The 56,958-nt window shown below is 68.0% G+C and carries 44 protein-coding genes and 1 pseudogene (1 of these 45 only partly in view); 24 read left to right on the forward strand and 21 right to left on the reverse strand.

Going from position 1 to position 56,958, the window contains the following annotated elements:
- Positions 1 to 456: branched-chain amino acid ABC transporter permease (locus HNP55_RS22520; protein ID WP_184304437.1), on the forward strand; the 456-nt coding region annotated here is incomplete at its 5' end.
- Here HNP55_RS22520 and HNP55_RS22525 read toward each other — a convergent pair.
- Entirely contained in the window at positions 429 to 1,322 is an 894-nt protein-coding gene (locus HNP55_RS22525; RefSeq protein ID WP_184304579.1) for a LysR family transcriptional regulator, read from the reverse strand. The genes HNP55_RS22520 and HNP55_RS22525 overlap by 28 nt on opposite strands.
- A gap of 132 nt (positions 1,323 to 1,454) precedes the next feature.
- Here HNP55_RS22525 and HNP55_RS22530 point away from each other — a divergent pair, with 132 nt between their 5' ends.
- From HNP55_RS22530 to HNP55_RS22545, 4 genes are all read left to right on the forward strand, one after another.
- Positions 1,455 to 2,699 carry an ABC transporter substrate-binding protein gene (locus tag HNP55_RS22530; RefSeq protein WP_184304439.1) on the forward strand — a complete coding sequence of 415 codons (1,245 nt, stop codon included), beginning with the start codon at positions 1,455 to 1,457 and terminating at the stop codon, positions 2,697 to 2,699.
- 6 nt (positions 2,700 to 2,705) lie between these two features.
- Positions 2,706 to 4,205: a CoA-acylating methylmalonate-semialdehyde dehydrogenase gene (locus HNP55_RS22535; protein WP_184304441.1), complete on the forward strand. Its 1,500-nt coding sequence runs from the start codon at positions 2,706 to 2,708 to the stop codon at positions 4,203 to 4,205.
- Positions 4,206 to 4,368: 163 nt separating this feature from the next.
- Positions 4,369 to 5,253 (forward strand): 3-hydroxyisobutyrate dehydrogenase, encoded by an 885-nt coding sequence (gene mmsB, locus HNP55_RS22540; protein ID WP_184304443.1) that lies wholly within the window; start codon positions 4,369 to 4,371, stop codon positions 5,251 to 5,253.
- 121 nt (positions 5,254 to 5,374) lie between these two features.
- Positions 5,375 to 6,541, forward strand: coding sequence for a sensor domain-containing diguanylate cyclase (locus tag HNP55_RS22545; protein ID WP_184304445.1), 1,167 nt, complete (start codon positions 5,375 to 5,377; stop codon positions 6,539 to 6,541).
- A 7-nt stretch (positions 6,542 to 6,548) separates the two neighbouring features.
- On the opposite strand, the gene HNP55_RS22550 is transcribed toward HNP55_RS22545, so the two are convergent.
- Positions 6,549 to 7,505 carry a caspase domain-containing protein gene (locus tag HNP55_RS22550; RefSeq protein WP_184304447.1) on the reverse strand — a complete coding sequence of 319 codons (957 nt, stop codon included), beginning with the start codon at positions 7,503 to 7,505 and terminating at the stop codon, positions 6,549 to 6,551.
- Positions 7,502 to 10,456, reverse strand: a complete 2,955-nt coding sequence (locus HNP55_RS22555) for a CHAT domain-containing tetratricopeptide repeat protein (RefSeq protein WP_184304449.1) — start codon at positions 10,454 to 10,456, stop codon at positions 7,502 to 7,504. The genes HNP55_RS22550 and HNP55_RS22555 overlap by 4 nt, the downstream gene beginning before the upstream one ends.
- A gap of 127 nt (positions 10,457 to 10,583) precedes the next feature.
- Here HNP55_RS22555 and HNP55_RS22560 point away from each other — a divergent pair, with 127 nt between their 5' ends.
- From HNP55_RS22560 to ubiA, 4 genes are all read left to right on the forward strand, one after another.
- Entirely contained in the window at positions 10,584 to 11,231 is a 648-nt protein-coding gene (locus HNP55_RS22560) for an RNA polymerase sigma factor (RefSeq protein WP_184304451.1), read from the forward strand.
- Positions 11,228 to 11,884, forward strand: a complete 657-nt coding sequence (locus HNP55_RS22565) for a hypothetical protein (protein ID WP_184304453.1) — start codon at positions 11,228 to 11,230, stop codon at positions 11,882 to 11,884. The genes HNP55_RS22560 and HNP55_RS22565 overlap by 4 nt, the downstream gene beginning before the upstream one ends.
- Positions 11,885 to 11,975: 91 nt before the next feature.
- Entirely contained in the window at positions 11,976 to 13,703 is a 1,728-nt protein-coding gene (locus tag HNP55_RS22570) for a hypothetical protein (protein ID WP_184304455.1), read from the forward strand.
- 35 nt (positions 13,704 to 13,738) lie between these two features.
- Entirely contained in the window at positions 13,739 to 14,650 is a 912-nt protein-coding gene (ubiA, locus tag HNP55_RS22575) for a 4-hydroxybenzoate octaprenyltransferase (RefSeq protein WP_184304457.1), read from the forward strand.
- A gap of 54 nt (positions 14,651 to 14,704) precedes the next feature.
- On the opposite strand, the gene HNP55_RS22580 is transcribed toward ubiA, so the two are convergent.
- The 6 genes from HNP55_RS22580 to HNP55_RS22605 all read right to left on the reverse strand — a co-directional run bounded on the left by HNP55_RS22580 (position 14,705) and on the right by HNP55_RS22605 (position 20,616).
- Complete coding sequence (locus HNP55_RS22580; RefSeq protein ID WP_184304459.1) at positions 14,705 to 15,241, reverse strand: hypothetical protein; 537 nt, start codon at positions 15,239 to 15,241, stop codon at positions 14,705 to 14,707.
- Between the two features lie 37 nt (positions 15,242 to 15,278).
- Positions 15,279 to 15,857, reverse strand: coding sequence for a chorismate--pyruvate lyase family protein (locus HNP55_RS24910; protein ID WP_409993769.1), 579 nt, complete (start codon positions 15,855 to 15,857; stop codon positions 15,279 to 15,281).
- Between the two features lie 13 nt (positions 15,858 to 15,870).
- On the reverse strand, positions 15,871 to 16,686 hold the full coding sequence (gene proC / locus HNP55_RS22590) for a pyrroline-5-carboxylate reductase (protein ID WP_184304463.1): 816 nt from the start codon (positions 16,684 to 16,686) through the stop codon (positions 15,871 to 15,873).
- Positions 16,687 to 16,743: 57 nt separating this feature from the next.
- Positions 16,744 to 18,279, reverse strand: coding sequence for an alpha/beta hydrolase (locus HNP55_RS22595; RefSeq protein ID WP_184304465.1), 1,536 nt, complete (start codon positions 18,277 to 18,279; stop codon positions 16,744 to 16,746).
- A 73-nt stretch (positions 18,280 to 18,352) separates the two neighbouring features.
- Positions 18,353 to 18,928: a YSC84-related protein gene (locus tag HNP55_RS22600; protein ID WP_184304467.1), complete on the reverse strand. Its 576-nt coding sequence runs from the start codon at positions 18,926 to 18,928 to the stop codon at positions 18,353 to 18,355.
- Positions 18,929 to 19,146: 218 nt separating this feature from the next.
- A complete protein-coding gene (locus HNP55_RS22605) occupies positions 19,147 to 20,616 on the reverse strand; it encodes a PLP-dependent aminotransferase family protein (RefSeq protein ID WP_221439747.1) in 1,470 nt (489 codons plus the stop codon).
- A gap of 185 nt (positions 20,617 to 20,801) precedes the next feature.
- On the opposite strand from HNP55_RS22605, the gene HNP55_RS22610 reads away from it, so the two are divergent.
- Positions 20,802 to 21,149, forward strand: coding sequence for a hypothetical protein (locus tag HNP55_RS22610; protein ID WP_184304469.1), 348 nt, complete (start codon positions 20,802 to 20,804; stop codon positions 21,147 to 21,149).
- Positions 21,150 to 21,213: 64 nt separating this feature from the next.
- Here HNP55_RS22610 and HNP55_RS22615 read toward each other — a convergent pair whose 3' ends face one another.
- Positions 21,214 to 23,346, reverse strand: a complete 2,133-nt coding sequence (locus tag HNP55_RS22615) for a TonB-dependent receptor (protein ID WP_184304470.1) — start codon at positions 23,344 to 23,346, stop codon at positions 21,214 to 21,216.
- Between the two features lie 138 nt (positions 23,347 to 23,484).
- On the opposite strand from HNP55_RS22615, the gene HNP55_RS22620 reads away from it, so the two are divergent.
- From HNP55_RS22620 to HNP55_RS22630, 3 genes are all read left to right on the forward strand, one after another.
- Entirely contained in the window at positions 23,485 to 24,459 is a 975-nt protein-coding gene (locus HNP55_RS22620; RefSeq protein ID WP_184304472.1) for a helix-turn-helix transcriptional regulator, read from the forward strand.
- 95 nt (positions 24,460 to 24,554) lie between these two features.
- Positions 24,555 to 25,436, forward strand: a complete 882-nt coding sequence (locus tag HNP55_RS22625; RefSeq protein ID WP_184304474.1) for an ABC transporter ATP-binding protein — start codon at positions 24,555 to 24,557, stop codon at positions 25,434 to 25,436.
- Positions 25,433 to 28,804: an ABC transporter permease gene (locus tag HNP55_RS22630; RefSeq protein ID WP_184304476.1), complete on the forward strand. Its 3,372-nt coding sequence runs from the start codon at positions 25,433 to 25,435 to the stop codon at positions 28,802 to 28,804. Before HNP55_RS22625 ends, HNP55_RS22630 begins: the two co-directional genes overlap by 4 nt.
- Positions 28,805 to 28,863: 59 nt before the next feature.
- Here the strand turns inward: HNP55_RS22630 and HNP55_RS22635 are convergent, their stop codons facing one another.
- Entirely contained in the window at positions 28,864 to 29,388 is a 525-nt protein-coding gene (locus tag HNP55_RS22635) for a hypothetical protein (protein ID WP_184304478.1), read from the reverse strand.
- Between the two features lie 108 nt (positions 29,389 to 29,496).
- The gene (locus HNP55_RS22640) at positions 29,497 to 33,108 is read right to left on the reverse strand and encodes an L-glutamate gamma-semialdehyde dehydrogenase (protein WP_184304480.1); all 3,612 of its coding nucleotides are present in this window, start codon (positions 33,106 to 33,108) and stop codon (positions 29,497 to 29,499) included.
- Between the two features lie 158 nt (positions 33,109 to 33,266).
- Here HNP55_RS22640 and HNP55_RS22645 point away from each other — a divergent pair, with 158 nt between their 5' ends.
- A complete protein-coding gene (locus tag HNP55_RS22645) occupies positions 33,267 to 33,737 on the forward strand; it encodes an Lrp/AsnC ligand binding domain-containing protein (protein WP_184304482.1) in 471 nt (156 codons plus the stop codon).
- A gap of 527 nt (positions 33,738 to 34,264) precedes the next feature.
- On the opposite strand, the gene HNP55_RS22650 is transcribed toward HNP55_RS22645, so the two are convergent.
- From HNP55_RS22650 to HNP55_RS22660, 3 genes are all read right to left on the reverse strand, one after another.
- A complete protein-coding gene (locus tag HNP55_RS22650; protein ID WP_184304484.1) occupies positions 34,265 to 34,852 on the reverse strand; it encodes a hypothetical protein in 588 nt (195 codons plus the stop codon).
- 104 nt (positions 34,853 to 34,956) lie between these two features.
- Positions 34,957 to 36,096 (reverse strand): PIN domain-containing protein, encoded by a 1,140-nt coding sequence (locus HNP55_RS22655; protein ID WP_184304486.1) that lies wholly within the window; start codon positions 36,094 to 36,096, stop codon positions 34,957 to 34,959.
- 299 nt (positions 36,097 to 36,395) lie between these two features.
- Positions 36,396 to 37,220 carry a hypothetical protein gene (locus HNP55_RS22660; protein ID WP_184304489.1) on the reverse strand — a complete coding sequence of 275 codons (825 nt, stop codon included), beginning with the start codon at positions 37,218 to 37,220 and terminating at the stop codon, positions 36,396 to 36,398.
- Positions 37,221 to 37,329: 109 nt separating this feature from the next.
- On the opposite strand from HNP55_RS22660, the gene HNP55_RS22665 reads away from it, so the two are divergent.
- From HNP55_RS22665 to HNP55_RS22675, 3 genes are all read left to right on the forward strand, one after another.
- Positions 37,330 to 37,926 carry a hypothetical protein gene (locus HNP55_RS22665; RefSeq protein WP_184304491.1) on the forward strand — a complete coding sequence of 199 codons (597 nt, stop codon included), beginning with the start codon at positions 37,330 to 37,332 and terminating at the stop codon, positions 37,924 to 37,926.
- A 151-nt stretch (positions 37,927 to 38,077) separates the two neighbouring features.
- The gene (locus tag HNP55_RS22670) at positions 38,078 to 38,983 is read left to right on the forward strand and encodes an HNH endonuclease (protein ID WP_246448615.1); all 906 of its coding nucleotides are present in this window, start codon (positions 38,078 to 38,080) and stop codon (positions 38,981 to 38,983) included.
- A gap of 494 nt (positions 38,984 to 39,477) precedes the next feature.
- Positions 39,478 to 39,669 (forward strand): hypothetical protein, encoded by a 192-nt coding sequence (locus tag HNP55_RS22675; RefSeq protein WP_184304493.1) that lies wholly within the window; start codon positions 39,478 to 39,480, stop codon positions 39,667 to 39,669.
- Here HNP55_RS22675 and HNP55_RS22680 read toward each other — a convergent pair.
- Positions 39,609 to 40,316 (reverse strand): phosphatase PAP2 family protein, encoded by a 708-nt coding sequence (locus tag HNP55_RS22680; protein ID WP_184304495.1) that lies wholly within the window; start codon positions 40,314 to 40,316, stop codon positions 39,609 to 39,611. The genes HNP55_RS22675 and HNP55_RS22680 overlap by 61 nt on opposite strands.
- Positions 40,317 to 40,383: 67 nt before the next feature.
- Positions 40,384 to 41,268 carry a polyphosphate kinase 2 gene (gene ppk2, locus HNP55_RS22685; RefSeq protein ID WP_184304583.1) on the reverse strand — a complete coding sequence of 295 codons (885 nt, stop codon included), beginning with the start codon at positions 41,266 to 41,268 and terminating at the stop codon, positions 40,384 to 40,386.
- Between the two features lie 250 nt (positions 41,269 to 41,518).
- On the opposite strand from ppk2, the gene HNP55_RS22690 reads away from it, so the two are divergent.
- Entirely contained in the window at positions 41,519 to 43,396 is a 1,878-nt protein-coding gene (locus HNP55_RS22690) for a DUF885 domain-containing protein (protein WP_184304497.1), read from the forward strand.
- 30 nt (positions 43,397 to 43,426) lie between these two features.
- Here HNP55_RS22690 and HNP55_RS22695 read toward each other — a convergent pair whose 3' ends face one another.
- Positions 43,427 to 43,858 carry a BLUF domain-containing protein gene (locus HNP55_RS22695; RefSeq protein ID WP_184304499.1) on the reverse strand — a complete coding sequence of 144 codons (432 nt, stop codon included), beginning with the start codon at positions 43,856 to 43,858 and terminating at the stop codon, positions 43,427 to 43,429.
- 168 nt (positions 43,859 to 44,026) lie between these two features.
- Here HNP55_RS22695 and HNP55_RS22700 point away from each other — a divergent pair, with 168 nt between their 5' ends.
- Entirely contained in the window at positions 44,027 to 44,929 is a 903-nt protein-coding gene (locus HNP55_RS22700) for an HDOD domain-containing protein (RefSeq protein ID WP_184304500.1), read from the forward strand.
- On the opposite strand, the gene HNP55_RS22705 is transcribed toward HNP55_RS22700, so the two are convergent.
- Both HNP55_RS22705 and HNP55_RS22710 read right to left on the reverse strand, forming a co-directional pair.
- Entirely contained in the window at positions 44,915 to 47,308 is a 2,394-nt protein-coding gene (locus HNP55_RS22705; RefSeq protein ID WP_184304502.1) for a putative bifunctional diguanylate cyclase/phosphodiesterase, read from the reverse strand. The two genes, HNP55_RS22700 and HNP55_RS22705, sit on opposite strands and share 15 nt — an antisense overlap.
- A gap of 159 nt (positions 47,309 to 47,467) precedes the next feature.
- Entirely contained in the window at positions 47,468 to 49,549 is a 2,082-nt protein-coding gene (locus tag HNP55_RS22710; RefSeq protein WP_348648749.1) for an FAD-dependent oxidoreductase, read from the reverse strand.
- A 176-nt stretch (positions 49,550 to 49,725) separates the two neighbouring features.
- On the opposite strand from HNP55_RS22710, the gene HNP55_RS22715 reads away from it, so the two are divergent.
- Together HNP55_RS22715 and HNP55_RS22720 are read left to right on the forward strand one after the other, a co-directional pair.
- Positions 49,726 to 51,045, forward strand: coding sequence for a DUF4397 domain-containing protein (locus HNP55_RS22715; RefSeq protein WP_184304506.1), 1,320 nt, complete (start codon positions 49,726 to 49,728; stop codon positions 51,043 to 51,045).
- Positions 51,046 to 51,198: 153 nt separating this feature from the next.
- Positions 51,199 to 54,228 (forward strand): hybrid sensor histidine kinase/response regulator, encoded by a 3,030-nt coding sequence (locus HNP55_RS22720; RefSeq protein WP_184304508.1) that lies wholly within the window; start codon positions 51,199 to 51,201, stop codon positions 54,226 to 54,228.
- Here the strand turns inward: HNP55_RS22720 and HNP55_RS22725 are convergent.
- Entirely contained in the window at positions 54,223 to 54,870 is a 648-nt protein-coding gene (locus HNP55_RS22725) for a DNA alkylation repair protein (protein ID WP_184304510.1), read from the reverse strand. The two genes, HNP55_RS22720 and HNP55_RS22725, sit on opposite strands and share 6 nt — an antisense overlap.
- A gap of 1,255 nt (positions 54,871 to 56,125) precedes the next feature.
- Between HNP55_RS22725 and HNP55_RS24915 the strand changes: the two are divergent.
- The 3 genes and pseudogenes from HNP55_RS24915 to HNP55_RS22740 all read left to right on the forward strand — a co-directional run.
- A pseudogene (locus HNP55_RS24915) lies at positions 56,126 to 56,248 on the forward strand (FxDxF family PEP-CTERM protein); the annotation flags it as partial.
- Positions 56,249 to 56,430: 182 nt separating this feature from the next.
- Positions 56,431 to 56,760 (forward strand): antibiotic biosynthesis monooxygenase family protein, encoded by a 330-nt coding sequence (locus HNP55_RS22735; protein ID WP_184304514.1) that lies wholly within the window; start codon positions 56,431 to 56,433, stop codon positions 56,758 to 56,760.
- Between the two features lie 97 nt (positions 56,761 to 56,857).
- Positions 56,858 to 56,958 carry the beginning of a thioredoxin family protein gene (locus HNP55_RS22740; protein ID WP_184304516.1) on the forward strand. Its footprint extends 1,453 nt past the window's final position, so only the first 101 of its 1,554 coding nucleotides appear in the window; its start codon is at positions 56,858 to 56,860; its stop codon lies off the right edge, out of view.

Below are 56,958 nucleotides of genomic sequence, written 5' to 3' on the forward strand. Positions count from 1 at the left end.
GACGTGGACAAGTTCAAGCTCTTGGCCTTTGTGCTCTCGGCCGCGCTGGCTGGCCTGGCCGGTGCCACCAAGACCTTGGTGCTGGGCTTTGCCACGCTGACCGATGCCTTGTGGACCACCTCGGGCCTGGTCATCCTGATGACCCTGGTGGGCGGCATGGGCACCCTGGTCGGGCCCATGGTGGGCGCCCTCATCATCATCGCGCTGGAGAACAAGATCGGCGACCTGGGCAAGGCCCTGGCCGACGCCACGGGCGTGCAGTGGTTCAACGGCCTGGGCGAATCGGTCAGCCTGGTCACCGGGCTGATCTTCATCGTCTGCGTGCTGGCGTTTCGGCGCGGGGTGGTGGGGGAGGCGCTGGCCTTGTGGGAGAGGCGGGGGGGGTGGGCGTTAGGAAAGAGCGTCGGCTTACGCTGCGCTAAGCCGACCTACAAGCTCCCCATCAACAAGCCCTGACTCTCCCCCACCACCTCGCGCAAGAACTTCCACAAGGCGTTGACCCGCGCGATATCGCGCTGTTCCTTGGGCGCGTAGAGCCAGAAGCTGCGCAGGATGGAGGCCTGGCCCGCCAACACAGGCTGCAAGTCGGCGCAGCCGCTGGCCATGAAGCAGGGCAGCACGGCCAGGCCATGGCCGCGGCGGGCGGCGTGCAGCTGGGCCACGATGCTGGTGCTGCGCAAGGGCGTGGCCGCCGCGGGTGCCAGCTTGGCCAGATAGCGCAGCTCGGCGCTGAAGGCCAGTTCATCCACATAAGCAATCAGGCGGTGCTGCTGCAAGTCGGCCAGCTGCCGGATCGGCGCGTGCCGGGCCAGGTAGGCCGGGGTGGCGTAAAGGGCCAGGCGGTAGTCGGTCAGCTTGCAGGCCACATAAGCACCCTGGCGCGGGCGCTCGATGCTGATGGCCAGATCGGCCTCGCGCTTGGACAGGTTGACGAAGCGCGGCACGGCCAGCAGGTCCACGCTGATGGCCGGGTGGCGCTCGCAAAAATCGGCCAGCTGCGGGGCCAGGAAGTAACTGCCAAAACCCTCGGTGGCGCCGAGGCGCACATGGCCGTGCAAGGCATGGCTGTCGCCGCCGATATCGGCGTCTGCCAGCGCCAGCGTGTCCTCGATGCGCTGCACCGACTCCAGCAGGCGCTGGCCCATGGCGGTGAGCCGGTGGCCTTGCGGGCTGCGATCGAACAGCTGGGTGCCTATGTCCTGCTCCAACTGCTTGAGACGGCGGGTGATGGTGGATTGATCCAGGTCCAGCGTGACCGCCGCCTCCATGGCCGAGCCCTGGCGGGCCACGGCCAGAAAGACGCGCAGATTGTCCCAATTCATCTTCACAACCAGGCCCTCCGGGTTCTCCAGGATCTTGCAAAAACGCAAGCCTGTTGCGCATTTTCCTCGCTTCGCCTTGCATAGCCGCAGGCCTACATTCAGGCCGGCGCAAACAAGATCGGAGACAAGGACATGGCACCCAGGTATTTGAATTTGAAGGCGAGCGCCGCGGCCTGCGCGCTGGCCCTGCTCAGCCCCCTGCCGGCACTCGCCGCGCCCGGCCAGATTTCTGACGGCGTCGTCAAGATCGGCATCCTCACCGATATGTCGGGCGCCTACTCGGGCATGGGCGGGCCGGGCTCGGTGGTGGCGGCGCAGATGGCGGTGGACGACTGCCTGCGCGGGCCTTGCAAGGGCATGAAGATCGAACTGCTCTCGGCCGACCACCAGAACAAGCCCGACATCGCCTCCGGCAAGGCGCGCGAATGGCTGGACCGCGACAAGGTCGATGCCCTGGCCGACCTGACCAACTCGGCCGGCGCCCTGGCCGTCCAAAAGCTGATCAAGGAAAAAGGCGGCATCGCCCTCTACAGCGGCCCGGCCACCACCCGCCTGACCAATGAGGATTGCGCGGCCAACGGCTTCCACTGGATGTTCGACACCTATGCCATGGCCAATGGCGCGGCGGCCACGCTGACCAAGAACGGCATGAAGAACTGGTACTTCCTGACCGTGGACTATGCCTTCGGCCATTCGCTGGAGAAGGACACCGGCGAGATCGTGCGCGCCAACGGCGGCAAGGTGCTGGGCAGCGTCAGGCACCCGCTGGGCGCCAGCGATTTCTCCTCCTTTTTGCTGCAGGCGCAAAGCTCCAAGGCCCAGGTCATAGGCCTGGCCAATGGGGCGCAGGACACGGTCAATGCCATCAAGGCGGCACGCGAGTTCGGTGTGGGTGGCAAGGATCAGCAGATCGCCGCCCTGCTGGTCTTCCTGACCGATGTCCATGCCCTGGGCCTGGAGACGGCGCAGGGCCTGAGCTTCACCGATGGCTTCTACTGGGATATGGACGAGGCCACGCGCGGCTTTGCCGCCCGCTTCGCCAAGCTGCACAAGGGCGGCGCCAAGCCCACCATGGTGCAGGCGGGGGTCTACTCCAGCGTGCTGCATTACCTGAAGTCGGTGGCGGCCCTGGGCAGCGACGACTCGACCCTGGTGGCCAAGAAGATGCGCGAGCTGCCCATCGAGGACGCGGTGATGCGCAATGCCAGCATCCGGCCGGACGGCCGGGTCATCCACGATATGTATCTCTTCCAGGTCAAGAAGCCGGCCGAGTCCAAGGCGGCCTGGGACTATTACAAGCTGGTCAGCACCATCCCCGCCGCCAGCGCCTTCAAGCCGCTGGAGCAATCCAGCTGCGAACTGATCAGCAAGAAGTAAGACACCATGACTGAAATCACCCGCCTGAGCCATCTGATCGATGGCAAGCCCTATGCCTCCGCCAGCACGCAGTGGCGCGATGTGATCAACCCCGCCACGCAAGAAGTCCTGGCCCGCGTGCCCATGGCCACGGCGGCCGAGGTGGAGCTGGCCGTGGCCAGCGCCAAACAAGCCTTCAGCAGCTGGCGCAATAGCTCGCTGGGCAGCCGCATGCGCATCATGCTGAGGCTGCAGCAGCTGGTGCGCGAGCACACGCCGCAGCTGGCCGAGCTGATCACCCGCGAGCATGGCAAGACCCTGCCCGATGCCGAGGGCGAGGTGGCGCGCGGGCTGGAGGTGATCGAGCATGCCTGCGCCATCCCGACGCTGCAGCTGGGCGAGATCGCCGAGAACGCCGCCAGCGGCGTCGAGGTCTACAACCTGCTGCAGCCCCTGGGCGTGGGCGCCGGCATCACCGCCTTCAACTTCCCCGTCATGCTGCCCTGCTTCATGTTCCCGCTGGCCCTGGCCACCGGCAACTGTTTTGTGCTCAAGCCCTCGGAGCAAGACCCCAGCTCGACCCTGCTGCTGGCCGAGCTGGCCCAACAAGCCGGCCTGCCGCCGGGCGTGCTCAACATCATTCACGGTGGGCCCGAGGTGGCCGACGCGCTGTGCGACCACCCCGACATCAAGGCCCTGTCCTTCATCGGCTCCACCCAGGTCGGCACCCATATCTACCGCCGCGCCAGCGCGGCCGGCAAACGGGTGCAGGCCATGATGGGGGCCAAGAACCACTGCGTGGTCCTGCCCGACGCGAACAAGGAGCAGGCCATCAACCACCTGATCGGCTCGGCCTTCGGCGCGGCCGGCCAGCGCTGCATGGCCAACTCGGTCTTGCTGCTGGTGGGCGAGGCGCAGAGCTGGCTGCCCGAGATCGTCGCCAAGTCCAAGGCCATGAAGGTCGGCCCCGGCACGGACCGCCAGGTCGATGTCGGCCCCCTGGTCAACCCACGCGCCCTGGAGCGGGTGCGCCGCCTGATCGACAGCGGCGAGGCCCAGGGCGCCCGCCTGCTGCTGGACGGCCGCGACTGTGTCGTGCCCGGCTTTGAACGCGGCAATTTCATAGGCCCGACGATTTTTTCGGAAGTGAAGCCCGGCATGGCGGTGTATGACGAAGAGATCTTCGGCCCCGTGCTCTGCGTCATCGGCGTGGACAGCCTGGACGAGGCCATCGCCTTCATCAACGCCAACCCGAATGGCAACGGCACGTCCATCTTCACGGCCAGCGGCTGGGCGGCGCGCAAATACCAGAACGAGATCGATGTGGGCCAGGTCGGCATCAATGTGCCCATCCCGGTGCCGGTGGCCTATTTCAGCTTCACCGGCTCGCGCGCCTCCAAGCTCGGCGACCTGGGGCCTAACGGCAAGCAGGCCCTGAGCTTCTGGACCCAGAGCAAGACCGTCACCGCCCGCTGGTACGAGCCCGGCCAGGGCAGCAGCCGGGTCAACACCACCATCGCTTTGTGAGCATCCCAGGCCCCTGGCGGTGCCCGGCGTTCGTGGAAAAAAATGCAACCACAGAGTCACGGAGACACAGAGGTGAATCGGCTTTCTGGCTTGCATTTCTCAGTGCCTCTGTGCCTCTGTGGTTGCATTTCGGAAATTTGTTTCTGGTGAGAAGGAGCTACCCATGAACACCGCCTTCATCGGCCTGGGCCATATGGGCCTGCCCATGGCCTTGAATCTGCTCAAGGCCGGCCTGGCCCTGAGCTGCTACGACCTCGCCGAGGCCCCGCTGGCCCAGGCCCAGGCCGCCGGCGCGCGCCGCGCCGCCGGCATCGCCGATGCGGTGACCGGGGCCGATGTCGTCATCACCATGCTGCCGGCCTCGCGCCATGTGGAGGGTGCTTATCTGGAAGCCGACGGCGGCATCCTCGCCCATGCGAAAGCGGGGGCGCTTTTGATCGATTGCTCCACCATCGCCCCGGCCTCGGCCATCCGAGTCGCACAGGCTGCGGCCGAGCGCGGCCTGGCCATGATCGACGCCCCCGTCTCCGGCGGCACGGCCGGTGCCCAGGCCAGCAGCCTGACCTTTATGGTCGGCGGCGAGGCGGCGGCCTTGGAGCGCGCCCGCCCCTGGCTGGAAAAGATGGGCAGCAATATCTTCCACGCCGGCGCCAGCGGCTGCGGCCAGACGGCCAAGGTCTGCAACAATATGCTGTTAGGCATCCTGATGCTGGGCACCTCGGAGGCCTTGCGGCTGGGCATTGCCAACGGCATGGACCCGGCGGCGCTGTCGCAAATCATGAGCAAAAGCTCGGGCCGCAACTGGGCGCTGGAGCTCTACAACCCCTGCCCCGGCGTGATGCCCCAAGCGCCGGCCTCGCGCGGCTACCAGGGCGGCTTCGGCGTGGACCTGATGCTCAAGGACCTGGGCCTGGCCGTGGAGGCCGCGCACAGCCATGCCGCCGCCACACCGCTGGGCGAACTGGCCCGCCAGCAGTATCAGCGCCTCAGCGAGCAAGGCCATGGCGGGCTGGATTTCTCCTGCGCCTTCGCCTACCCGGAGCATTGAAAGTACAGCGGGGTGGCGGCGCCCCAACGCCCGCCCGTCCCCGGTGCAAAGCGGGCGCTGAGCGCGCAGCGTTCTGGGCTAAGCTGGCGGCACCACCAGCAGCCCATGAATGCCAATCCGCATGAATAGCGAACTTCTGGCCGCAGAAAACCAAGCCCTCAAACAGCAGTTGCAAAGCCTGTTGCACGAGGCCAGGCTCAACGAAGACAAGATGCAGCGCTTCGAGCGCCTGGAGCATCAGCTGATCGCCGCGCACTCCCTGCAGGGCCTGGTGAGCCTGCTGCTGAGGGCCTACAAGCAGGCCTTTGCCATCGACCATGTGGCCCTGCTCCTGCTCGACCCGGCCGGCGAGGTCGACCGCATGCTGCAGACCGAGACCGGCAGCCTGGACGCGCTGCCGGGCCTGCGCCTCTACCCGGCCCACAGCGGCGCCAGGCTGCTGGAGGCCGCCTACTGCGGCACGCGCAAACCGCGGCTGGGCGCTTTCGACGCCGGGCTGCATGCGCAGCTGTTCGCGCCGGCGGCCGCCCCAGACATTCGGTCCATGGCCTTGCTGCCCCTGGCCCGCCACGGCCAGCTGATCGGTGGCCTGCATTTCGGCAGCGTCGATGCGGCGCGTTATGAGGCCGGCGCGGGCACCCATCTGCTGGAGCGCCTGGCCAATATCGTGGCCGTCTGCCTGGAAAGCGCCTTCAACCAGGAACGCCTCAAGCGGCTCGGCCTGACCGACACCCTGACCGGCGTGCACAACCGCCGCTATTTCGAGCACCGCTGCCTGATCGAGATCGCCCAGGCGCGGCGCTACCGCCACCCCCTGGCCTGCTTATTCCTCGATGTGGACAAGTTCAAGAGCATCAACGACCGCTTCGGCCATGCCACCGGCGACGAGGTGCTGCGCGGCATCGGCCATCTGATCCAGGGCCAGCTGCGCGCCGGCGACACGATTGCCCGCTACGGCGGCGAGGAGTTCGTCGTGCTGCTGCCGCAGACCTCGGCCGAGTTCGCCCGCGAGATCGCCGAGCGCATACGCGCCAGCGTGGCCCAGCAGCGCTTCGTCGCCGCCGCGCCCCTGCCGGACGGCAGCGGCAGCGAGACCCCGGCCGCCGCCGCCACCCTGAGCGTCACCGCCTCCCTGGGCCTGGCCATGCTGCCGAGCGACACGGCCGGCATGGAAGCCTCGGCCGTGGCCGAACGCCTGGTGGCCGCGGCCGACCAGGCGCTCTACCAGGCCAAGGAGCTGGGCCGCAACCGGGTGGTCGCTGCCGACCGCCCCGCAAGCACCTCGTAAACGCGGCCTATCTTGCCGCGAGGCCAAAGCCAGGGCGGCTGCTCAAGGCCCCGACGAACTGGGGGTGGGGAAAGGGCCGCTCCCGGTAGCTCGCGCGTAAGGCCTCGGCCAGGTCCAGAAAGCTGCCCTGCCAGCCCCGCAAGGCCAGCGCCAGCCGGTAGGTGAAGAGGCCGTAGCGCTGCCTGGGCCCGCCGTCCGGGGCGGGCAGCAACTCCTCCAGCGCGCCCTCGTCCTCCTGGGCGGCGAAAAAGCCCACGAACTGCCCCTCCACACCGGCGGACGGGTGCCGCTCGGCCGGCGGCGGCCGCTGCAAGCCGCCGCGCTGCAGCCCCTCCTGCCAGCGGGCCAGCCACAGAGGCAGCGGGATCTGCAGTTCCAGCGGCGAGGCATAACGCCAGGTCTCGGCGTGGCCAGGCCGGCGCAGCAGATCCGCCGCATGGCAGGTGTCCAGCACCGCCCAGACATGGGCGCCGCGGCTGCGTATGCGCTGCAGGGCCTGGCCGATCTCGCGGTCCGGCAGGGCGCCTTGCACGGCCTGCTGCTCGGCGCTCCAGCGCCAGGTGTCGCGCGGCAGAAAGACCTCTTGCAGGCCGTCGGCCTCGCGCCGGCCGCCGCTCTTGCGCCAGGCCTGCTGCGGCTGCGGCACTTGCGCGCCATGGCCGGACAGATAGACCAGCACCCAGTCGCCCGCCCGCGCCTGGCCGGCCAGGCGGGCCAGGTTCTGGACGATGGCGGCCCGGGTCGGCGGCTCGCCCGAGGCCTCGGACAAGACCCGCACCTGGCCGGCCTCGAAGCCCAGTTCGGCCAGCGAGCGCGCCATCAGCGCCACATCATTGGCCGGGCCTTCCAGGCTTTTGCCCGGCAGATGGGGGTAGGCGCTGACCCCCACCAGCAAGGCATGGTTGGCCGCCAGGGCCGTGCCGGCCAGCAGGCTCAGGCCCACAGCGCCGCACCAGCGCCTCATGCCCCGTGCAGCACAAAAGCCGCCCAGACCCGCGGGTCGCGCAGCCTGGCCTGGCCGTGGCGCATGAACTCGCGCTTGCTCAGGGCCAGGGCCTGCGCCTGGCTCAGGCCCTGGCGCAGATGTTTGAAAAAGCGGGTGACGAAGAGGGCGGTCTCGCGGTCGGCCACCGGCCACAGCGTGGCCAGGGTATTGCCGTTGCCGGCCACGAAGAGGGCGTAAGACATGCCGACCAGGCCCTCGCCGTTGACGACCCGCCCGCGCGCCGTGTCGCAGGCCGACAGCACGACCAGCTCGCTGGCCAGGCGCAGCGGCAGCCATTCGGCCACGGAGACAAAGCCGTCGTGCAGCACGTCCTCACCATCGGGCTTGAGCACCAGGCTGGAGAACTCGGGCTGCTCGGGGTCGAAGTAGCCATGGGCGCTGAACAGCAGGTAGCGAAAGCGCGCCAGCTCGCCGCTGTCCGAGAGCTGGCGCAAGCGCGTCTCGGTGGCGCCGTCCGCGCTGATCTGCAGCACCTGGGCGGGCGGGAACAGGGCCGCCACCTGCTCCATCTCGTAGCGCGCAAACGGCAGGCGCGGCCAGGCCGAGCGGGCCAGGGCCTGGCCGGCCTCCTGCAGATTGCGGGCCGAGCGCAGCAGGCCGGAGCGCGAGCGCTGGGCACCATCCGCCGCCTGGGCCTCGTCCGACTGCGGGTAGCTGGGGTCGCCAAAAGCCAGCAATTGCCGCTCGGCGGCCTGCTCGCCCAGGCGCTGCGCCTGCCTTTGCCGCACCATCTTCAGGGCCGCGAAGCTGTGCACCTGCTGGGTCGCCAGGCTTTGGCCCAGCGGCCTGCCCCGCCAGGGCAGGCTGTCCCAGGGCAGCAGCCAGAGCGGGCCGTCGGGGGCGATCAGCAGGCGGGTGCCGGCGGGCAGGCTGGCCTGCAGAGGCTGCAGCAAGGCCTGGGCCAGTTGCTGGCCCAGGGCCTGCACGGCCTGCGGCGCGCCGACCGAGGTGGCCCCGGCGGGCTGGCAGTCCGCCTCGGCCGCGGGCGCCGGGGGCAGCAACAACATCGGCACTTGCGCAGCGGCCTGGCTGGGCCCGGCCTCGCCGCAGGGCTGCGCGGCGCCGGGGCGGCGCCAGCGCCATTGCCCGGCCTCCTGCCAGCGCAGCAGGCGCTGGCTGCCGCCCTCCCCGGCCAGCAGGCTGCGGTACAGCGCCACCTGTTCGGCCAGCCGGGGCTGGGGGCCCAGATCGTGCCAACGCAGGCGCGCGGCTGAGTCGAGGGTGAAGGCCCGCACACGCTGCTCGGCATCCAGCAGAAAACTAAGGAACACCTCCCCCGGCCTCAGCAGGCCGGCCGCCTCGGCGGCCTGGGCCTGCGGCGGCCGGGACAGCAAGGCATAGGCCGGATGCTGGGCCGCCAGCCGGCTTTGCAGCTGGCGCAGCTCGCGGCTGTGCTGCTGCGCCTGTGCCTGGGCCGCCTGGCGGGCCGGCGGGTTCTGCGCCCGGGCCCGCGCCGCCTCGGCCAGGGCCAGGTCTTGCTGCAGCTGGCGCAGGCCTTGGGCGTCTTCCGTGGGCAGGCCGGCCTGGGCGGCGGCCTGGCCCTGCGCCATCTGCTCCAGCAGCACGCGGGCCTTGCTCAGCTCCATCAGCTCAAAAGCCTGCTGCGGCCGCCCCTGCGCCAGCAGCAGGTCCATCAGGCGGTGGTAGACGGTGGCATGCAGCTGCAGCCATTCGCGGCGCTGGGCGGCCGACATCTCGGCCACCTCGCCGCGCTGCTGCTCCAGGCTCTCGACCAGGGCTTGCAAGGTCTGCACGGCGGCGGGGCGCTCGCCCAGGGCGGCCTGGGCCTGGGCCAGGCCATAGCGGGCGGCCACCACATCGCCGCCGCCGCGTACGCCCAGCTGCTCAAAACCCTGCACGGCTTGCTGCAGCGTCGCCCGCGCCGCCGGCCACTGGCCCAGCTGGCCTTGCGCCGCGCCCAGCAGCTGGCGCGCCCGCAAGCCATAGGCCTGCTCGGCCGTGCCGCTGCGCTCAAACAAGGCCAGGTCTTGCTGCAAACCCGCCTGCGCCTGCTCGGCCTGGCCCAGGGCCAGCAGGCTGTAGGCCAGGCCGCTGCGCAGGCGCAGCGTCAGGGCGTGCTCGGGGCCCAGGGCGGCCGTGACCGCAAGCACCGCGGCGGCATAGGCCTGCCGGGCTTCTTCAAAACGACCCAGGCGCATCAGGATGGCGCCGTAGTTGTGGACGGACATGGCGGTGTCGGAATGGCCCTCGCCCAGCGTTTCCCGGCGCAGCGCCAGGGTCTGCTGGGCCAGGCTCAAGGCCTCGTCCAGCCGCCCGGTCTCCGCCAGGGCCGTGCCGTAATTGGCCATCATGGTCAGCGTGTCCGCATGCCGCAGGCCCAGGCTTTGCTGCTGGGCCTGCATGGCGCGCTCGAACAGGCGGCCCGCAGCATCCCACTCGGCCAGGCGGCTCAGGCAGGCGGCCAGGTTTTGCAGCGTCATCAGGGTCAGCTCATGCTGGGGGCCCAGCACCCGCTCCTGCAGGGCCAGGGCTTGCTGCCCCAGTTGCTTGGCCTCACGGAAGCGGGCGTTGTAGAGCAGGGCGACGCTTAGATTGCTCATATCCGTCAGCGTGCGCTGATCCTCCTCGCCATGCAGCTCGCGGCGCAGCGGCAACAGCTGCTGGCGCAGTGCCAGGCTGTCGGCGTAACGGCCCAGCTCGCTCAGGGTGGTGCCCATCAGGCTGAGCAGCTCCAGGCTGCGGGGGTCGCGCTCACCCCATTGCCGGCGCGCCTCGCTCAGGGCCGGCTCCAGGCGCTGCAGCGCGGCATCGGGCCGGCCCTCGTCCAGCAAGGCATTGACCTCGAGCAGCGCCGGAGAGTCGCTGGCCGAGTCCTGCACCGCCATGGCACCGCCCCAGGCATGGACGGCCGCAAGACCCAGCAGGGCCGACAAGATTGTTTTTCTCATGGGATTCCATTGTTGTCAGTCCAAGATCGCCGGCAGGCATCTTGCCACGGGCGATCAGCGCACGGGCGCGGCTTGGCCTGACAATGCGCGCGCACCCCGCTCTTCCCTGCGGATGAACGCGCTTGATATGCCTGCCCGACCCTTGTTCGACGCCCCCGCCTTCCTCCAGGCCCTGCGGCTCGGTGGCTCCGCCGCCGAGCGCGCCACGCTGGGCCTGCTGCAGCATTACCGGCCCTTGCTGCGCGCCTGGCTGCGCACCGCCGGCGTGGCGGCCGGCGATGTCGATGACTTGATCAGCGAGATCCTGTTCAAGGCCGTCACCGGCGCCCATGCCCTGCGCTCGGCGGCGGCCTTCCACAGCTGGCTGATGCAGATTGCCCGGCACGAGCTGGGCGCACATTGGCAGCAGCGCCAGCGCGAGCGGCAGCTGTTTGTGAACACCCCGCCCGGCCCGGAGGCCGAGGTCGCCGAGGCCCTGAACCTGCTGGAGCAATGGCCCGACGAGGGCCTGTCCGACCCCTTGCTGCGCCTGTGCCTGCAGGGCCAGCTGGCGCACTTCAAGCAGCAGTCTCAGGAGCGCCATGCCTGCATCACCCTGATCGCCCTGGGCCATGAGGCCGCCGAGATTGCCGAGCTGATCGGGCGCAGCTACGGCGCCACGCGCCAGTACATGAGCCAGTGCTGCGCCGCCCTGCTGGAGGCCTTGAAGCCCTGCCTGAGCGAGGCCCAGCAACAAAGCCTGAAACGGGGCCAGGCCCAAGGAGTGAAGCCATGAAGAACGAGCACAAGCCAGACCCGGGCCTGGACCCGCAGGCTTGCTGGGACGCGCTGAGCGCGCGCGCGGCCGGCGCGGGCCAGGCCAGCGCCCGCGCCGGCCGGCTGCTGCGCGAGCTCTTGCAGCAGGCGCCGCCGGACGAGGCCGAGCAGCGTCGCGACGCCCAGCTCGACCAGGCCTTGCTGCAGCGCTTGCGCGCCAACGGGGCCCTGGCCGGTGACCGCCCGGCCCGGCGGCCCTTCTTCGGCTGGCGGCTTGGCGCGGCGGGCTCCGGCCTGGCCCTGGCCGGCCTGGCGGCCCTGCTGCTCTGGCCCGGCGGGCCCGAGCCAGCACTGCACGGCGATGCCCAGGACGAGGCCGGCCGCATGCGTGGCGACGCAGCGGCGCAGACGCTGCAAGTCCAGAATCCACAGGCCTGGAGCGAGGATCTGCAAGCCTTGCTGCAGCGCCAGCAGATCCCGCTGCGCATCACGGCGCTGGGCGGCGGGCGCCTGGAGCTGCAAGCCCAGCTGCCGCCAGACGACGCGCAAGCGCCCGCGCTGCGGCAAGGCCTGGCACAGCGCGGCGTGCAAGCGCCCAGAAAGGGCCGGCTCTGGCTGCTGCTGACGCCGCTGCCCGGCAGCGCTGCCGCGGCTTCGGCAAGCGCTCGGTGATAGGGGATTTCCCGGGTTTGCGCCCGGGGGCCTGACAAATGCGCGGCAAGACGCTCTTCACCAACGTCATTGACCCCAGAAAGCCCAAGCCATGCCTACGCCTTACTCAGCTCCTGCGACTCCCTGCCCCTCGCCTGCCCTCCCACTGATCGCCCTCAGCCTGGCCACAGGCCTGCTGCTGACGGCTTGCGGCGGCGATGGCGGGGCCGGCCAGACCCCGGCACCCGCGCCCGCGCCAGCACCCGCTCCGGCCTTCAAGGGCGTCAGCCTCGGCGGCACGGCCGCCGTTGGCCTGGCCCTGGCCGGCGCCAAACTGGAGGCCAAATGCAGCGTGGGCGCGGGCAGCACCACGACCGCCAGCGACGGCAGCTACAGCCTCAAGATGGACGGCGCGGCCCTACCCTGCGCGCTGCGCCTGAGCAGCAGCGATGGCAGCCGCGTCCTGCACTCCCTGGCCGAGGGCACGGGCAGCGCGGCCGAGGGCCTTGTCACGACCGCCAATATCAGCCCCCTGACCGAGCTGGTGCTGGCCAAGCTGGCCGGCAGCGCCAGCACGCCGGCCGAGCTGTACGCCGGCTACAACGCCGCCAACAGCCCGACGGCGGCCCAGATCGCCCAGGCCAAGAGCGCGGTGGCGGCCGCGCTCAAACCGGTGCTCAACCTGGACGGCATCGACCCCATCAGCAGCGCTTTCAAGGCCGCTACCGCGGCCGGCACGCCCGGTGACGCCACCGACCAGAAGCTCGACACCTTGATGGCCGCCCTGGCCCGGGGCAAGACCACGCTGGCCGCACTCGCCAACACCCTGCTCAGCAGCGGCTCGGCCGAGGCGGCGGCCGCCGCCGTCAGCGCCGCCCTCACAGCGCCACCGCTGGCCGACTGCCCCACGCTGCGCAGCGGCAGCTATGCCATGGTCAGCCGCCGCGGCGAAGTGCAGGAAATGCAGCTCGACCTCGCCCGCATGGAGGCCAGCGACGCCCAGAGCACGCTCAAACTCGTCGCCACGGCCGAGGCCTGCCGCTTCGCCGGCCTGGATGGCCAGGGCCGCAAGCAGGTCGAGATCGCCTTCGGCGCGCAAGCCGTGGGCCTGGGCGTGACCGAGGCCGACGCCCAGGGGGACCGCGGCACCGCCCTGTTCTTCCCCAAGCAGACCTTGGCACTCGCCGATCTGGCCGGCGCCTGGACGCTGGTGGACTGGGATCAGCCCTCCTCGACCCAATTGCCGCGCTTAGGGCTGGCCAGTGTCACGCTGGCGGCCGACGGCGGCTTCGTCGCCCAGGGCTGCACGCAGACCGGCGGCGTCGCCGATTGCAGCGATCCGGCGCGCAAAAACCAGGGGCAGATCAGCCTGAACGCCAAGGGCCAGCTGCAGCTACCCGGCGGCGCCCTGGGTTATGCCTTCCGCAGCAGCGACGGGACGCAGATGCTGGCCTGGGGCAAGCCCAATGGCGGCGGCATGACGCTGCTGAGCCGGGCCAAACCCCTGGCCCTGCCGGCCGTGGGCAGCAGCTACAAGGCCTGGGAATCCAATGGTTATGCCGCCCTGCCCGCCCCGGACGTGTTTGTGGCCCAGGCCCTGGGCGCGTTTGAGACCCGCTTCAGCACCGCCGATGCCGCGGCCGGCAGCTTCGGCACGACGGAAGGCGTGCTGCTGTTCGCCAACAAGCCCCTGCCCGGCCTGGTCTACCGGCCGGCCGGCCAGAGCGGCGGCAAGAGCTGGACCGAAGGCGTGCTGCTGGAGGTGAAGGGTCTGCTGTATGTGATGGGCAGCGGCGACGCCAACCAGGCCTCGCTCATCCTGGCCTTGCAAAAGCCCTGACAAGCTCGCGGGCGGGGCCAGCGACAATCGGCGCCATGAGTTCCATCGCCTCGCCCACCCCCTCCCGCCTGCAGCTCTACCTCCAGCTGATACGCTGGGACCGCCCGGCCGGCTGGCTGCTGCTCTTGTGGCCCACGCTGTCGGCCCTGTGGATCGCCGCCGACGGCTGGCCGGGCTGGCATTTGCTGAGCGTCTTCACGCTGGGCACGGTGCTGATGCGCTCGGCCGGCTGCTGCGTCAACGATGTGGCCGACCGCGACTTTGACAAACACGTCAAGCGCACGGCCAATCGCCCCGTCACCAGCGGCGCGGTCTCGGTCAAGGAAGCCTTGGGGCTGGGCGCGCTGCTGGCCCTGGCCTCGTTCGGCCTGGTGCTGACGAGCAATCCCCCCACCATCCTGCTCAGCTTCGCGGCCCTGGCCGTGACCCTGCTCTACCCCTATGCCAAGCGGGTGCTGAATATGCCGCAGGCGGTGCTGGGTGTGGCCTTCAGCTTCGGCATCCCGATGGCGTTTGCGGCCGCGCTGGGCGGCAATGAATGGAGCCTGGCGGCCATCCAGGCGGCGGTGCCGCGTTCGGCCTGGGCCCTGCTGCTGGCCAATCTGTTCTGGGTGCTGGCCTACGACACCGAGTACGCCATGGTCGATCGCGACGACGACATCCGCATCGGCATCAAGACCTCGGCGCTGACGCTGGGGCGTTTCGACGTGGCCGGCGTGATGGCCTTCTACGCCATCTATCTGGGCAGTTGGGCGGCCCTGGGCCTGCGCCTGGGCCTGGGCTGGATCTTCCTGGCCGGCGTGGCCGTGGCCGCCGCACAAGTGCTCTGGCATTACCGCCTGATCAAGGACCGCAGCCGCGAAGGCTGCTTCAAGGCCTTCCGCGAAAACCACTGGCTGGGTTTCGCCGTTTTCGCCGGCACGGTGCTGGACCTGGCAATGCGTTGAACTTGCCGCACGCGGCAAGTTCAACGCGCCGAGAGCACAGGCCTGCGCTAGCGCTCAGCTGTTCTTCAGCGCGGCCTTGAGGTTCTTGGCCTCGACCCGCTTGGCCTTGGTGGCGGCACGCTGGTAGGCTTCTTCGGCCTGCTCGCGCAACTCCACGGCCTTGGCCAGGGCAGCTTGGTACTTCTCCACCGTGTAGGTGTTTTCGGTTCCGATATAGACGCTGCGGCCGCGCGGCGAACCTCCGAAACGCGGCAACGATACGGCAAAGCTGCAATCGCGTACCCGGCTGCTGGCGCGCTGGCGCACGATAGGGCCGGAGATACCGACCGGCAGACTGCTGCCCTTGTTACCGCTGGGCCGACGTTGCAGGCGTGACGGCGCCGGCAACTTGGCAATTCGACTCAATAATTCCTTGGTGGCTGCCGCCAACGCTGCCGCTGCGCCGCTACCGTCCTGCGAGTGATCAGAGAACAGCTTGGTGCCGCCGTAGCGAAGTTGCCAGCCATGGGTGGACTGATGGTCGATACGCTGAATGCACTGCGGCACAGAAAATTGCTGGCCGCTAAAAATGACGATGTCTCTGGTTTTCATGAGATTCCTCAAACTGCTTGATGAACCTCCCTGTGGTTCACAGTTTAGAGCCAGGCCTCGTCCTAACGCTTTGCTTACCCCCCCCTAATTTGGGTGAGATGCCTGCCAAATCAGGCACGAAAAGCTCCATCACGCGCAAGTCCGCGCCACCCCGACTGAATACCGAATTACGTGACCACAACATCTGTGCGGAGGGCGGAACGCCTGTCGCTTGCAGCCACTGCTTTTTCATCTGCCGTCGAGTGTGGCCGTTACGGGAAAGCCGTCTTGGCTGCAGTTCGCTGCGCTTGACCCGGGGGTCGGCGTAAAGCAGATTCGCCAGCGGCCTGGAGCCCAGACCCTTGAGCGAGCGCCAGGGTCCGGCCAGGGCACTCGCGTGCAAGGAGGAACGAGCCCACACCAGCGGGGTCCCATCAACACGCAAGATAACTTCACGGACAAACGTACAGCCGCGGCGCGGCAGACCCAGGGCCTTGAGCTCCTGCGCACGCAAAGGCTGGGTGCCTTGGCGCAGGATCTGGACCTCGAAATGCTGGCCCAGGCGGGCCAGGCGGCGGCTCAAAGAGCCCGGCGCGCGCAGCCAGGCGCGCAATGTGTCTCGACTCGCAATACCCATATTCGGAGGAAATTCAGGCGCCGAATTCGTCACCCAGTTCGCGCGCGCGCCGCTGCGCGGCCAGCACCGCGCGACGCATCGAAGCCGCCACCTGGTCGGCCTCCAGGCTGCTGATGGCGGCCTGGGTTGTGCCCCCTTTAGAGGTGACACGGGCCCGCAACACGGAGGGATCTTCCACCGACTGCAAAGCCAGTTCAGCGGCACCCGAGCAGGTGGCCAGGGCCAGCAGGCGACCTTGCTCGGCCGTCAAACCCATCTCCACCGCGGCGGCCATCATGGCCTCGACCACATAAAAGAAGTAGGCCGGGCCGGAGCCCGAGACGGCGGTCACCGCGTCCAGATCGGCCTCCTTGCCCACCCATAGGCTGCGCCCGGTCGGCGCCAGCACCTCTTCCACCCATTGCTTGTCGGCTTCGCTGACGGCGGCACGACCGAACAGGCCGGTGATGCCCTGGCCGATCAAGGCCGGCGTGTTGGGCATGCTGCGCACCACCCGCTCCGTGCCGCTGAGGCGGGCGATCGCATCGCTGCGGATACCCGCCATCACCGAGAGCTGCAAGGCCTGGCCGACCCAGGGTGCACAGGGGGCGGCGGCATCCGTAAAGAATTGCGGTTTGACGGCCCAGACCACCAGGCCAGCCTCGCCGAGCGCCGCCTCGGGGCGGGCAAACACGCGCACGCCCAAGTCCTGGCTGAGGCGGGCACGGGCCTCGTCAAAAGGCTCGACGACCAGAATCTGCTGCGGGGCGCGGCCGGCCCGGAGCAGGCCGCCGACGATGGCGCTGGCCATATTGCCGCCGCCTATGAATGCAATGCTTGTGTGGCTCATGGATTTGGGAGGAAAAGCTGCACTTCAGTGTAAGGCGAGGCCGCTGGCCGGCCGGGCTCAAGGCGGCTGGGCTGCGGCCAGATCCTGTGCCACCGTGGCGGCCACATCGGCCTGGATCCAGGCCCAGAAGGGATTGCTGCGCAGGCGGTTCAGCGAGCCCAGCTCGATGCTGACGGCGCCGCTTTCCCCGCGCAGAAACCAGGAACCGATGCTGGGGATGCCATGGCGCCCGCTGCCCGGCTCGAAGCCATAGGCCGGGTCGTCCGGCGGCAGCAGCAGGGCCAGATGCCCCAGGGAAGCGAGCGAAGGCGGCCAAGCCAGGCCGGACCTGGGCGCGGCCAGCAATTCGGGCTCGCTGGCGGCCGGCGCCCAGCGCTGCGCCTGCAGCTCGGCGCCCTGGCTGGCGCCGTTGCCGATGATGTCCAGCGTGTAGCCGCGCGGGCCGGCCAGGGCGCGGTCCAGCAAGGCCTGGGATTCGGGCCGCAAGATGCTGCGCAGATAGGCTTGGCGATTGAGGTCAAACATCACCAGGCGATGCTGGGAGCCGGGCAAGCGGGCGTAGAGCTGGTCCAGCACGCCCTCGGCGCCCACGGTGGCATCGACCACCGACTGCCAGCTCAGCACCGGTGGCAGCTGCGCCAGGCGGCCGGCCCGCTCGGCCGCGGCCAGCTCCCGCTGCAAGGCCTGGGTGGCGCGATTGACCTCGCGGGCGGCGTTGAAGGGGAAGGAGTTGAATTTATAGGGGTCGTACTCGGCCACCAACTCCTGCCAGCGCACTTTCTGCAGAGCCGGCACCGGCAAGGCGCTGAGCACATCCACCACCTCGGCCAGTTCGGCCACCGGCGGCAGGCTGATAGCGGGCGCGGCCAGCAGCACGCGGCTGGGGCGGCGCAGGGCCGGGTCCTTGAGTGTCTCCAGGCTGTACAGCAGGGCCAGGGCGCCGCCGGTGGAGAAGCCGCCGATATAAAAAGGCTGCTGCGGCCCGGCGCGGCCCGCCACATCGCGGGCGGCGATGCGCACCGCAGCCTGCCAGTCGGCCAGGCGCATGTCCAGCATCATGGAGGGCAAGGTGCCGTGGCCGGGCAGGCGCAAGACCGTCACCGCCAGACCCTGGGCACGCAAGGTTTCGGCCAGGGCCTTCATCACATAGGGTGAGTCCGTCAAGCCGTGAATCAGCAAGGCCTGGCCCTTGGGCTTGGGCGGGCTCAGGCGGAAGGAGCGGTTGTAGGGCGCGCCATCCACCAAGCGCATCAGCTGGCTCTTGGGGTTGAAGCGGCTGTCGACCCAGGCGGCGTCCAGGGCCTGGCCTTTTTTGCCGACCCGCTCGTTTCGCCATTCGGCCTGCTTGGCGGCCAGCTCTTCGAACAGCAGGGTTTCACGCCGGAGATAAGCCTCGAAGTCCAGGTCCGCATGCCGGGCGGCGCTGAACTCCTGCTGCAGCTTCTCCTGATGCCAGGGCTGCAGCGGCGGCAAGGCCGTGACGGCATACAAGGTGTAGCCGGCCAGCAGCGTCAGGCTCAGCAGCAAAAGCCAACCGAGCAGACGCAGCAGGCTGCGCATCAAGCGGCGCAACAATGTATTCAGCAGCGTCATGCCCGGCCCTTATTCGTGAAGAGGCGGCCATTGTGCGGGACGCGCCCGGGCTACGGGCGCGTCAAGACCCGAATCAGAATTCGATCTTGCTGATCTTGCTGCCATTGAGGGTGGCCGCCGCCATCAAGCCCGCATTGGTCAGGGCAAAGGCGTTGACCGCGTTGTCCAGGCTATTGGTGTCTATGGTGCCGTTGGCCCCCACCTTGACCAGGGCCACCGAGGCATCGGCGCCGGCCGTCCAGCCCTTGCTCTTGCGGAACTCATCCAGCGCGTTCTGCGTCATGAACATCAGCACCAAGGCCTTGGACTGGGCACCGGCCTGGAAGCCAAAGGACACGGCGGTGGTCTTGTAATAGTCCACCGTGCGGCCAGCCACGCGCAAAGCGCCTTCGCCGTACTCGCCGCCCACGCCCAGGCCGGCGGCATAGACCTTGGGAAACACCAGGATGGCGCGGGCCTTGCCGGCCAGCTCCTGCGAACCCTTGACGCTGCCGTACAGCGTGGCCAGGGTGGCGTCCGTGCCTTTTTCGATCTCGGCCTTTTGTTCGGCCGGGCTGGCGCTCGCACCCTTATTGGTCGTGCAGCCAGACATGAGAGCCAGGGACAGGCCCAGGGCGAGAGGGGCGAGCAGCAGATTTCTACGCAGCATGGTGGGCTCCAATTCTTCTTCAGAGTGAGGGGACAGGGGCAAGCCTGACCATACTGCGAAAGTCCGCGCCCTTGTGAAGAGCGGTAAGCCAACGGGGCGGGAATGCAACCCATGGCAACTGAGCGTTAGCCCTGCGGGGGCTCGTCACCGACCGGGCCAAAGCCGGCCCATCGCCGGAGCGGCGTCACCCCGATTCGGGACAGCGCCCAAGCCACTTGTTACAAATGAGCGCGTTGGGGCGCCAGCAAGCGCCCCAGGCAAGCCACCGCCTCGCGCAGCTGGGCGTCAAAAGGCAGGCCGCAGTTGATGCGCAGAAAGCGGTCGTAGCGCATGGAGTTGGAGAACATGGCGCCCGGTGCCAGGCGTATGCCCTGGGCCAAGGCCGCCTCGAACAAGACCTCGGAGGATGAGCCTTCGGGCAGCTCCACCCACAGGCTCAGGCCGCCGCTGGGCAGGCTCATGCGCGACTCGCGCGGCAGATGGCGGGCCAGGGCCTCGGCCATCTGCTCGCGTTGCTGGGCCAGGCGGGCCCGCATGCCGCGCAGGTGGCGGGTCATATGGCCGGCCTTGAAAAAGTCCGCCACCGCCAGCTGGGCCAAGGCCTCGTTGGGGCGGGACTGGCTGTACTTGAGCATCTCCAGGCGTTGCTGCCAGCGCCCGCCCGTCATCCAGCCCAGGCGCATGCCGGGGGCCAGGATCTTGTGCAGGGAGCTGCACAGAATCACCCGCCCGCTGCGGTCAAAGGACTTGATGGGCCGCAGCGTGCCGGGGCCGTCGTAGAAGCTTGCGTAGCTGTCATCCTCGATCAAGGCCAGGTCCTGGGCCTCGCACCAGGCCAGCAACTCCTGCTTGGCCGCCTCGGGCATGATGGCGCCCAGCGGGTTCTGCAGATTGGGGATCACCGCCACCGCCTTCAGCCCCGGCGTGCGCGCGGCCGCCTCGCGCAGGGCGGGCAGGGAGATGCCGGTATGCGGGCTGGTGGGGATCTCCAGCGCCTGCAGCGACAAGCTCTCCAGAATCTGCAGCAGGCCGTAATACGTGGGCGACTCCACCGCCACCACATCGCCCGGCTGGGTGACGGCGCGCAGGGCCAGGGTCAAGGCCTCGGTGCAGCCGTGGGTGACGACGATCTCGTCCGCCCGCAGCTGGAGCTGTTGCTCCAAAGCATGGCGGGCCAGGGCCGCCCGCAACGAGGGCTCACCCCCTGGCAAGGACGGCGTCACCAGATGCAGGGCATGGTGGCGCAGAACGCGCAGACTGGCCTGGCGCAGGCGCTCCAAAGGATACAGATCGGGCGCCGCCACGGCCCCGGCCAGATTGACCCGCACCTGGGCGCGCAAGGCCCGCTCCAGCACCGAGGACACCTTCTGATGCACGCCGACATAACGTGCCGCATCCACTGGCGCCGCCACGGCGGGCTCGTGCGCCGGTGGCAAGCGCGGCGTCTGGCCCTGCCGCGCAGCCGCGGCGACGAAGTAGCCGGCCCTGGCACGCGCCTCCAGCAGGCCCTGGCCCTCCAGCCAGCGGCAGGCCTGCAAGGCGGTGGACATGCTGACGCCATGCAGCGCCATCAGCCCGCGCACCGAGGGCATGCGCGCGCCCGGTGGCAAGGTGCCCTGGCGGATGGCCTGGCGGTAATGCGTGCCCAGGCGAACGTAAAGCCGGGCGTCCTCGATGGTCAGCGTCATGAACGGGATTGTCGGCCCAGCGACCCGCGGGCCAGCGCTACAGATGGCCGCTCTGCGCTGCGATACAGCGGCAAAAAAGCCGCTGCTCCGCAGCAATCGCCACGCTTCTGTGCCTGTGCGCCGGGGCCAGACCCGGCGACAGTGAGCCCAACCCACGATGCATGCCAGCGAAGCCCAGACCCATCATGACGCCCCACGACGCGCCCCTCCTCCTGCAACTGCCACGCGGCGCCCAGCGCCTGCTGCAACTGCCCGCCGGCAGCCTGCTGCAGGTCCACAGCGGCCGCCTCCTGCTCTGCCAGGCCCTCAGCGGCCTGCTGCCCGGCCTGAGCCTGGCCGACAGCCTCTGGCAGGCCCGCTGCGAGCTGCTGCCCGGCCAGGTCTGGCAGGCGCCCGAGACGCTGTGGCTGCGCCTGGACACGCCCGGTCAGGACTGCCTGCTCTGCCTGCTGCCGGCCGAGATTCCTGCCGGCCTGTGGGCCCGCGCCCGGGCTTGGCTCGGCGCTTGGCTGAAAAGCCCAGACCTGGCGTGACGGCCCTTGCACCGGACCCATCGCGGCCCAGACACACATCCGAGGGCCAGCATGCGCTCCCGGCTCAGAACTGGTAGCTCGCGCCCAGGCCCAGCTGGCGGCCCGAGCCGGCCGTGCCCGCGCTGACGCCTGGGGCGAAGTAGTAGGTATAAAGCTCCTGGCGCTTGCCGTTCAGATTGCTGGCCCACACAAAGAGCTCGGCCGGGCCGTTTTCCAGACTCAGCCGGGCGTCCAGGCGCTGGTGCGAGGACAAGCAGGTCTCGCCATGGTTTTGCGGATCGCCGGCACGCTCGCCAAGATAGCGGTAGCCCAGCCTGGCCCGCAGCACCGGCGCCTGCAGCCCCAGCAAGGCCGGCAGCGCCTGGCGATAGTCCAGGCTGAGCTGGCCGCTCCAGCGAGGCACATCCGGCACCCGAGCGCCGGCCGGGACGGCACCGCCCGGCACATGGGTCAGACCGCTCAGGATCTTGGCCTGGGTATAGGCCAGGCCGCCACTGACGGTCCAGGCGGCCGTGGGCCGCCAAGCGGCTTCCAGCTCCAGGCCCTGGCTGCGCGTGTCGGTGTTGAGGCCCTGAGCGGCAAAGGTGGCCACGTCATAACCCAGCAAATGGTCATCGCGGACCTGGTTGATGAACAGGGCCGCCGTGGCGCTCAGGCTTCGGTCGGCCCGCTCGCCCTTGAGACCCAGCTCCAGGCTGTCCACATGACCGGGCTTGAGCGCCGCGCCGTCCGCCACCTGGACGCCGTAGTCGATAAAACCGCCCGGCTTGTGGCCGCGCGCCAGCACCGCATAGGCATTCAACGCCGGGCTCAGCGCCTGCATCAGGGCCAGGCGGCCGGTGCTGGAGCCCTCGTTCAGATGACGCAAGTCCTGGCTGTCGGGCATGCCGGTCTTGCTGAAACTGGCCTCGTAACGCTTGCGCTCACGGGTATGGCGCAGGCCGGCGGTGAGCCGGGTGCCGGGGCGCAGCGAATGGCTGATCTCGCCAAAGAGGGCGTGGCTGTCGGTCTCGAACTTGCGCCGCCCGACATGGCCCGACATGGGCATGGCGTCGTCGTGATGGCGGCGAATTTCCTCGCTCTGCAAACCCACGCTCCAGAACAGCGGAGCGCCGGCCAGCGAGCCCAGGCGCAGCTCGTGCTGCATCGCGCGGGCCCGGGTGTCAACGGCCAAGCAGATCTCGACCGGCGTGCCAAAGGCGGCCTGCGACAGGTTCTTGGGGTAGCAGGAATCGCTGCCACCTTCGGTCGGCACATAGGCGCTCAGCCAAACCAGCCGGCTGCCGGCGAACTCATGCTGCAGCTCCAGCGAATGACGGGCGGCCTTGTTGGTGGCGCGGCTGGCGGCCGGATCGAGGTCGACGCTGGGCGGTGAGGCATGGGGGCGCAACAGGGTCATGCCGATGCGGCCGCGCTGGTCCTGCCGCTCCGAGATCCACAACAGCTTGCTGCGCACGGCCGCCTGCCATTGCAGCGACAGACGCCCGCCGCTCTCGCGAATCTCGGTCAGCGGCCGGCCGCTGCGCAGATTGAGCACATCGCTGTCCTGCTGGTTGCCGAACAAGGCGACGCGGGCGCTCAGCGTTGGGCTCAAGGGGCCGCCCACGGCCGCCTCGATGCGGCGCTGGCCCTGCTGACCGAACTCGATGCGGCCATGGCCCTCGAGATGACGGGTCGGGCGGCGCGAGCTGATATTGAGCGCGCCGGCCTGGCTGCTGCTGCCCAGCAGCGTGCCCTGCGGACCCTTCAAGACCTCGATGCGGTCCACGTCCAGCATGGCCAGGTTGGCGCTGCGACCGGACAAGGTGACGCCGTCCAGGCTCATCAGCACCGAGCGGTCCTCGGCACTTATCTGGAACAAGGAACCGACCCCGCGCATGCGCACATTGGCGTCGCCAAAACCGCCAAAGGAGTTGACCTCGACGCCCGGCAGGCCGCGCAACACATCCTCCAGCTGCAGCTGATGGCGCTGCTCCAGCTCGCTGGCGTCGATGCTGCTGACGCTGAAGGGCAGATCGCGGGCGCGCTCCTCGGTGCGCCGGGCGGTCACCGTGACCGGCGGCAATTGGCGAGTGGCGGTCGCGGTGGGCGGGGTGACTTCACCATCGGCCTGGGCCAGGGCGTCGGCGCCCAGCGCCGACGCCAGAGTGAGCAAGACGCAGGGCAGCAGGCCCGGGGAACGCGAGGAATGCAGCATGAAGAATCCCAAAAATGGCAGCCCTGCTCCGCCTTGGCGAGTGGGTCTGTCCGGAGACTGAATAAAATTAATGATAATGATTCTCATTCTTGTCTCTACCCGAATCCGGTCGTTCTTGGCCCGGATGAGTTCGTCCCCATGTCCGATCTCAACAAAACCCGCAGTACGCCCGCGGCCCAGGCCCTCCTGAGCGCCTCGGCCCTGACCGCCAATCCCTTGCTGCTGGGCCTGCCCAGCGGCTCGACGCTGGACCTGGCGCAGCGCGCGGTCGGCGAGGGCGTGGAGCTGCTATGGGCGACGGCCTGGCTGGCCGCACCGCTGGAGCTGAACCTGCGCGATGACCGCGACTTCATCCAGTTCAACTACGGGCTGGAGGGGCGCGCCGAATGCCGGGTGCGGCTGCCCCGCGGCCGGCGTCAGGAGTTTGTGCATCAGCAGGAGGGCTGCATCCAGTTCACCCCCGATCTGCTGGGCAACTTCCGCATGCAAGGAAGGTTCCGCAGCGTCTCGGTGGCGGTGCAGCCGGCGGTGCTGCAGAGCTGGCTGGACGGCGAGGCCGATATGGAGCTGGCGCGTTCGCTGGCCGCCGGCGACTATCTGTCGCTGGGCCATCGCAGCGCCGCCCTGCATGTCGCCGCTACCGAGCTGTACCGCCATCTGACGCCGGACACGCCCGCGCACGCCCAGCCCCAGCAACGCCACCCGCTGTGGCTGCAGGGCCAGATCCTGCGGTTTGTCGGCCTGATCCTGGAGTCGCGCCGGCCCAGCCTGGCCGGCAGTCCCCTCTGCCCCAGCGACATCGCCCGGCTGACCCGGGCCCGCGACCAGTTGCTGGCCGATCTGTCTTGTGCGCCCACACTGGCCGCCCTGGCCGCCACCCAGGGCCTGAGCCTGCTCAAGCTCAAAAAAGGTTTTCGCCTGCTGTTCGGCCACAGCCCCTACGCGCTGTTCCAGATCGAGCGCATGCATGCGGCCCAACACATGCTCAGGCGCGGCGAACGCTCGGTCACCAGCGTGGCCTCCGAGCTGGGCTATACCAATATCAGCCACTTCGCGGCGGCCTTTCGCAAGCAGCTGGGGGTCAACCCGGCGCAGATCGCGCGGGCGCGCTGATCCGGGCCACCGCAACCCTTTTCGGGTGGCGGCCCGGGCTGAAATGTCTATGGTTCAGCGCCATCGGGCCATGCCCGCTGACTCTGGAACCCACCATGACCCATCCCCCCGGCCTGCATATCCGCGGCCTGAGCAAGACTTACGGCAAGGGCCCTGCCGCCCTGCAAGGCATCAACCTCGATGTAGGGCCCGGCCTCTACGGCCTGCTGGGCCCCAACGGCGCGGGCAAGAGCACGCTGATGCGCACCCTGGCCACGCTGCAGCCGCCCGACAGCGGCAGCATCGCGCTGGACGGCATCGATGTGCTGCGCGACCCCCAGGCCCTGCGCCTGCGCCTGGGCTATCTGCCACAGCAGATCGGCGCCTACCCGCAGACCAGCGGCCTGCAGATGCTGGAGCGCTTTGCCTGGATGAAGGGCTTCAGCGACGCGCACGAGCGCCGCCGCGAGGTCCAGACCCTGCTGGAGCGGGTCAACCTCAGCGAGGCGGCGGCGCGGCCCGTCAGCAGCTACTCGGGCGGCATGCTACGCCGGCTTGGGATTGCGCTGGCCCTGATCGGCGCGCCCCGCTTGCTCATCGTCGACGAGCCCACCGCCGGCCTGGACCCGGCCGAGCGCACGCGTTTTCATCGCGTGCTGGCCGATGTGGCGGCCGATGCCGTGGTGCTGCTGTCCACCCACATCGTCGAAGACATCGAGAACCTGTGCACCCGCCTGGCCATCCTGGCCGGCGGGCGCATCGTCGCCGAGGGCACGCCAGCCGGCCTCTGCAGCGCGCTGGAGGGCCGGCTCTGGGCCTGCCTCGCGCCCCGCGGCACACCCGTGCCCGAGGGCCTGCACGCCTGGGCCACGCCGGCCGGCACGCGGGTGATCCGCGAGGCCGCCCAGCGGCCCGGCCCCGACTGGACCGCCCACAGCCCACGGCTGGAGGACGCCTACCACCTGGCCCTGCAGCGCCAGCCGGGAGGGCGGACATGAGGGCCCTCTTGCATGCCCCCGGATGCTGGGCCACCGTCTGGCGCGAGGCCGGTGTGGAATGGGACTTCGGCCGACGCAGCGGCGTGGTGCTGCTGATCCTGCTGGGCCTGAGCGCCTACCTCCTGATGGTGCTCAGCCATGCCGGCTACCTGCGTGAGCTGGGCGCGGCCGACATCCCGCGCAATGCGCCCGGCCTGGTCTATCTGATGACGGCGGGCGACGCCTTCTTCCTGATCTTTGCCTGGGCCTGGATCTATGCCCAGCCGCTGCTGCGCGAGCAACGCGCCGAGCTGCTGGAGCCGGTGCTGGCCGCGCCGCTGAGCCTGCGCGCCCTGATGCTGGGGCGCTTTCTGGGCGCCAGCGGCGTGGCCTTGCTGGTGGGCTCGTCCCAGGTGCTGGGCTTTTTGCTCTCGCCCCTGCTGGCCTGGATCGGCGCCGTGCCCGCCCAAACCATCGCCGCCATGCCCTGGGCGGCCTTTGCCTGGGCCAGCCTCGTGATCACCCTGCCCTCGGCCCTGGGCATGGGCGCGCTCTACACCCTGGCGCTGCTGCGCACGCGCAGCCTGGCCGGGCCCTTCGGCATGGCCGCCCTGCTGATGCTCAGCTGGATGCTGTGCATGATTGTGATGAAGGACGGGCGCATGGACCCGTTCTGGTCCGCCGTGTTGGACCCCTCGCTGTTTGCCGAGGCCGAGACCCAGGTCAAGCGCTGGACTCCGGCGGAAAAATCAAGCGCCCTGCTGGCGCTCAGCCCCGCCCTGCTGCTGAACCGCTTGCTGTGGTGCGGCCTGCCGCTGCTGGCCCTGGGCTGGGCGCTGTGGCGGCTGCGGCGCGAGCAGTTGCTGCCCGGCGCGGACACCGCCCCGCAGCGCGAGCTGGCGGCACCGCAACCACGCGGCCGCAGCAGCAACAACAACAGCGCCAAACCGGCGCTGCGCCATCAGCGCTGGTGGCGGGTGGCCGGCGCCGAGCTGGGCTGGCAATGCCACCAGTTGCTGGCACGGCGTGCTCTGTGGCTGAGCCTGGCCGGGCTGCTGCTGGTGGCCCTGGGCGGCGGCATGGTGCATGCGCTGAACCATGCGGACGGCCCCATGCTGCCGCGGGCCGAGTTGCTGGCCCCGCTGATGAGCAAGATGATGTTTGTGCTGATCGTCATCGTGGTCGCCGCCGCCACCGGCCTGGTGATGCGGCGCGACCAGGTGGCCGGCTTTGGCGAGATGCTGGATGCCACGCCCGCCCCCGAGTTCCTGCGCCTGCTGGCCAGGCTGGCGGCCGTGGCCTTGCTGACCCTGCTGTTCACCCTGGTGCCGGGCCTGGCCGGCAGCCTGCTGGTGCTGCTGGACGGACAGGCCCTCTCAAACTGGGCCGATCCGCTGATCTACCAGCTGGCGGTGATCCTGCCGGCCCTGCTGGAAATGGCGGCGGCCATGGTGTTGCTGCATGCCTTGATACGGCCGGCCGGGGCGGCCTACGCGGCCTCCATGCTGGCCGCCTTCATCTTCGTGCTCAACCATGAGCTGGATCTGCTGTCCTTCCCGCCGGCCGAGTTCGGCATGCCGGTGGAGCTGCACCTCTCGCCCCTGACCGGCTGGCAACCCTGGCGCGAGATGTTGGTGTGGATGGGCGCGTGGAAGCTGCTGCTGTGCGCGGCCCTGCTGGCCTTGGCGGCCTGGGTGCTGCCACGCGGCCAAGCCGAGGGCTGGCGGGCCGCGGCCACGGCGGCGCGCGCCCGCAGCCGGGGGGTCGGGCTGAGCCTGGCCGCGCTGCTGCTGGCGGCCCTGGCCCTGTACCCACGCCTGAGCGAGCGGCTGATCGAGCAAGGCGGCTGGCAATCCTCAACACAGGCCGAGGCCGAAAGCGCGCAATGGGAGCGTGCCTGGCTGGGCCGCGCCGCGCCCTTCCGGCTGCAGGGTGGCCGGCTGACGCTGAGCCTGGAGCCGGCGCGGCAGCAGGCCCGCGGTGAATGGCTGATCCAGGGCCTGCAGGTCGAGGGTGGCTGGCTGCATGCCGAGCTGCCCGCCGGCCTGCGCGAACTCAGCGCGGAGCTGGACGGGCGCGCCCTGCCGGTGCAGATCGAGGCCTCACTGGCCAGCCTGCCGATACCGCCCTGCGTTCCCGCCGGCTGCACGTTGCGGCTGCGCTGGCGGCTCGACACGCTGGGCTGGTCGGCCCCGGGCGAGGCCCGCTGGCTGGGTCCGCAAGGCCTGTGGGCGCGCGCCCGCGACGCCGCCCCCAGCCTGGGGCTGGATCCGCAGCGCCAGCTGCTCGCGGCCAGCGCGCGCAGCGCGCAAGGCCTGCCCGCCGCCGTCCCCACGCTGCCGGTGGGCCACAGCCGCAGCGCGCTGGGCATCGCGCCGGCCGGCGACTGGCAGTGGCTCATCACCCAAGCCGGCACAGCCGCGCCGCTGCAGCAGGGCAGCGGCCACGGGGCGCTGGACTTTGCGGCCGTCTGGGCCCCGCAAGCCCAGACCACCCAGGTGGCCGGGCTGAGCCTCAGCCACGACGCCAGCCGCGCCGGCATGGCCACGGCGCTGGCCGAGGATGTGCAGGCCATGCAGCAATGCGTGGCGGCACGCCTGGGCGGCGCGCGGGCCGTGAATCAATTGGTGCAGCTGCCGCGCGGCCTGGGTGAGCCGGCCCTCAGCCCGCAGGGTCAGCTACTGCTGCCCGAACTGCCGCACTGGGATGTGGCCGAGCAAGGCATGGGCCGGCTGCTGCGTCGCGCCACCATCGCCACCACCCTGGCCGCCGACGCGCTGGTGAGCGGCGCCGACCTGCGCAGCGCCGCCAGCGCCGCTGCGATCCAGGAGGGCCTGGCCGGGGCCATCGCCCTGCTGTGCGTGGGCGACAGCGACGGTCTGCCTGCGCTCTCCCGCCTGCTGCAGCGCCAGGCCGATCTGAGCATGCTGAGCTTGTCGGCCAGCAGCACGCCCGTCGGCCCGGCCGAGCGGGCGCTGCACGCGGGCTGGGCGCGCGATCATCTGCCGGCGGCCTGGCTGGCCTGGGCGGCCCAGCGCAGCCCCGCCGAGCTACAGGCCTTGGCCAGCGCCCTGCGCAGCACGCAGTCCTTGCGCGCGGCCTTGCTGAGCGCCTACCCGGACGCCGAGGTAGCCCTGCTGCTGGGCCCGCCGCTGGCGGTGGATGTGATGGCCGATGCCGAACCCGCGCAGCGCAGCCGGCTGTGGCGCTGGCGGCAAGGCGCCTGGCTGGCCGACCCGGCCGGCCAAGCCGCAGACCTGCTGCAGCTGCAGGCCCAGGCCGGCGGCCGCCTGCGCATCAGCCCCCTGGCCAGGGGGGGCACGCCCGACCCGCAGGGCCTGCTGCTGTCGGCCCTGCCAGCGCTGGAGCGCTCGCCGCAGGACAACTGAGCGTCAACACAGCCCGGCCAGCAAGACCACGCCCCCAGGCGTGGCCTTGTTAGCCACGCTTAAAAGCCCAGGCTCAGTCCCAGGGCAAAGTAGTTGGCGGCCCCGTTGACCTGCAGCGCTAACTCCTTGCTGAGGCTGAAGCGGGCCGTGGCGAAGAGGGTGGAATGGCGAGACAAACGCGCGCCCGCACCCAGGCTCATGCCGGACTTGAAGCTCCAGTCGGCCGAGGCCAAAACGGCGTAGTCATCGGTCCAGTCGGCGCAGTAATTGCTGCGGCTCTGGGCGCTTGAGCCGCTCTGGCAGGCATTCGGGCTGCTGTCGTTCACCCGCAGCAGACTGCCGAATGCGGAGTCGCGGTCATGCAGGATGCCGCTGAGCGGCATCAGATTGAAGCCAAGCTGATCGCTTTTGAAGCGGTAGCCCAGCTGCCATTCCAGGCCCTTGATATTGAACCATTGGCCATAACCCAGGCTGGCCACCCATTCGCCGGCCTGGGCGGAGGGGCTCAGCAAGCCGCCGGCCAGCAGCAAGGGCAGCAGGAGGCGGGTGGGCCGGCGGCATGAATCAGCGATGAGACAGGGCATAAGCGGAAAAGAGACCGGCGGCACCGGTATCGGTGCCGCCTGGTTTGAAAGTTAGCTCTGCGGCATTCTGCCTCAGCCTGGCGTGCCGACACGCCAGGTCTTGCGCCCTCAGTGCATGCCCGCCAGCAAGGCCGCGTTGCCGCCCGCCGCCGCCGTGTTGATGGTCAGGGTCTGCTCGGCGCTGAAGCGGTATTGCTGGCTGGCCTGGGCCACTTCGGCGGCGCTGATCAGGGGGCGGATGGCGCCCTGCTCGGCCGCCATCTGGCGCCACAGCTCGCGCTCGGTGGCCACATCCTGCGCGGCCAGCACGACGCCGGCCAGACGCTCGTCGGCCAGCAGGCCGGCCAAGGCCTCGCGGCCTCCTTGCTGGATCTGCAGCAAACCCATCGGCAGGCCGGCCTGGCGCAGGCGCTGTTGCAGGGTCTGCGCCAGGGTCAGGGCCGGGCCCTGGGCCAGCAGGGCCAGGCTGTTGCCCGAGGCCAGGGTGGCGCACAAGGCCAGGGCCAGGGCTTCCTCGCTGGCGCCTTGGGCCAGCAGGGCCAGCACGCCGCGGCCATGCAGGCGCAGCTCATTGCTTTCGCCGGTGGGGCCGGGCAGGCTTTGCTCGCTGAGGCGCAGCTGGCTCAGGCTCAGGCGGGCCGAGAGCTGGGCCGAGCTGGCGTGGCCGTCAAAGGCGCGGCGCAGCAGGGCCACGCGTTCGGACAGGGCGGTATTACCCCAAGCCTGCTGCGCGGCCTGCAAGCCGGCCAGATCAAAGCTGGCCGCGGGCGCCGGGCTGGCCGGCGCGCTGAGGCCGGCCTGCCCCAAGGCCGGGGCCGCATCGGGCAAGGCGCAGAAGCGATACAGATAGTTGGGGCCGCCGGCCTTGGGGCCGGTGCCCGACATGCCTTCGCCGCCAAAGGGTTGCACGCCGACGACGGCACCGATCACATTGCGGTTGACGTAGACGTTACCGATGCGGGCCTTGTCGGCCAGGCGCAGGGCGCGGCTGTCGATGCGGGTCTGTATGCCCAGCGTCAGGCCATAGCCCAGAGCATTGATCTGCTCCAGCACGGCGTCCACATCGCCGCCCCAGCGCAGCACGTGCAGCACCGGGCCGAAGATCTCCTGGCGCAGCACATCGATGCGCGGGATCTCGAAGGCCACCGGCTGCACCAAGCGGGGCATGGGCTCATGCACCTTGGACTCGGCGATCAGCTTGGCCTCACGCTTGAGGCGGGCCACGTTCTGCTGGATATTGTCGAAAGCCTCCTCGTCGATGACCGGGCCCACATCGGTGGCCAGCTCGGCCGGCTGGCCCACCCACAGCTCCTGCAGGGCGCCGCGCAGCATCTCGATCACGCCCTCGGCAATGCTCTCGTGCACGCACAGCAGGCGCAGAGCCGAGCAGCGCTGGCCGGCCGAGCGGAAGGCCGACTGCACGACGGCGTCCACCACCTGCTCGGGCAGGGCGGTGGAGTCCACCACCATGGCGTTCAGGCCGCCGGTCTCGGCGATCAGGGGCACGACGGGGCCGTCCTTGGCCGCCAGCTTGCGGTTGATGATTTGCGCCACCTGGGTGGAGCCGGTGAAGCAGACACCGGCCGTGCGGGCATCGGCCACCAGGCCGGCGCCGACGGTCTCGCCCGCGCCGTGCAGCAGCACCAGGGCATCGCGCGGCAGGCCGGCCTCGATCAGCAGCTCAACAAATTGCTGGGCCACAAAAGGCGTCTGCTCGGCCGGCTTGGCCGCCACGGTATTGCCCGCCACCAGGGCCGCCACCACCTGGCCGGCAAAGATGGCCAGGGGGAAGTTCCAGGGGCTGATGCAGACGAAGACGCCACGGCCTTGCATGCGTGGGGCATCGCTCTCGGCTTGATCGGCGTAGTAACGCAGGAAGTCCACGGCCTCGCGCACCTCGGCCACGCAATCGCCCTGGGTCTTGAAGGCCTCCTTCACCAGCAGGGCGCAGAACTCGGGCAGGCGGGCGTCCAGCGCATCGGCGGCGCGGCGCAGGATGGCGGCGCGCTCGGCCACCGGCCGGCTGTTCCAGCCGCCAAAGCCGGCTTGCAGACGGGCCATGGCGGCCTCCACGGCCTCCGGCCTGGCCTCGGCGACGGCATCCAAGCGCACCTCGTCCAGGGCCTGCAGCAGGGGCTGGCGTTGGGCGATATCGGTCAGATCGGCGCCGCTGGAATTGCGGCGGCCGAAGCCCAGGCGGTCCAGATACAGAGCCGGCGGCAGCGGCAGCGCGCCCTGGGCCTGCACCTGCGCCAGCGGCGAGCCCAGCAGCTCGGGCACCTGCACATTCACATCGGCCAGTTGATGGACGAAGGAGGAATTGGCGCCGTTCTCCAGCAGGCGGCGCACCAGATAGGCCAGCAGGTCGCGGTGCTCGCCCACCGGAGCGTAGACGCGGCAGGGAATCGTGCCGTCCTTCAAGACCTCGCGGTAGACGCCCTCGCCCATGCCGTGCAGGCGCTGCATCTCGAACTTGGCGCCGGCCTTGCGGGCCATCTGCACGATGGCGGCGATGGTGCCGGCGTTGTGGCTGGCGAACTGCGGGTAGATCACATCGGCGTGCTCAATCAAGGCCTGGGCGCAGGCCAGATAGGACACATCGGTGTGCTGCTTGTGGGTGAACACCGGGTAGGCGTTCAGGCCCAGCTCCTGGGCGCGCTTGATCTCGCCGTCCCAGTAAGCACCCTTGACCAGGCGCACCATGAAGCGCAGGCCGTGCTTTTTGGCGATGGCGGCGACCTCGTGGATGACCGGCAAGGCGCGGGTCTGATAAGCCTGCACGGCCAGGCCGAAGCCGCGCCACTGCGGATAGCTGCCGGCAATGCGAGCGGCCAGGGCATCCAGCACATCGAGCGAGAGCTCCAGGCGGTCCACCTCCTCGGCATCGATGGTCAGATTGATATTGGCGCTAGCGGCCAGCTCGATCAGCTGCCACACGCGCGGCAGCAACTCGGCGAACACGCGTTCGCGCTGCAAGACCTCGTAGCGCGAGAACAGGGCGCTGAGCTTGATGGAAATGCCGTCGGCACCCTCGGGTGAATCGGCCTTGGCCTGGGCGGCGATGGCCTTGATGGCGCCCACATAAGCGGCCTGGTAGCGCTCGGCGTCCAGCTCGGTGCGAGCGCCCTCGCCCAGCATGTCGTAGGAGAAACGCAGCATGGGCTGGACCTTGCGCGCATCCGCCGCCTCGCCCATGGCCTCCTGGATATTGCGGCCCAGCACGAACTGGCGGCCCAGCAGCTGGATGGCGCGCACCGTGGCGGCCACCACGGTCTGCGCGCCCAGGCGAGTCATCAGGCCACCCTGGCCCTCGGCATCGGGCAGAAACTTCTTGGACAACGAGATGGCCGAGGCCGACAAGCTGGCCAGCATCTTGTGCGGGCCCTCCGAGCCGCCGTCAAACTGGCCGCGGCCCAACTGGTCGGCCGTCAGGGCGATGGCGGTGGGCGCGTCCGGCACCCGCAGCAAGGCCTCGGCCAGGCGCATCAGGGCCAGGCCTTCCGAGCTGGTAATCGGATATTCGCGCAGCAGCGACTCCATGGCCCAGAAGGGCGCGGGGTTGGCCCGCACCTGCTGCACCCAGGGGCCGGCCAGCTGGATGACGGCGGGCCAGTCCAGGCGCTCGCCCAGGGACTGCACCAGGGCATTCACCACCGCCTGCTCGTCGCGATAGGGGCTGGGCAGGCGGGCGGCTTCGGGCAAGAGGGCGAATGTGCTCATGATGGGCGGTCTGGATGGACGGTTAGGAGGGTGCTGTGCGCTCAGCGGACGGTTTTTAGCCGGGGCAGTTGGCGCTTTTTAGCGAGTGGCGGAACTTTAAAAGCCTTTGCCATGAATTAAATTCGCAACATCTGGCTATTGATGGTGGAAAATCCGGCATGACCGCCGATTCCCCCCTCGACAAGACCGATGCCCGCATCCTGCGCGTGTTGCAGGCCGACGGCCGCATCTCCAATCTCAAGCTGGCCGAGGCCGTGCACCTCTCACCCACGGCCGTGCTGGAGCGCGTCAAGCGCCTGACGCGCGAGGGTTTCATCCTGGGTTATGAAGCCCGGCTCAACCCCGAGAAACTGGGCGCGGCCATGCTGGTTTTCATCGAAATCCTGCTGGACCGCACGGTACAAGACGTGATGGACAACTTCAAGGCCGCCGTGCAGACCCGGCCCGAGATCCTCGAATGCCATCTGGTGGCGGGCGGTTTTGACTATCTGCTCAAGACCCGCGTCTCCGATATGAGCGCCTACCGCGAATTCATCGGCAGCGTGATCTGGACCCTGCCGGGCGTGCGGGAGACAAGAACGTACGCGGTGATGGAAGAGGTGAAGAGTACGAATGCGTTGGCGTTTTGAGGGTAACAAACCGCCCCGGTTGATTCGTGACATTGATGCCGCGTCTATGACATCGCGGCGTGTCTGACTCAATAGGACATTAGGTCTCGTCTGGCCGCCCCACAAAAACAGCCTCTGTTCCCTATGGGAATATCTTTCTCGAGGGGCGCCGAAGAGCTCGTTATGGCGGATCGCGCGCCCTTCCCGGACGCGGCCAAAATCATCGAATCGACAACATTCCAGTTCAAGCGGAATCGAGTACACCTTAAGAATCAATGACTTGCGTCGATCAGCGATGCCAATGGGTCGCAAACCAACTTTCGCCGTGACAACTATGCTGCACGCGGTCGGAACCTTCCCGTCCCGTCATCACTGACCCTGCATATTCGCCTCTGTAAAACTGGGCGCTCGCGACACCTGATAGCCGGGAACGTACTCATCGCCCTACACAAGAGGCAAGTCCTCGGAACGGTATAGGGCAGCGACGGAGTCAGCCAGGCGCCTTGGATTCGTCCCGCGGACCTCCATGCCCCGGTGCTCCGCACAACTCACCTGGCATCGCGAGCCCTTGCATCCAACTCCACAATCTTCCGAAACCAATCAAGCGGCTTGTCGGACTCCTCGTAGAGCCTAAGTACCTTGTACGGTAAGCCGGTGTCCCGAAGTTCATCCGCCGGGCGGCGACCCTGATGAATCGCATAGCCGTCAACCTCAATGGCTGCATGCAGTTTCCACCTGGGTTGGCCGTTGTCGTCGCCATAGAACAACCCGAAGTCGTGGGTAATCTCCTTGGTCGCCGACTGCAACTGTGGAACGAACATCAGGGCAGAAGGTCCTCCCCATTCCTTGTCGGTCTGATACCACCCAAACCAGGGTTCGACGAGCCATAAGCCCAGATAGGAGCGCCCCCCAAAGTCCACCTGTGAGGTGTTCAGCGTCAGTCTGTCTGGCCCCCCGCCCTCTCTGCTCTTCGTTTCAAGGTAGTGCCAAGCTCCCAGGAAGAACGCCTGCTCGAGCAAGGAGTCGGCGAGGGACAGAACATCCAGCGCCTGCGTGCCCAAGCGAGGCTTCCAACTGACATGAAGCATCTGCTCGCAGATGTACGCGACGTTTCGCTCAGAGACGGGATATGGCATGTTCACGTTTACTCAAAGGGGTGATACGGCGTTGAGCGCCGGAGGCGATGGAAAGCTTTAAGCATAGGCTAGCCGCGTGATTGCATCGGTGCAAACGGCCCCCGCTAGCGGACGGTCAGGGCGTCCACCGAGAAGCCACCAAGCTCTAGCGTTTCCGGATCAAGTCGAAAGCTGGCCGAAAAATAGGCCTTGAGTCCCAGCCGAAGCGCCACGAAGTCGTCGGTGCGGACGACATCCCAAACGCTGGTGTTCGAACTTGCTATTCGCTGCGCCAGGTCGGCCTGAGAGGCCGGGAGATGCAAATCAATTCCGACGCCGCGAAGGTAAAAGTGACAGCTAACGAACAGTTCGCCCCGGATTGCTTCTGCCAAATCAATGTCTAGGTCTTCCAGCCCCTCTAACATCTCGGCGTCAGAGCCGGTGATGGTTAGTTCTTCGGCACGGTTGCCGAACAGTGACATGGCCACCATTCTCTGGGTGCTCGAGTCGAGGTTCTGCAGGAACCGCAGCCCCTGCGCCTCCACATACTCCTCGATTCGGTCACGCTCCTTGGCAAGGTCGACTGCATGGGCGGTTTTATCCACCTTTGAATCGACGAAGGCGGAGACGGAAACGAAGGGTGTGACGACCTGTTTCAGGTTCCGAAGATCGTCTTTGAGGTTGCCGTGGAAGGACGCGAAAGCCCTTGGCTGACGGACTTCTTCGCCGCCTTCTTTGGCCCTTGAATCCTTGCCTGGCGGCCGGTCGTAAAAGTCTGACCAGTTGTCGCTGATGAAAGCGACCTCTTCGCCCTCGCGGCAAACAGCGGCCACAGAGTCGAGCATGGATAGCCAGATAAGGGCGTCTCGATACCCATCTTGCCCATCCGCATCGAACGGCTTTCGACGGGCGAGCGCGCGTTCAACCAGCTTTGCGTGCGGAATATGGTCGTACTCGATGACCTTGATCCATTCCACCCGCTCGCGGAGGGCCGCTAGTAGGTCAAACGGCGGCGCCTCTTGCACCGGCGCTTTGGGATCGCTTTGGGAGGGCACGAGCCGAGACAGTTGGTTCCGGGCCTTCTCTGCATCCGCGAGCGCCGCGCTGACCTTTTCCCTGTGCTTGTTCTCGACCTCCTGCACTACCAAGCGCGAGAGAAGCAGTTCATACCCGTTGTTGTTTAAGAAGTGAAAGAGATAGCGCATGGGCGCGCTTTCCAACAGGAAGTCGGCGATGAACTGATTGGAATCGACGAAAACCTTCATCTGGTCTGCTCGGTGGTTCTGCTCATTGTGCAGCGCCTAGCCTGCAGGCCGCGAACGAGCCCTGCTAGCAGCTTGAGCTGCAGGACATCCATGTTTCTCTCCTCGGGCGTCAGAGCCGGTGCACGCTTTGCGGGCCGCCCGTGGGAAACACGAATGGGGGGTGGCACTCAGTACAGCAGTCCGACTTCGTCGTACCCCGAAGGGCGCGTGCGGCAGGCGACGGCAACCGAGCGTGAAGATAGCACTTTGGCGCCCCCAACGCACGTCGGCGCATCCAGCGCCGTGACGACCCGACGAACCTACTGGTTGTTCTTGAGCCGACGGAGAAACGTCCTGGCGGTGATGAGCACCAGATGCAGGCGGAAGGTGCTGCGGTCCTCGTCAGAGAGGCCAGGATGTGAGCCCTCCGTGTGGAGCATCTTGAACAGGCCGTTGAGGTAGTTCTTCCCGTCGTTTGTCCACTCGTTTCGAGGCTTTGACAGGAACTCGCGCTCGGCCAGCCAGGCCCGGCGGTTCTCAGAGCTACCTCGTGCCGCAGCTTCCGCCGGGTCGATCTTGTGGGCAATGTGCTCGAAGAGGCTCTCCAGGAACGTCCGGGTTTGACTGTTCGCCGCCGCCCAATCTCCGCGGGTATGCGCCTCGATAGCTTGGTCAAGGTGGCCAAGCGCTGTCTGGAACGCGAATTCCTTGAGCAGCCGATGGACTTCGTCATCGGCCGCCGGCAAGTCCACCTCCGCAGGTAGGGCCGCCCGGAGCACCGGCGCATTCGGCGCTTCGTCCCGCCACTCCACGACGAAGCCGTCCAGCGCTAGGGCGCGCACCAACCTCGCCTGCTCAGTCCTGGGGCTGTCGACGTTTACCATTAGCGCAACCGCCTGACGCACCGCAGCCTCGGTCAACGTAACCGTGCCGTCAAGCGTCTGCACCTCATCTGACCCTCTGGTCAGGATTAGCCGGCCGAGCTGCGCAGCCTTCTTCGACACGCTGATGGAAGAGTCCGAAGGGATGTGCCGCTCTAGACTCAGCCAGAGCACAAGGTGGTCGAACTTCGCCTGGGAAAGACCTACGTCAAGCATAACGACGGCAGCGAGGATCGTCGGGCGGGTAAAGGGGTTTTGGCGCATGGTTCGACATCTTGCCTCATTGGTGAGCAGATCGCTCCCGCGGCCAGCAAGCGCTCAGCACCGACGTCTGCCTGTCACCGCAGAATGTGGCGTGTTCACCGGAGCCACCATGTCTATCCGCCATCTCAGTGTGCTGAAAAACCTCGATCAGGTCTTTGACACCTATGACCTTGACGAGTTTCGAGACCTGTTCACCACGTCGCTAAGCCGGAGGGAAGCCGACCTTACCAAAGCATCCAGTGAAGCCAACGCTATGGCTTCTGCCGACGACGAACACGCTGAAGGCTACGCCTCCCACCTGGAGGATCGGTGGATGATGTTGAAGGAAGTCAGCGACCTGTCCTGCCAGCTGCTGATAGTTGCGCTATTTCGACAGACGGAGCTTCACATCAAGCGCGTTGTCGGACGCACGATCCCTTCGGCTAACCCAAGCTCTCTATTTCAGTTCAAGGCGTTGAAGGGAGCCCTCCCGTTCCCCATTGAATCCGTCGCCAACTTCAACGCCTTCAATGAACTGCGCATGCTGAACAACGCTGTGAAACATCAGGGAGTGGTCAGTCAGGAGCTGAGCTCCAACTTTCCGGTCTGGATAGTCGGCGAGGCTCTTACAGGCCTTGACGCGGCTTACGAGCGCTTGAAGCCGGCTATCGCAGGTTTCATCGCCTCCTTCGTAGTGAATTGCTATGGCACCAAGACGGCTCCTTGACCGACGCGACCCGCCCAAATAGGCGGCGCTCCTCGCCAGGGCGGTCCGGTATCCTGCACAGGGCGGTGTCCTGTCCGTGCGATTGCTGCGTAAACCCATCCAGGCGCCTCATCGAAGTCGGCGCCCGCTCCCCACAAGCTCAAAGTCCAACATGAACCTCTTCGTCATAAACACCGACCTTAAAGACGACGCGGTTGACGCTGAGCATCACTGGTTTCACAGGGGCATCGCCGTGACAAGCGGCGGCGCGCGATACCGCAACGGCCTGCAGCGCCCTCGCGGGGGCGACCTGCTGGCGCTGTATGTCAACGGGCGGGGGATCGCAGCGGTCGGGCGCGCCGTCAACGACACCGTTGTGGATGTTCACGGCGACGGGTTGGTCAATCCAAAGGAGCAAGAGGAATACCACCGCGCAGTGGTCTGGCAGTACGACCTCAGGGACAAGCCGATAACCGTGTCGGACCTTCGAAAGCTCAGCATATTCGGGCAGAACGCTGTGAGCCAGGTCAAGTTGACCAGCGCGTACCAGGGGTTCCTTCAGCTACTGGCAGGCCGGCCGGCAAATCCGCAGTCGGATCGGACGGAACTGAGGCGCTCGGCCGCCCTGGTTCAAAAGACCGGCCCGCTGACTCGGCCGGCGGGATCACGGAACCCGGTGCAGAAGCAGGCTACCGGCTTGGTCTTCGACCGTGATCCTGCCGTGAAGGCCTGGACGCTTCGGCGTTCTAAGGGGCTGTGCGAGTGCTGCCGTAAGAAGGCGCCGTTCACAGACAAGGACGGCATTCCCTACCTCGAGTCGCACCACATCGTGCACCTAGCTAACGGCGGACCGGATACTCCCGACAACGCTGCTTCGGTTTGCCCGAACTGCCACAGGGAGCTCCACCACGCCAGCGCGAGTTGGTGGAGAAACTGCGCCTTCACGTTCTCGCGGCTGAGGATGCCTCTGACGGGACGCTGGCGTAGCGATTGCAGACATCCAACGAAGGGCGCCTTTCCATGGCCTACTGAGACGTTTAAGGGCAAGGATGTTCAGGCGGCTTTGAAGTTCGAGTGAGCGGCGGCCGAGCCGCGGCATCGTACTTGCGACCGAGGGCGCTGCCACGCCAACTGCACACCGCCGGCTTGCTTCACAAAGTCACCTATGGGGCTTTGAATAGAGCTTCACACTAGGCCAGTAGTGCCTCTGCCTAACTGTAGGCCGCGTCGTCTTAGGATGACCTCGTTCTGCCCACGAGGTGACGACATGGAACGAATGCGGAGTTGGATGCAAGAAGCAAGGTCGCTTGGCGCAGGGCTACTGCCACTGCACCCAAGCGCTTGAACGAAGTGCGCCAAGGTACGCCACCACGATACCGACGCTCTGACCGGCCCCCTCCCCCGCTCACCCCAAAGGGGGAGACAACGCCCCTCAAGCGGCCTCGCTCCCCCAAGCTATCCCCCATCACCCATCCCCCCGTGTGATGGGAAAGGCCGCCGGCGTCGCCGAATATTTGCTCCATGCCGCGGCGACCCAGTGCTCGCCGCGGCCACAGTCCGACGGAGCCCATCATGCAATTCCAAGTCCAGATCGCCGCCCAGGTCCACATCCCTGCCAGCCGGATTCAACAGCTGCTGAATGCCGAGGCCGGCGCGGACGAGGAGCCGGCAAAACCCTATGGCTGCGGCTGGTTTGACTCCAGCTACGAGCTTTCCGCCGGCTTGGAGGTGATTGAAAACGCCGGCTTTTGCTTCGCCGACTGAGCCTTTGGCGCGGCCGGGCGCCGATGCGGCTCCCAGCGATGAAAGGGCAAGCTCCTTCCCGACAGCTGCAAAGACAGGCGCGTCACCCAATCGTGGCTCTTGGAAGGCGGCGCATGAAAGGGCAGCAGCATCAGCGCAGCCAGCACCCCGGCGGGCAGCCAGGCCGGTGGGTGCAGGCGCAAGGCGGGGGCCTGGCGCAAGCTCATCAGGCTGGCGGCGCTGCCGATGACGAAGCCAAGCACGGCCTCCGATGGCGAGTGCGCGCCAACTTCCAGGCGCGAGTAAGCGATCAGGGCGGCCAGGGCAAAGGCCAGGCCGACGGCGCATTTCTGCATCCACTCGCCGCGGCTGCGGGCCAGCACCCAGGCCAGGCCGGGCAGGCTGGCGGCGGCAAACATGGCGTGGCCGGAGATGCCGGTGAAGTCCCAGGCCTCCACTCCCCAGCCCCAGCCGATGAAGGCCAGCTTGCTGGCCGTCGTGAGGCCCGCTGCGGCGCATAGCCAGAACAGCCAGCGCCGGACAAAAGCGGCTTCACCCGCCCGCCAGCACAGCCACAGGGCCGCCACCAGCACCAGAGGCAGGAGGATCTGGGCCTCGCCCAGACGGGTCAGGCTGAGCCAGGGAGCCACAAAAATCCGTTCAATCATGCGGCCATGCTAAGGGCTGAGCGTGACGAAGCCAGCAGCGACCCCTCGCAAGCGTCGGCAATCGTGTTCAATAAATCTCGGGCACCACCATCTGCTGCGGCACCGGCTGGCGCTCGTAATCTTCATGCCGCTCGCGCGAGGGCAGGATCACCGGGGGATGCGGGATCTCGTGATACGGCATCTGCGCCAGCAGATGGGCCATGCAGTTGAGGCGCGCCTTTTTCTTGTCGTCGGCCTGCACCACCCACCAGGGCGCCTCGTGGATATGGCTGCGCTCCATCATCTGTTCCTTGGCCTTGGTGTAGTCCTCCCAGCGGCGGCGGGACTCCAGGTCCATGGGGCTGAGCTTCCACTGCTTGAGCGGGTCGTGGATGCGGCCCAAAAAACGGGTGTGCTGCTCTTCGTCCGAGATGGAGAACCAGTACTTGATGACCTGGATGCCGGCGCGCACCAGCATCTTCTCGAACTCGGGCACCGAGCGGAAGAACTCTTCGTACTCCTCGTCGGAGCAAAAGCCCATCACCCGCTCGACGCCGGCGCGGTTGTACCAGCTGCGGTCAAACAGCACGATCTCGCCGCCCGCCGGCAGATGCGAGATATAGCGCTGGAAGTACCACTGGGTGCGCTCGCGGTCGTTCGGCGCCGGCAGGGCCGCCACCCGGCAGACGCGCGGGTTCAGGCGCTGGGTGATGCGCTTGATCACCCCGCCCTTGCCGGCCGCGTCGCGGCCTTCAAAAATGATCACGGCCTTGTGCTTGGTCGCCATCACCCAGTCCTGCAGCTTGACCAGCTCGCCCTGCAGGCGGAACAGCTCCCTGAAATAGTCGCGCCGCTGCGAGCGCTGCTCGCTGCTGAAGCAGCCTTGGGCGGCGTCGAAGGCACGGTCGTCGATCTCCATCTCCAGCTCTTCGTCGTAGCTGTCGATCAGATCGGCCTGCATGCGCTGCATCATGGCCGCATGCTCATCGGTGGCCTGGGCCGCGGCCGTGCCGGTGGCCTCGGGAAGCAGGGTGGGTTCGTCTTTGCTCATGGGGTGCTTGCATTGGAGGGGCGACTGACCAGCCTGCCATGGCTCCATGACAAATTCATGACCCAAACTTTCGCCAGCCCCGCAAGCCAGGGCGCAGAATGGCGCCCGCAAGCACTGACAGGTGCTCCGGCCCATTCATTCATTCCCCAAAGCGCAAACCGCGCCTCGCACCATGAATCAACGACCAAGCCTGCTCCCCAACTTCCGCTTGAACCTGGCCGCTGCCGCGGTTGCGGCCTGCCTGGCCCTGCCCGCCGCCGCCACCTTGCCGCCGCCCAGCCCGCAGGAGCAGGCGCAAGCCCAGGTGCAGCAGCTGTTCGATGCCGAGGTCGAGGCCTTTCTGAAGGCCTATTGGCAGCTGCTGCCCGAGGCCGCGGCCGCGGCCGGCCAGTACGAGGCCGCCGCCCGCCTGCCCGCGCCCAGCGAAGCCGCCCGCCAGGCGCAGATCCGCTTTTGCGAGAGCTGGCTCAAGCGCCTGGCCCTGCTGCCCAAAAAAGCCGCGCTGAATGCCTCGCAGGCCGGCGATCTGGCCCTGCTGGACAACCATCTGCAAGGCACGCTGTGGGCGCTGAAGCAGTTGCGCAGCGATGTCTGGGACCCGACGGGCTACAACGTCTCGGGCGGCTTCAGCGATCTGCTCAACAAGGGCGAATACACGCCCCAGCAAAGGCTGCAGTGGCTGGAGCAACGCCTGCGCCAGGTGCCGGCCTATTACCGCGCCGCCCTGCAAAACATCAAGAACCCCAGCCCCCCCCTGCTGCAGATGGCCATCTCGCAGAACCAGGGGGGCCTGGAATTCCTGACCGAGGGCATCCCCGCCCTGCTCAAGACGGCCAAGGCCGACGCCGCCACCGCCAAGCGCGTGCTGCAGCAGCGCGACCTGGCCCTGCGGTCCATGCAGGGCTTTATCCAAGCCTTGCAGAAGATCGACGCCCGCCAGACGGCGGACGGCAGCGGCCGCTCCTTCCGCATCGGCCGCGAGGCCTTCCACGAGAAGTTCCGCTACGAGATCCAGGCCGAGGTGGATGCGCCCACGCTTTACCAGCGCGCGCTGGACCAGAAGGCCGCCCTGCATCAGCGCATGAGCGAGCTGGCCGACGGCCTGTGGCCCCAGCTCTTCCCCGGCGAGGCGGCACCGGCCGCCCGCCTGGACAAAATCGCCCGCGTCATTGACAAGTTATCCGAGCGCCATGTCTCGGCCGCGGGCTATATCGACGAGATCCGCGCCCAGCTGCCGGCCCTGGCCGACTGGGTCACGAAACATGATTTGCTGACCCTGGACCCCAGCCGCCCCCTGCAGGTGCGCGAAACCCCCGCCTATATGCGCGGCCTGGCCGGCGCCTCCATCAGCGCGCCCGGCCCGCTGGACCCGCAGGGCGTGACCTATTACAACGTCGACCCGCTGGACCCCATCGGCAAGCCCGAGAAAACCGAGTCCTATCTGCGCGAGTACAACCACTGGGTGCTGCAGATCCTGAGCATCCACGAGGCCATCCCCGGCCATTATGTGCAGCTGCTCTACTCGAACAAATCGCCCTCCAAGGTCAAGGCCTTGTTCGGCAACGGGGCCATGGTGGAGGGTTGGGCCGTCTACTCCGAACGCATGATGATGGAGAGCGGCTGGGGCAGCGACAAGGACGGCAAGCCCAGCCCCGAGATGGGCCTGATGTATGCCAAGTGGAATCTGCGCGTGGTCTGCAATGCCATCCTGGACTACAGCGTCCATGTGCTGGGCATGAGCGAGCAGCAGGCCTTGCATCTGCTGGAGAAGGAAGCCTTCCAGTCGCATACCGAGGCGACCGAGAAATGGCACCGCGCCCAGGTCAGCTCGGTGCAGCTGAGCAGTTACTTCGCCGGCTTCTCGGAAATCCTGGCCCTGCGCGATCAGCTCAAGGCCGGCCAGGGTCGAGCCTTCAATCTGAAGGCCTTCCACGAGGAGTTCCTCAGCCACGGCAGCGCGCCGGTGGCCATGGTCAGCCAGTTGATGAAGAGTGCCGCCGCCAGCAAGCGCGGCCTGCCGAAGACGCCCAAGCCGGAGCAGTCGCGCTGAGGAAAACGAAAGAGCGGGTGCTGGCCCGCCCTAGCCTGGCTGCTTGCGGGCGCTGCGCCAGAAGTCGCGCAGCAGGATCAGGCCGGGGCTGTCATCGGCCCGGTCCGCCTCGGCCCGCAGCCGCCACCAGTTGGCCTGGGACAAGGCCTGCATCTCGCCTCGGCTGGAATGCACAAAGTCCATGTCCCAGCCCTCGAAGCTACGCGCCGCAATCGGCTCCAGCAGCAGCTCGGTGAGGCCACGATGGGCCGGGTTGGCCTTGATGCGACCATAGGTCTCCAGCACGGCGCTGCGCGGGCCTTCCAGACACTGCATGAAATTGCCCTCGTCGTAGAGCAGCACGCCGGTCAAGCCATTGATGTGATTGCGGGCCATGGCTTTCTTGAGCATGGCTTGCAGCTGCTCATCGCTCATCAGCTGGGACGCGGTACTGACGTACACCAGGGTGCAAAGATCGGACATGGGCGGCACTCGACAGCAGAAAAAGTGCGGGAGGACGGGTTGAGCCATGCTACTTGCCGTCAAGGTTAGCGGCAAGCGCAGGCCAGGTCTGGGGCCTGCCTACAGTTTCAAGCCCGGCGTCCGATAGATCAGGCGCAGGGCCTGGGTCTCGCCAGGCCTGCGACCGGCATGGACGATAGCCCCCCACTCTTCACCCCGCTCTTTCTGGAGACGCCCAGGCACGGCTTGCTGGCCTGGGTGGAGTTTTTCCGCCGGGTCGAGATTCCGGTGCAAGCGCACACGGCCCTGCGCCTGGACGAGCTGGCGCAGGACGAAGACGGCGTGGACATGAATGAGTTGGCCGCCCTGATCAACGCCGACCCGCTGATGGTGCTGCGCCTGTTGCGCCATGCCGGCAGCTTGGGGCACAAAGGCCGCAACACCGCCGACCCCAAGACCGTGGACTCGCTGGAGACCCTGATCCTGCTGGGCACCGGCCCCTTCTTCCGCGCTTCGGTCGGCCTGCCGCAGGCGCAAGACTGGCTGGCCAGCCGGCCCGAGGCCCTGGCCGGCCTGCAGCGGGTGCTGGAGCTGGGCCAGCGCGCCGCCAGCTTTGCCCATGGCTTTGCCGCCCAGCTGGACGACCCCAAGGCCCCGCTGATCCACGAGGCCACCTTGCTGCACCATTTTGTCGAGATGCTGATGTGGTTGCATGCGCCGGCCCTGGCCGGGCGCATCGACGCGCTGCAGGCCGCCACGCCGGGCCTGCGCACCCGCCAGGCCTGCCACTCGGTGCTGGGCATCGATGTGTTGGAGCTGCGCCTGGCCCTGATCAAGGCCTGGCGCCTGCCTGATGTGTTAGCCCAGCTGACCGATGACGACCACGCCCACCGCCCCCAGGTGCGCTGCGTGATGCTGGGCCTGCGCCTGGCCCGCCACACCCGCGAGGGCTGGAACCACCCCGGCCTGACGCAGGACGTGCAGGACATCGCCACACTGCTGAACCTGGGCCTGGAGCCCACGCTGCGCCTGCTGCCCAAGCTGGAGCTGGGCGCAGCAGATGCACCGGCCTTCGCCTCAGAGGGCGAGTAGCAAGTCCCCCGACGCCACCCCCTGCACCACCTCCCGCTGCGGCGCGGGCTGCGGCTGCGCCAGGACGAAATCCCACGCCGCCATCGGCCGGCCGTAATACCAGCCCTGGGCCCAGTCGCAACCCTCGCGGCGCAGCCAGGCGGCTTGCTCGGCCGTCTCCACGCCCTCGGCCAGCACATCCAGATTGAGGCTGCGCGCCAGCACGATGACGGTGCGGGCGATGGCGGCCACGCTGGCGTCGCTGCCCAGCTCGCTGACGAAGCTGCGGTCGATCTTGAGCGTCTGCACCGGCATGCGGCGCAGATAGGACAGCGAGGAGTAGCCGGTGCCGAAGTCGTCGATGGCCACCCGCACGCCGCGCTGGTTGAGCGCACCCAGCAGTTGGATGGCGGCCTCGGCATCCTCCAGCAGCAGGCTCTCGGTCACCTCCAGCTCCAGCGCCTGGGCCGGGCAGCCGGTGGCGGCGAGTATGGCTTCCACCATCTCGACAAAGTCCGGCTGGCGCAGCTGGCGGGCCGAGACGTTGACGGCCACCTGCTGCGGCTTGCCGGCCACGCCCTGCCAGCGCGCGGCTTGAGCGCAGGCCGTCTCCAGCACCCAGCGGCCTATGGGCACGATCAGGCCGGTCTCCTCGGCCAGCGGGATGAATTCCATCGGCGAGACCGGGCCGCGCGTCGGGTGGTTCCAGCGCAGCAAGGCCTCGGCGCCGATCAGCGCACCGTCCGACAAGCGCAGCTGCGGCTGATACTCCAGGCGGAACTGCGCCACCTCGCAAGCATGGCGCAAGGCATGGGTCAGCTCGAAGCGCTGCTGCACGGCCAGGGTCAGCTCGGGCCGGTAGGCCTGCACCGTGTTGCGGGCCTGGGCCTTGGCCCTGCACATGGCCGCCTCGGCATTGCGCAGCAACTCGTCCACCGTCCGGCCATCGGCCGGGAACAGGGCCAGGCCTATGCTGGCGCCCAGATTGAAGCGGCGCTGAGGCTCGCTGTCGCCGACGGCGATGGGCTCGCGCATGGCCTCGATCAGGCGCTCGCCCAGGCGCATGGCGCTTTCCTCGTCCACCTGGCCGGACAGCACGATGACGAACTCGTCCGCCCCCACCCGCGCCACCGAATCGCTCAGGCGCAGCACATTCAAGAAGCGGGCCGCGGCCTCCTTGAGCACCGCATCGCCCGCCGCATGGCCGGCCACATCGTTGACCTCGCGGAAGCCGTCCAGATCGATATAGAGCACGGCCACGCCGCTGCGCTCGCGCTCGGCAATGCCGATCTGGCGCTCGATGCGGTCCCGCAGCAGGGCCAGATTGGGCAGGCCGGTCAGGCGGTCGTGCAGCTCCTGGTGCAGCAGCTCGGCCTCGGTGGCCTTGATGCGCGAGATATCGGTCAGCACCGAGAGGTAATGCGCCTCGCCGCCCGCCTCGGCCGGCGGCACGCTGACGATGGTGGCCCACAAGGGCACGGCCACGCCGACCTTGTTGCGCTCCAGCAGCTCGCCGCTCCACTTGCCCTTGGCACCCACCTCGGCCCACAGCTCTTTGAGGATCTCGGGGTTTTGCTCGCCGATCTGCAGATAGTGGGGCATGGTGCCCAGCAGCTCCTCGCAGCTATAGCCGGTGATGGCACACAGGGCCGGGTTGACATCGCGGATCAGCAGATCGGCATCCAGCACCATGATGCCCTCGCCGCAATGCTCGAACACGGTGACGGCCCGGTGCAGCTGGCTCATGGCCTCGCGCAGCGCCGTCACATCGCGGGCCACGCCCACCGAGCCCATATTCTGGCCATCGGCAAACACCGCGGCCTGCACCACGTCCAGGCAGATGCGCTGGCCGTCCGGCCGGGTCGACCAGGCCAGGGTGCGCTGCATGCCGCCGACGGCCGAGCTGCTGTGATTGAGGGCCAGGCTCCAGTCCGGGCTCTGGCTCAGCTGCTGATCGCTGAGACCCAGCAGCTGCGACTCGGGCAGGCCGGTGCAATGGACGAAGGCCGGGTTACAGCCCTCGTAAGCGCCGCGCTGATCCTTGAAGTAGACGGGGTCGGGGATCGCATTGAGCAAGGCGCTGAGCTTGCTGCGCTCGCGCTTGACGGCCAGCAACTCCTGGCGGCGCAGGCGCAAACGCAGGCGCAGCATATAAAGCAAGCCCAGGGCCAGACCCATGGCCACCACGCCCAGCAGGCTGAAGGCCAGCCACCAGAAGCTGGGCTCGTGCAGAAAGGACAGATCCACGCCGAGCAGCAGCGGCGCGGCCGCCCCGGCCGGCGGCGCCACAGCCAGCACCGCGCCGCCCAGCGCGACGGCCCTGAGCCCCGTGCCGGGCGCGCGGCTTGCGCCCCTTCCTGTCGACCTGGCAGGCGACCGGCGGAAGAAATTTGCTTTCATGCCCCACCCAAACTATGAGGTCAGCGTCTGCCGGCTTGAGCTGTTAGATCGGCATGGCTAGCGCTGCTGCTTTTTTGAATCTTGACCGCCGGGACAACAGGCGACCCCTCGTCTCATCGTTTCGGTAGTGTCAGCGCCAGACTTGAGTTAGAGCAGGGTTTACAAGGTGTAAGCGAGTCGCGTTCCCTGCAAAATTGCACGCTTTGCATCCAGTTCACCCGCCTCCAGGGCGCCACCGATCAAATGCACGCGGGCGCCCGCCGCCAGCAGCGGGGCTTGCAGTTCGCGCAAGGGCTCCTGGCCGGCGCACAGCACAATCGTGTCGACGGCGATCAGCTGGCTGTCGGCGCGCTTTTCGCCGTAGCTGACCCACAGGCCCTCGGCCGTGATGGCCTCGTAATTGACGCCGGACTGCATCTCCACCTGCTTCATCTTCAGCGCCGCGCGGTGGATCCAGCCGGTGGTCTTGCCCAGGCCGCCGCCCAGCTTGCCGGGCTTGCGCTGCAATAGCGTGATCTGGCGCGCCGCCGCGGCCGGCTGCGGCCGGGCCAGGCCGGCGCGCAGCTGCTGCGGGTCGGCCACGCCCCACTCGCGCCGCCAGGCCGCTGCGTCCAGGGCCAGGGACTGACCCGGATGCTCGGCCAGGAACTCGGCCACATCGAAGCCGATGCCGCCGGCGCCGACGATGGCCACCCGCTGGCCCACCTGGGCCCTGCCCGTCAGCACATCGATATAACTGAGCACCTTGCCGGCCAGGGCGGGGTCGTCCTGGCCCTTGATGCGCGGGTTGCGCGGCGTCACGCCGGTGGCCAGGATGATGTCGTCAAAACCCTGCAGATCAGCGGCCGTGACGCGGCGGCGCAGCTGCAGCCGCACGCCGGTGGTCTCGATGCGGCGGGCGAAGTAGCGCAGGGTCTCGCTGAACTCCTCCTTGCCGGGGATGCGGCGGGCCAGATTGAACTGGCCGCCTATGGCCTCGGCGGCGTCGAAGAGATGCACCTCGTGGCCGCGCTCGGCCAAGTGGGTGGCCGCCGCCAGGCCGGCCGGGCCGGCGCCCACCACGGCCACCGTCTTGCGTTTGGGCTGGCCGGCGGAGGGCGCGGCCGAGACGGGGACAAACTTGAACTCCTGCTCGTAGGCGGCCCGCGGGTTGACCAGGCAGGTGGAGATCTTCTGCGCAAAAGTGTGGTCCAGGCAGGCCTGGTTGCAGGCGATGCAGGTGTTGATCTCGTCGGCCCGGTTCTGGCGTGCCTTCTTGACGAACTCGGGGTCGGCCAGAAAGGGCCGGGCCATGCTGACCATATCGGCGCAGCCTTCGGCCAGCACCTGCTCGGCCACCTCGGGGCTGTTGATGCGGTTGCTGGTGATCAGCGGGGTCTTGATGCCTTCCAGCAGAAATTGCTCGCGCAGCTTCTTGGTCACCCAGGCGAAACCGGCACGCGGCACCGAGGTGGCGATGGTGGGAATGCGCGCCTCATGCCAGCCGATGCCGGTATTGATCAGGGTGGCGCCGGACCTGGCCACGGCCCGGCCCAGCTCCAGCACCTCCTCCCAGCTGCTGCCATTGGGAATCAGGTCCAGCATGGAGAGGCGGTAGATGATGATGAAGTCCGGGCCCACCGCCTCGCGCATGCGAGTCAGGATCTCGATGACGATGCGCATGCGATTGGCATAGCTGCCGCCCCACTCGTCACTGCGCTGATTGGTATGGGTCACCAGGAACTGGTTCAGGAAATAGCCTTCCGAGCCCATCAGCTCGACGCCGTCGTAACCGGCCTCGCGCGCCAGCTTGGCGCAACGGACAAAGGCCCGAATCTGGCGTTCGATGCCGCGCGCCGACAGCTCGCGCGGCGTGAAAGGCGAGATGGGCGACTGGATGCGTGAGGGCGCCACGCAAAATGGCTGGTAGCCGTAACGACCGGTGTGCAGGATCTGCAGGGCGATCTTGCCGCCCTCGGCATGCACGGCCCGGGTGATCTCTTGATGCCTGCGCGCCGCGCCCGAGGTGGCCAGGGTGCCGGCGAAAGGCTTGGCCCAGCCCTCGATATTGGGCGCGAAACCGCCGGTCACGATCAAGCCCACCTCGCCCCGCGCCCGCTCGGCAAAATAGACCGCCATGCGCTCAAAGTGCTTGCGCCCGTCCTCCAGGCCGGTGTGCATGCTGCCCATCAGCACGCGGTTCTTCAGGGTGGTGAAACCGAGATCCAGGGGGCTGAGCAGTTGCGGGTAGGCCATGGCGATAAGCGGTGAGACGGAAGCCGGGCATGCTAGCAGCGGGGCCCGGCCAGGAATTAGAGCGGGCTCCTGTAATATCAAGCCTTGTGCGAGTCTGACTTCACAATTGCGAAACTCAAGCCACATGCCCCAGCAATAAGGGCTTGGCCCAATCGCGCAACACCATTCAACGGAGCTTTTCAATGCGATTCAATTCCTTGGCGCTCGGCCTGACTCTGGCCAGCGCCGCCCTGCTTTCCGCTTGCGGTGGTGGCGGTGGCAGCAGCAAAACCAATGTTCGTCTGCTGAATGCCAGCGTCGGCTTCTCCTCCCTGGATCTGGCCCATAACGCCTCCGGTGACTCCTCCAATATCAATGCCAAGATCGCCTACGGCGCCGTTGGCAGCTATGGCAGCGTCGACACCGGCTCGACCGCCATGCAGGTGCAGAACAGCGTCAACGGCAGCGCCGTGACCAATCTGACCCCCACCCTGGCCGGCGACAGCAACTACACCGTCATTGCCTACGGCTGGAGCGGTGCGGTCAAGACCACCTTGCTGCAAGAAGCTGAGACGGCCCCCGATGCCAACAAGGCCAAGCTGCTGCTGCTGAACCTGGCCGCCGACGCCGGCGCCCTGGATCTGTACGTCAACCCCGCCAATAGCAAAGACTCGCTGAGCGGCCAAACCCCTGTTGCCACCAATATCGTCGGCAGCAGCGGCTACACCCTGCTGAACAGCGGCGCTTTCCGCCTGACCCTGACCGGCACCGGCAAGCCCACCGACATCCGCATGGACCTGCCCAGCGTGACGCTGGACTCGGCCACCGTGTCGACCCTGGTCGCCACCTCCACCTCGGGCGGCAAACTGGTCAACGGCATTGTGCTGAAGCAGCAAGGCGCCGCCACCAACTACCCCACGACCGCGGCACGCGCCCGTGTGGTGAACGGCGTGGCCGGTACCTCGACCTCGGTCAGCGCGACCCTGAACGGCACTGTGTTGTTCCCCTCCGCACAAGCACCGGCCGTGGGTCAGTACTTCACGACCAGCGCTGGCGCTTCGACCCTGAGCGTCAACGTCAACGGCTCGCCGGTGACCTTTGCCGCACCGACCTTGACGGCCGGTGGCGACTACAGCTTGCTGGTTTCGGGCACGGCGGCGGCGCCGGTGCTGTCGGTGGTGGCCGATGACAATCGCCTGCCTACCGCCTCGGGCATGACCAAGATTCGTCTGTTCAACGGCCTGGCCAGCAGCACAGCTGGCGCCGGCATGACCGTCGACTACGCACCTGCTGCCAGCAATGTGCTGCCGGGTAGCGCCTCCACCCCCTCGTCCATCCTGGGCAACTCCAATGTGGGTTCGCTGGTGACGGTCACCTTGCCCAATGTTGACTCGAGCTGGGTCAACTCCAAGTCGAACGTGCTGCTGTCGGCCAATGCCGTCTACACCGTGTTCGTGCTGGGTGACCCGGTCAAGCCCTACAACATCCTGATCAACCGCGAAGACCTGGCTCCCCTGCAGTAATGGCAGACGCCAGCGGCCCGCCAGGGCCCGCTGTTGGGACCCCGCAAAGGCCATCCTCGGATGGCCTTTTTTCATGCCCGCAAAGGCCAAACCCTCGGCCTATACTGCCTCGAAATCAGCGGGGCGCATGAGCGCTCCTAACAAGGCGCTGAGATGGCATCACCCTGCTCTGAACGCGAGATTGCCTACTACCGCGACGCCCATCGCCTGATGCTGGGCCTGGGCGGCCTGCATCTGCTGTGGTCCCTGAGCCTGGCTTCCAGCACCCAGACCTGGGGCCTGGCCCTGGGGGTGGGCCTGCCGGCCCTGGCCATTCCGGCCTGGTGCGCCTGGCGCTTCCCGGGTCGGCTGGTCTCCCGCCTGCTGATGGCCCTGGCCTTCATCGTGCTGACCGCCCTGGTGATCCAGCAGACCGGCGGCGACCCGGAGGCGCATTTCAGCTTCTTCGTGCTGCTGGCGGCCCTAGTCGTCTACTGCGACTGGCGACCCATCGCCCTGGCCAGTCTGGCGCTGGCCCTGCATCACATCGTGTTTTTGCTGCTGCAACCCCTGGGTCTGGGCATCACCGTCTTCAACGACGAGCGCACCCTGCTGGACAGCCAGTCCCTGTGGCAGCACCTGCTCTACGTCGGGGTGCAGGCCGTCGTCGTGTCCTTCATCGCCATCCGCATGCGGCGCCTGGTGCTGGAGTCCCATGCCGTCAGCGACGCGGTCCTGCGCATGGCCGCCGGCGAATGGGAGACGCCGCTGCCCGCGGCCGAGCTGAAGCGCTCCGCCCCGCTGAGCGCGCTCAACATCATGCAGCAGCGCCTCACCCACACCCTGGCCGATCTGCAGGCCGCACGCCTGCATGCCGAGGAGGCGACCGAGGCCAAGAGCCTGTTCCTGGCGAATATGAGCCATGAGATCCGCACCCCGCTGAATGCCATCATCGGCCTGTCCCATCTGGCCAGCCGCACCGAGCTGACGGTGCGCCAGCGCGACTACATCAGCAAGATCCGCCTCTCCGGCGAGCAGCTGCTGGGCCAGATCAACGACATCCTGGACTTCTCCAAGGTGGAGTCCGGCATGCTGACGATCGAGCACATCGCTTTCGAGCTGGACGCCATGCTGCAGAACGTGGCCAATGTGATCGCCGAGAAGGCCAATGACAAGGGCCTGGAGCTGGTGTTCGAGGTCGCGCCCGAGGTGCCGCCCTATCTGCTGGGCGACCCCCTGCGCCTGGGCCAGGTGCTGGTCAATTACGCCAATAACGCGGTCAAGTTCACCGAGCAGGGCGAGATCATCGTGCGGGTCCGCCTGGCCCAGGCCCTGGAGCCCGCCAGCAGGCCCAGCCATGTGCTGCTGCGCTTCGAGGTCAAGGACACCGGCCCGGGCCTGGGCCCGGCCCAGATGGGGCGGCTGTTCCAGAAATTCTCCCAGGCCGATAGCGGCGGCGGCCGCAAACACGGCGGCACCGGCCTGGGCCTGGCCATCAGCAAGGGCCTGGCCGAGTTGATGGGCGGCACGGTGGGCGTGGAAAGCGTGTCCGGCCGAGGCGCCACCTTCTGGTTCACGGCCAAGCTGGAGGTGGGCGAATTCAAGGCCAGGCCCTTGCTGCCCAGCGTCGACCTGCGCGGCCGCCGAGTGCTGGTGGTGGACGATAACGAACATGCGGCCATGGTGCTGAGCGATATGCTGGCCGCGCTCGGCTTCAAGGTGGAGACGGCCAGCTCCGGCGCCTCTGCCATCTACGCCGTGCGCGATGCCGAGGCGGCCGAGCGCCATTTCGACATCGTCATGATGGACTGGCAGATGCCGGGCATGGACGGCCTGGAGGCGGCCCGCCGCATCCGCGAGCTGGGTCTCAAGCACATGCCGCAGCAGGTGATGGTGACGGCCTACGGCCGCGAAGAATCCATACGCGGCGCCCATTCCTCGGGCATGGTGGAGGTGATGCTCAAGCCCGTCAACGCCTCCCTGCTGTTCGACACCATGGTCAAGCTGGTCAGCGAGCAAGACGCCGCCCAGGCCAGCCAGGCGCCGGAGGCCGAGGAAGCCCTGAGCCCCAAGGAGACGCTGAACACCCCGCCCAAGCTGCAGAACCTGATTGGCGCGCGCATCCTGCTGGTGGAAGATAACGAGCTGAATCAGCAGATCGCGAAGGAGCTGCTGGAAGAAGCCGGCTTTGTGGTCGACCTGGCCGAGCACGGCCTGGCGGCCCTGGCCCGGGTCGACAAGCAGCGCTACGACCTGGTGCTGATGGATATGCAGATGCCGCAGATGGACGGCCTGGTGGCCACCCGCCAGATCCGCGCGATGCGGCGGCACAGCGGGCTGCCCATCGTGGCCATGACGGCCAATGCCCTGCCCGGCGACCGCGAGCGCTGCCTGGCGGCCGGCATGAACGACTATCTGGCCAAGCCCATCGAACCCGAGGCCATGTGGAGCGCCCTGGCCCGCTGGATCAAGCCCCACGCCGGCCTGGGCAACCCACACCCGGCGCGTCCGGTGTTCGAAAAACCCATCACCCTGGTCAGCCGGCCCGAGCAGGCCGTGCGCCTGCCCAGCCACATCCTCGGCCTGGACATGGCCCTGGGTCTGCGCCGGGTGGCGGGCCGGCCGGCCGTCTACCTGGATCTGCTGCACAAATTCATGGGCACACGCCGCCTGGCCCTGCTGGAGATCCGCGACGCCGTGCTGGCCGAGGACTGGCCGCTGGCCGAACGCCACACCCGCACGCTCAAAGGCCTGGCCGCCAATATCGGCGCCACCAGCCTGCAGGACGCCCTGGAACCGCTGGAAACCGCCCTGCGCGAGCCGCCTGCCCCGGCCCGCCTGCACGCCTTGATGAGCGTGGCCGAGAAGCAGCTGGACGATTTGATCCTCGCCCTGACCCTGCAGCTGCCCGACCGCCGCAGCCCGGATGCCGAGCCCGAAGCCGGCGGCGAGGCCGCGGGCATGGATGCGGTGCAGCTGCAGTCCCTGCTGGAGCAGTTGGACACGGCCCTCAGCCGCGACGCCGCCCAGGCCCAGGCGCTGCTGAACCGCCACAGCGCCCTGCTGCGCGCCGCCGGCGGGGTCGAATTCGAGGCCTTGCAAAGAGCGATTCAGGCGGCCGCCAGCGGCCCCGCCCAGCGCGGCGCCCTGGATGCCGCCCGCCAGATCCTGGCGCGCTTTCTGAAGCTGCACGAGCCGCTATGAATCGGCGTCCTTGCCGCGCAGCTCGCGCAGCGCGTCGGCGGCGATCCAGCGCGCGCTGCGCGAAGCCTGGGCCTGGATGCGCAAGGCCGCGGCCAGCGCCTCGGCCCGCAGCGCCGGCTTGCGCTTGCCGATCTGGCGCAGCGCCCAGTTGACCGCCTTTTTGACGAAGTTGCGCTCGTCCCCCGCCGCCGCCTCGATCAGGGCCAGGCGGGCGATGAAGTCGGCATCGGCACGGCGCTTGTCATGCACCGCCAGCACGGCCAGCAGGGAGAAGGCGCTGCGCCGCACATATTCCGCCTCGGCCGCCGCCCAGCGCGGGATGCAGGCCCAGGCCAGGGGCGAGCGGCGAAAGGCGTTGAGGCAGGCCTGATCGCAGACATCCCAGGCCTGCATGCCCTGCGTCCAGTGGTCCATCTGGGCCTGGCTCAGCTGCCGGGGCTCGGCCAGCAGGGAGGCCAGGATTTGCGCGTCCGGGATACCGCTGTCCCACAGCCGCAAGGCCAGTTCGTGGTCGGGGCCCATGGCCTTGCCCAGGGCACGCAGCTGCGGCACGGCCACGCCCAGGCGCGCCTCGCCATGCATGGCAAAACGCTGCATGCCAGCCAGTTGCTCGGGCCTGGCCAGCGCGCGCAAACGGGCCATGGCATCAGCCAGACGGGACGCCAGATCGGCGCCGTCCTGAGGGCGAGGAGAGGAAGCGGCTGGCATGGTGCAGGCAAAGCGAAGGCCGTGGACTGGCGGCCATTGTGCCGCCGCCGCGAGCCCGACGGGCCGGCCTCGACTCCCGTTTCATCCGCCCGACAACCCCCGTATTTGAGGGGCCGGACAAGCCCGAACAAGAGCGGGCTGACACACAGCTGCCACGGCTCGCTGGCTATTCTTCGCCTCGGTGAAGTGCTGAGGTCTTGTCGGCCCTTGGGCTAGCTGCCCGGCAAAGACGCGTCGTCGGAATTTCTCCGCCTCTTGAGCACAGGGTGCGGGAGGCCTGCGGATTCATGCCTGAAATTGCGCCAGTCAAACAAAATGGCAAACGTTTGCGAATGCGGACGAGCAGGGCTGTTTGAGGCGCCGGACACAGCAGGGCGGCTGGTCGGAGGACGAGTCGGCCCGGCGGCGTCATCTCCAGGCACCGCGAGCCCTGGCCTCTGTCGAATCTTGTCCAAGCAATCAACACAGAGAGATCCTTACCGTGATGAAAAAGCAAACCCTCTTGCTGGCCGCCGCCCTGAGCGCCCTGGCCCTCGCAGCGCCCGCCCATGCCGCCGTGTCGGTGAACAGCAGCAGCTTTGTCTACAGCCAGTCCTTCGACAGCCTGGCCAAGACCACCTCGACCAGCAGCGTCGCCTGGGCCAATGACAGCACCCTCGCCGGCTGGAGCCTGTTCAACAAGGACAAGGCCGCCATCACCAGCTATCTGGCCGATGCCGGCGGCTCCAACACCGGCGGCTTCCGCAGCTTCGGCGTCGGCGGCAATAGCGACCGTGCCCTGGGCGGCGTCGGCTCCGGCGGCAGCTATTTCGGCTCGCCCGCCAACGGCGCCGTGGCCGGCTGGATCGCCCTGTCCCTGAGCAATACCAGCGGCAGCGCGCTGGCCGGCTTCAAGCTGGGCTTCGACGGCGAGCAGTGGCGCAACGGCGGCAACACGCCCGGCGTGGCCCAATCCATGGTGCTGGAATACGGCTTCGGCGCCACTTTTGCCGGCGTCACGAGCTGGACCGCCCCGGGCGCCAACTTCGACTGGAGCTCGCCGGTATTTGCCTCCACCACGGCCGCGGCCGTGAACGGCAACACCACGGGCCTGGTCGCCAACCGCGGCGCTCAGATCAACACCAGCTGGGCCGCCGGCGACACCTTGTGGATTCGCTGGACCGAGAGGAACGACCTCGGCAACGACCACGGCCTGGCCATCGACAATGTGAACTTCAGCGCTGTCGCCGCCGTGCCGGAACCCCAGACCTATGCCCTGTTGCTGGCCGGCCTGGGCGCCATCGGCTTCGTCGCCCGCCGCCGCAAGGCCTGAGAACCGTCTCGGCTGCTCCCTGGCATCGGGCCGGCGCGGCGTCCATAACGGCCCGCCTGACGTGGCCGTGGCGCCGCCATCCGCGGCATGGCCAGGGAGCTGCTGGCGGCAAACGGCGAAACGCCTTCAAAACTGCTCTAATGCGGCCCGTTTCCCAACGCGCTTGAAAGGCCGCCACCGCCATGTACGCCTCCACCTTCATCTTCGCCAAGAAGCAGTACGACGAGGAGTTCCATCGCCTGGACCAGATCATTGCCGAGGCGGCCAAGTCCATGCCCGGCTATCTGGGCGAGGAGGCCTGGGAGAACCAGGCAACGGGGGTCTATTCCAACGTCTATTACTGGGACTCGCTGGAGGCCTTGCAGCAGCTGATGCAGCACCCGGCCCATCTGCAGGCCAAGGCAGCCCAGGCGAATTGGCTGGACGGCTACAAGGTGGTGATTGCCGAGGTCTTGCGCAGTTATGGCGAGCCCGGGCTGGGGCTGACGAAGCCGACGCCCACACCGGCCTAACGCCGGGCGCATTTGCTTGCGCGGTTTTCGCGCGCAAAGCCGGGCGGCAAGCCTCACAATGCGGAGCTGATTCCGCTGCACTTGGACGAAGAAGACCATGACACTCAAGCCCACCTTGCTCGCCGCCAGCCTCAGCCTCGGTCTGCTGGCCGCAGCCCTGCCCGCCCAGGCCGCTCTCGCCCCCAGCGCCAACCCGGC

The organism is Roseateles oligotrophus (assembly GCF_014204525.1).
GTDB classification, from domain to species: Bacteria; Pseudomonadota; Gammaproteobacteria; order Burkholderiales; family Burkholderiaceae_C; genus Paucibacter_A; species Paucibacter_A oligotrophus_A.

Bases quoted from the DNA above. Each gene is read 5' to 3' on its own strand.
- HNP55_RS24910 (WP_409993769.1), bottom strand. From the start codon at position 15,857: ATGGGTATTGCGAGTCGAGACACATTGCGCGCCTGGCTGCGCGCGCCG.
- HNP55_RS22695 (WP_184304499.1), bottom strand. From the start codon at position 43,858: ATGTCCGATCTTTGCACCCTGGTGTACGTCAGTACCGCGTCCCAGCTG.
- HNP55_RS22700 (WP_184304500.1), top strand. From the start codon at position 44,027: ATGGACGATAGCCCCCCACTCTTCACCCCGCTCTTTCTGGAGACGCCC.
- HNP55_RS22635 (WP_184304478.1), bottom strand. From the start codon at position 29,388: ATGCCCTGTCTCATCGCTGATTCATGCCGCCGGCCCACCCGCCTCCTG.
- HNP55_RS22650 (WP_184304484.1), bottom strand. From the start codon at position 34,852: ATGCCATATCCCGTCTCTGAGCGAAACGTCGCGTACATCTGCGAGCAG.
- HNP55_RS22705 (WP_184304502.1), bottom strand. From the start codon at position 47,308: ATGAAAGCAAATTTCTTCCGCCGGTCGCCTGCCAGGTCGACAGGAAGG.
- HNP55_RS22690 (WP_184304497.1), top strand. From the start codon at position 41,519: ATGAATCAACGACCAAGCCTGCTCCCCAACTTCCGCTTGAACCTGGCC.
- HNP55_RS22615 (WP_184304470.1), bottom strand. From the start codon at position 23,346: ATGCTGCATTCCTCGCGTTCCCCGGGCCTGCTGCCCTGCGTCTTGCTC.
- ppk2 (WP_184304583.1), bottom strand. From the start codon at position 41,268: ATGATGCAGCGCATGCAGGCCGATCTGATCGACAGCTACGACGAAGAG.
- proC (WP_184304463.1), bottom strand. From the start codon at position 16,686: ATGAGCCACACAAGCATTGCATTCATAGGCGGCGGCAATATGGCCAGC.
- HNP55_RS22580 (WP_184304459.1), bottom strand. From the start codon at position 15,241: ATGAAAACCAGAGACATCGTCATTTTTAGCGGCCAGCAATTTTCTGTG.
- HNP55_RS22595 (WP_184304465.1), bottom strand. From the start codon at position 18,279: ATGACGCTGCTGAATACATTGTTGCGCCGCTTGATGCGCAGCCTGCTG.
- HNP55_RS22620 (WP_184304472.1), top strand. From the start codon at position 23,485: ATGTCCGATCTCAACAAAACCCGCAGTACGCCCGCGGCCCAGGCCCTC.
- HNP55_RS22645 (WP_184304482.1), top strand. From the start codon at position 33,267: ATGACCGCCGATTCCCCCCTCGACAAGACCGATGCCCGCATCCTGCGC.
- HNP55_RS22535 (WP_184304441.1), top strand. From the start codon at position 2,706: ATGACTGAAATCACCCGCCTGAGCCATCTGATCGATGGCAAGCCCTAT.
- ubiA (WP_184304457.1), top strand. From the start codon at position 13,739: ATGAGTTCCATCGCCTCGCCCACCCCCTCCCGCCTGCAGCTCTACCTC.
- HNP55_RS22530 (WP_184304439.1), top strand. From the start codon at position 1,455: ATGGCACCCAGGTATTTGAATTTGAAGGCGAGCGCCGCGGCCTGCGCG.
- HNP55_RS22610 (WP_184304469.1), top strand. From the start codon at position 20,802: ATGACGCCCCACGACGCGCCCCTCCTCCTGCAACTGCCACGCGGCGCC.
- HNP55_RS22660 (WP_184304489.1), bottom strand. From the start codon at position 37,220: ATGCGCCAAAACCCCTTTACCCGCCCGACGATCCTCGCTGCCGTCGTT.
- HNP55_RS22560 (WP_184304451.1), top strand. From the start codon at position 10,584: ATGCCTGCCCGACCCTTGTTCGACGCCCCCGCCTTCCTCCAGGCCCTG.
- HNP55_RS22570 (WP_184304455.1), top strand. From the start codon at position 11,976: ATGCCTACGCCTTACTCAGCTCCTGCGACTCCCTGCCCCTCGCCTGCC.
- HNP55_RS22550 (WP_184304447.1), bottom strand. From the start codon at position 7,505: ATGAGGCGCTGGTGCGGCGCTGTGGGCCTGAGCCTGCTGGCCGGCACG.
- HNP55_RS22720 (WP_184304508.1), top strand. From the start codon at position 51,199: ATGGCATCACCCTGCTCTGAACGCGAGATTGCCTACTACCGCGACGCC.
- mmsB (WP_184304443.1), top strand. From the start codon at position 4,369: ATGAACACCGCCTTCATCGGCCTGGGCCATATGGGCCTGCCCATGGCC.
- HNP55_RS22725 (WP_184304510.1), bottom strand. From the start codon at position 54,870: ATGGCCCGTTTGCGCGCGCTGGCCAGGCCCGAGCAACTGGCTGGCATG.
- HNP55_RS22665 (WP_184304491.1), top strand. From the start codon at position 37,330: ATGTCTATCCGCCATCTCAGTGTGCTGAAAAACCTCGATCAGGTCTTT.
- HNP55_RS22640 (WP_184304480.1), bottom strand. From the start codon at position 33,108: ATGAGCACATTCGCCCTCTTGCCCGAAGCCGCCCGCCTGCCCAGCCCC.
- HNP55_RS22555 (WP_184304449.1), bottom strand. From the start codon at position 10,456: ATGAGAAAAACAATCTTGTCGGCCCTGCTGGGTCTTGCGGCCGTCCAT.
- HNP55_RS22600 (WP_184304467.1), bottom strand. From the start codon at position 18,928: ATGCTGCGTAGAAATCTGCTGCTCGCCCCTCTCGCCCTGGGCCTGTCC.
- HNP55_RS22545 (WP_184304445.1), top strand. From the start codon at position 5,375: ATGAATAGCGAACTTCTGGCCGCAGAAAACCAAGCCCTCAAACAGCAG.
- HNP55_RS22670 (WP_246448615.1), top strand. From the start codon at position 38,078: ATGAACCTCTTCGTCATAAACACCGACCTTAAAGACGACGCGGTTGAC.
- HNP55_RS22675 (WP_184304493.1), top strand. From the start codon at position 39,478: ATGCAATTCCAAGTCCAGATCGCCGCCCAGGTCCACATCCCTGCCAGC.
- HNP55_RS22630 (WP_184304476.1), top strand. From the start codon at position 25,433: ATGAGGGCCCTCTTGCATGCCCCCGGATGCTGGGCCACCGTCTGGCGC.
- HNP55_RS22605 (WP_221439747.1), bottom strand. From the start codon at position 20,616: ATGACGCTGACCATCGAGGACGCCCGGCTTTACGTTCGCCTGGGCACG.
- HNP55_RS22680 (WP_184304495.1), bottom strand. From the start codon at position 40,316: ATGATTGAACGGATTTTTGTGGCTCCCTGGCTCAGCCTGACCCGTCTG.
- HNP55_RS22735 (WP_184304514.1), top strand. From the start codon at position 56,431: ATGTACGCCTCCACCTTCATCTTCGCCAAGAAGCAGTACGACGAGGAG.
- HNP55_RS22655 (WP_184304486.1), bottom strand. From the start codon at position 36,096: ATGAAGGTTTTCGTCGATTCCAATCAGTTCATCGCCGACTTCCTGTTG.
- HNP55_RS22715 (WP_184304506.1), top strand. From the start codon at position 49,726: ATGCGATTCAATTCCTTGGCGCTCGGCCTGACTCTGGCCAGCGCCGCC.
- HNP55_RS22565 (WP_184304453.1), top strand. From the start codon at position 11,228: ATGAAGAACGAGCACAAGCCAGACCCGGGCCTGGACCCGCAGGCTTGC.
- HNP55_RS22625 (WP_184304474.1), top strand. From the start codon at position 24,555: ATGACCCATCCCCCCGGCCTGCATATCCGCGGCCTGAGCAAGACTTAC.
- HNP55_RS22525 (WP_184304579.1), bottom strand. From the start codon at position 1,322: ATGAATTGGGACAATCTGCGCGTCTTTCTGGCCGTGGCCCGCCAGGGC.